General features: G+C 70.2%; 63 protein-coding genes and 1 pseudogene. 30 read left to right on the top strand and 34 right to left on the bottom strand.

The window, feature by feature from the left end; genetic code table 11:
* Positions 1-105: 105 nt before the first annotated feature.
* A complete protein-coding gene (locus tag G5B56_RS19620; RefSeq protein ID WP_164964329.1) occupies positions 106-330 on the bottom strand; it encodes a hypothetical protein in 225 nt (74 codons plus the stop codon).
* Positions 331-471: 141 nt separating this feature from the next.
* Here G5B56_RS19620 and G5B56_RS19615 point away from each other — a divergent pair, with 141 nt between their 5' ends.
* The 6 genes from G5B56_RS19615 (at position 472) to G5B56_RS19590 (ending at position 3341) form a co-directional block, all read left to right on the top strand.
* Positions 472-1059 (top strand): hypothetical protein, encoded by a 588-nt coding sequence (locus tag G5B56_RS19615; RefSeq protein ID WP_164964328.1) that lies wholly within the window; start codon positions 472-474, stop codon positions 1057-1059.
* 3 nt (positions 1060-1062) lie between these two features.
* Positions 1063-1827 carry a hypothetical protein gene (locus G5B56_RS19610; RefSeq protein WP_164964327.1) on the top strand — a complete coding sequence of 255 codons (765 nt, stop codon included), beginning with the start codon at positions 1063-1065 and terminating at the stop codon, positions 1825-1827.
* Between the two features lie 123 nt (positions 1828-1950).
* Positions 1951-2313, top strand: coding sequence for a hypothetical protein (locus tag G5B56_RS19605; RefSeq protein WP_164964326.1), 363 nt, complete (start codon positions 1951-1953; stop codon positions 2311-2313).
* The gene (locus G5B56_RS19600) at positions 2310-2540 is read left to right on the top strand and encodes an XRE family transcriptional regulator (RefSeq protein WP_164964325.1); all 231 of its coding nucleotides are present in this window, start codon (positions 2310-2312) and stop codon (positions 2538-2540) included. The genes G5B56_RS19605 and G5B56_RS19600 overlap by 4 nt, the downstream gene beginning before the upstream one ends.
* A 127-nt stretch (positions 2541-2667) precedes the next feature.
* Positions 2668-3042, top strand: coding sequence for a hypothetical protein (locus tag G5B56_RS19595; protein WP_164964324.1), 375 nt, complete (start codon positions 2668-2670; stop codon positions 3040-3042).
* Positions 3042-3341, top strand: a complete 300-nt coding sequence (locus G5B56_RS19590) for a hypothetical protein (RefSeq protein ID WP_164964323.1) — start codon at positions 3042-3044, stop codon at positions 3339-3341. The genes G5B56_RS19595 and G5B56_RS19590 overlap by 1 nt, the downstream gene beginning before the upstream one ends.
* Before the next feature lie 98 nt (positions 3342-3439).
* Here the strand turns inward: G5B56_RS19590 and G5B56_RS19585 are convergent, their stop codons facing one another.
* From G5B56_RS19585 to G5B56_RS20160, 33 genes and pseudogenes are all read right to left on the bottom strand, one after another.
* A complete protein-coding gene (locus G5B56_RS19585; RefSeq protein ID WP_164964322.1) occupies positions 3440-3850 on the bottom strand; it encodes a DUF4124 domain-containing protein in 411 nt (136 codons plus the stop codon).
* 61 nt (positions 3851-3911) lie between these two features.
* Positions 3912-4145, bottom strand: a complete 234-nt coding sequence (locus tag G5B56_RS19580) for a hypothetical protein (protein ID WP_164964321.1) — start codon at positions 4143-4145, stop codon at positions 3912-3914.
* Positions 4142-4663, bottom strand: a complete 522-nt coding sequence (locus G5B56_RS19575) for a DUF2514 family protein (protein WP_164964320.1) — start codon at positions 4661-4663, stop codon at positions 4142-4144. The genes G5B56_RS19580 and G5B56_RS19575 overlap by 4 nt, the downstream gene beginning before the upstream one ends.
* The gene (locus tag G5B56_RS19570; RefSeq protein ID WP_164964319.1) at positions 4654-5439 is read right to left on the bottom strand and encodes a lysozyme; all 786 of its coding nucleotides are present in this window, start codon (positions 5437-5439) and stop codon (positions 4654-4656) included. Before G5B56_RS19570 ends, G5B56_RS19575 begins: the two co-directional genes overlap by 10 nt.
* Positions 5436-5846, bottom strand: a complete 411-nt coding sequence (locus G5B56_RS19565) for an MbeD/MobD family mobilization/exclusion protein (RefSeq protein WP_164964318.1) — start codon at positions 5844-5846, stop codon at positions 5436-5438. The genes G5B56_RS19570 and G5B56_RS19565 overlap by 4 nt, the downstream gene beginning before the upstream one ends.
* A gap of 73 nt (positions 5847-5919) precedes the next feature.
* Positions 5920-7161 (bottom strand): hypothetical protein, encoded by a 1242-nt coding sequence (locus tag G5B56_RS19815; protein WP_206023557.1) that lies wholly within the window; start codon positions 7159-7161, stop codon positions 5920-5922.
* A gap of 2 nt (positions 7162-7163) precedes the next feature.
* Positions 7164-8609, bottom strand: coding sequence for a hypothetical protein (locus tag G5B56_RS19555; RefSeq protein WP_164964317.1), 1446 nt, complete (start codon positions 8607-8609; stop codon positions 7164-7166).
* Between the two features lie 43 nt (positions 8610-8652).
* Positions 8653-9954 (bottom strand): hypothetical protein, encoded by a 1302-nt coding sequence (locus tag G5B56_RS19550; RefSeq protein ID WP_164964316.1) that lies wholly within the window; start codon positions 9952-9954, stop codon positions 8653-8655.
* A gap of 7 nt (positions 9955-9961) precedes the next feature.
* Positions 9962-10345 carry a hypothetical protein gene (locus G5B56_RS19545; RefSeq protein WP_164964315.1) on the bottom strand — a complete coding sequence of 128 codons (384 nt, stop codon included), beginning with the start codon at positions 10343-10345 and terminating at the stop codon, positions 9962-9964.
* Between the two features lie 6 nt (positions 10346-10351).
* Positions 10352-14587 carry a tape measure protein gene (locus tag G5B56_RS19540; RefSeq protein ID WP_164964314.1) on the bottom strand — a complete coding sequence of 1412 codons (4236 nt, stop codon included), beginning with the start codon at positions 14585-14587 and terminating at the stop codon, positions 10352-10354.
* A gap of 88 nt (positions 14588-14675) precedes the next feature.
* The gene (locus tag G5B56_RS19535; RefSeq protein ID WP_164964313.1) at positions 14676-15446 is read right to left on the bottom strand and encodes a hypothetical protein; all 771 of its coding nucleotides are present in this window, start codon (positions 15444-15446) and stop codon (positions 14676-14678) included.
* Between the two features lie 21 nt (positions 15447-15467).
* Complete coding sequence (locus G5B56_RS19530) at positions 15468-15920, bottom strand: hypothetical protein (protein WP_164964312.1); 453 nt, start codon at positions 15918-15920, stop codon at positions 15468-15470.
* Positions 15917-16249, bottom strand: a complete 333-nt coding sequence (locus tag G5B56_RS19525; protein ID WP_164964311.1) for a hypothetical protein — start codon at positions 16247-16249, stop codon at positions 15917-15919. The genes G5B56_RS19530 and G5B56_RS19525 overlap by 4 nt, the downstream gene beginning before the upstream one ends.
* Before the next feature lie 13 nt (positions 16250-16262).
* The gene (locus G5B56_RS19520; RefSeq protein WP_164964310.1) at positions 16263-17285 is read right to left on the bottom strand and encodes a major capsid protein; all 1023 of its coding nucleotides are present in this window, start codon (positions 17283-17285) and stop codon (positions 16263-16265) included.
* 2 nt (positions 17286-17287) lie between these two features.
* Positions 17288-17671, bottom strand: a complete 384-nt coding sequence (locus G5B56_RS19515) for a head decoration protein (RefSeq protein ID WP_164964309.1) — start codon at positions 17669-17671, stop codon at positions 17288-17290.
* Positions 17672-17686: 15 nt separating this feature from the next.
* A complete protein-coding gene (locus G5B56_RS19510) occupies positions 17687-19045 on the bottom strand; it encodes a S49 family peptidase (protein ID WP_164964308.1) in 1359 nt (452 codons plus the stop codon).
* Positions 19046-19112: 67 nt separating this feature from the next.
* Positions 19113-19412 (bottom strand): hypothetical protein, encoded by a 300-nt coding sequence (locus G5B56_RS19505; protein WP_164964307.1) that lies wholly within the window; start codon positions 19410-19412, stop codon positions 19113-19115.
* Position 19413: 1 nt separating this feature from the next.
* The gene (locus tag G5B56_RS19500; RefSeq protein WP_164964306.1) at positions 19414-20694 is read right to left on the bottom strand and encodes a hypothetical protein; all 1281 of its coding nucleotides are present in this window, start codon (positions 20692-20694) and stop codon (positions 19414-19416) included.
* On the bottom strand, positions 20687-21178 hold the full coding sequence (locus tag G5B56_RS19495; protein WP_164964305.1) for a hypothetical protein: 492 nt from the start codon (positions 21176-21178) through the stop codon (positions 20687-20689). Before G5B56_RS19495 ends, G5B56_RS19500 begins: the two co-directional genes overlap by 8 nt.
* Before the next feature lie 3 nt (positions 21179-21181).
* Positions 21182-21631, bottom strand: a complete 450-nt coding sequence (locus tag G5B56_RS19490; RefSeq protein WP_164964304.1) for a hypothetical protein — start codon at positions 21629-21631, stop codon at positions 21182-21184.
* Between the two features lie 16 nt (positions 21632-21647).
* Entirely contained in the window at positions 21648-22157 is a 510-nt protein-coding gene (locus G5B56_RS19485) for a hypothetical protein (RefSeq protein ID WP_164964303.1), read from the bottom strand.
* Positions 22158-22168: 11 nt separating this feature from the next.
* Positions 22169-22615, bottom strand: a complete 447-nt coding sequence (locus G5B56_RS19480; protein ID WP_164964302.1) for a hypothetical protein — start codon at positions 22613-22615, stop codon at positions 22169-22171.
* Positions 22612-23019, bottom strand: a complete 408-nt coding sequence (locus G5B56_RS19475; RefSeq protein ID WP_164964301.1) for a hypothetical protein — start codon at positions 23017-23019, stop codon at positions 22612-22614. The genes G5B56_RS19480 and G5B56_RS19475 overlap by 4 nt, the downstream gene beginning before the upstream one ends.
* On the bottom strand, positions 23019-24683 hold the full coding sequence (locus G5B56_RS19470) for a phage portal protein (protein WP_164964300.1): 1665 nt from the start codon (positions 24681-24683) through the stop codon (positions 23019-23021). Before G5B56_RS19470 ends, G5B56_RS19475 begins: the two co-directional genes overlap by 1 nt.
* Positions 24683-24910 (bottom strand): hypothetical protein, encoded by a 228-nt coding sequence (locus tag G5B56_RS19465; protein ID WP_164964299.1) that lies wholly within the window; start codon positions 24908-24910, stop codon positions 24683-24685. The genes G5B56_RS19470 and G5B56_RS19465 overlap by 1 nt, the downstream gene beginning before the upstream one ends.
* 4 nt (positions 24911-24914) lie before the next feature.
* Complete coding sequence (locus G5B56_RS19460; protein ID WP_164964298.1) at positions 24915-25640, bottom strand: hypothetical protein; 726 nt, start codon at positions 25638-25640, stop codon at positions 24915-24917.
* A gap of 224 nt (positions 25641-25864) precedes the next feature.
* Entirely contained in the window at positions 25865-26380 is a 516-nt protein-coding gene (locus tag G5B56_RS19455) for a hypothetical protein (RefSeq protein ID WP_164964297.1), read from the bottom strand.
* On the bottom strand, positions 26377-28518 hold the full coding sequence (locus G5B56_RS19450) for a phage terminase large subunit family protein (protein ID WP_164964296.1): 2142 nt from the start codon (positions 28516-28518) through the stop codon (positions 26377-26379). Before G5B56_RS19450 ends, G5B56_RS19455 begins: the two co-directional genes overlap by 4 nt.
* Positions 28515-29150 carry a hypothetical protein gene (locus tag G5B56_RS19445; RefSeq protein WP_164964295.1) on the bottom strand — a complete coding sequence of 212 codons (636 nt, stop codon included), beginning with the start codon at positions 29148-29150 and terminating at the stop codon, positions 28515-28517. Before G5B56_RS19445 ends, G5B56_RS19450 begins: the two co-directional genes overlap by 4 nt.
* A gap of 387 nt (positions 29151-29537) precedes the next feature.
* Positions 29538-32069, bottom strand: coding sequence for a DUF5906 domain-containing protein (locus G5B56_RS19440; RefSeq protein ID WP_164964294.1), 2532 nt, complete (start codon positions 32067-32069; stop codon positions 29538-29540).
* Between the two features lie 5 nt (positions 32070-32074).
* Complete coding sequence (locus G5B56_RS19435; RefSeq protein WP_164964293.1) at positions 32075-32332, bottom strand: hypothetical protein; 258 nt, start codon at positions 32330-32332, stop codon at positions 32075-32077.
* On the bottom strand, positions 32332-32691 hold the full coding sequence (locus tag G5B56_RS19430) for a hypothetical protein (protein ID WP_164964292.1): 360 nt from the start codon (positions 32689-32691) through the stop codon (positions 32332-32334). The genes G5B56_RS19435 and G5B56_RS19430 overlap by 1 nt, the downstream gene beginning before the upstream one ends.
* 602 nt (positions 32692-33293) lie before the next feature.
* Positions 33294-33386 (bottom strand): annotated as a pseudogene (locus tag G5B56_RS20160) (hypothetical protein); the annotation flags it as partial.
* An 85-nt stretch (positions 33387-33471) separates the two neighbouring features.
* On the opposite strand from G5B56_RS20160, the gene G5B56_RS19420 reads away from it, so the two are divergent.
* From G5B56_RS19420 to G5B56_RS19305, 24 genes are all read left to right on the top strand, one after another.
* The gene (locus tag G5B56_RS19420; RefSeq protein ID WP_164964290.1) at positions 33472-33987 is read left to right on the top strand and encodes a hypothetical protein; all 516 of its coding nucleotides are present in this window, start codon (positions 33472-33474) and stop codon (positions 33985-33987) included.
* Between the two features lie 87 nt (positions 33988-34074).
* The gene (locus tag G5B56_RS19415) at positions 34075-34626 is read left to right on the top strand and encodes a DUF4124 domain-containing protein (protein WP_164964289.1); all 552 of its coding nucleotides are present in this window, start codon (positions 34075-34077) and stop codon (positions 34624-34626) included.
* Between the two features lie 81 nt (positions 34627-34707).
* On the top strand, positions 34708-35340 hold the full coding sequence (locus tag G5B56_RS19410; RefSeq protein ID WP_164964288.1) for a hypothetical protein: 633 nt from the start codon (positions 34708-34710) through the stop codon (positions 35338-35340).
* Positions 35340-35615, top strand: coding sequence for a hypothetical protein (locus G5B56_RS19405; RefSeq protein WP_164964287.1), 276 nt, complete (start codon positions 35340-35342; stop codon positions 35613-35615). Before G5B56_RS19410 ends, G5B56_RS19405 begins: the two co-directional genes overlap by 1 nt.
* Positions 35612-35800, top strand: a complete 189-nt coding sequence (locus G5B56_RS19400) for a hypothetical protein (protein ID WP_164964286.1) — start codon at positions 35612-35614, stop codon at positions 35798-35800. The genes G5B56_RS19405 and G5B56_RS19400 overlap by 4 nt, the downstream gene beginning before the upstream one ends.
* On the top strand, positions 35797-36144 hold the full coding sequence (locus G5B56_RS19395; protein ID WP_164964285.1) for a hypothetical protein: 348 nt from the start codon (positions 35797-35799) through the stop codon (positions 36142-36144). Before G5B56_RS19400 ends, G5B56_RS19395 begins: the two co-directional genes overlap by 4 nt.
* Entirely contained in the window at positions 36141-36386 is a 246-nt protein-coding gene (locus G5B56_RS19390; protein ID WP_164964284.1) for a hypothetical protein, read from the top strand. Before G5B56_RS19395 ends, G5B56_RS19390 begins: the two co-directional genes overlap by 4 nt.
* Entirely contained in the window at positions 36383-36655 is a 273-nt protein-coding gene (locus tag G5B56_RS19385) for a hypothetical protein (protein WP_164964283.1), read from the top strand. The genes G5B56_RS19390 and G5B56_RS19385 overlap by 4 nt, the downstream gene beginning before the upstream one ends.
* Positions 36656-36680: 25 nt before the next feature.
* Positions 36681-38669: a ParB/RepB/Spo0J family partition protein gene (locus G5B56_RS19380; protein WP_164964282.1), complete on the top strand. Its 1989-nt coding sequence runs from the start codon at positions 36681-36683 to the stop codon at positions 38667-38669.
* Positions 38666-38947, top strand: coding sequence for a hypothetical protein (locus G5B56_RS19375; protein ID WP_164964281.1), 282 nt, complete (start codon positions 38666-38668; stop codon positions 38945-38947). Before G5B56_RS19380 ends, G5B56_RS19375 begins: the two co-directional genes overlap by 4 nt.
* Positions 38944-39384, top strand: coding sequence for a hypothetical protein (locus G5B56_RS19370; protein WP_164964267.1), 441 nt, complete (start codon positions 38944-38946; stop codon positions 39382-39384). Before G5B56_RS19375 ends, G5B56_RS19370 begins: the two co-directional genes overlap by 4 nt.
* On the top strand, positions 39381-39785 hold the full coding sequence (locus G5B56_RS19365) for a hypothetical protein (protein WP_164964280.1): 405 nt from the start codon (positions 39381-39383) through the stop codon (positions 39783-39785). The genes G5B56_RS19370 and G5B56_RS19365 overlap by 4 nt, the downstream gene beginning before the upstream one ends.
* A gap of 10 nt (positions 39786-39795) precedes the next feature.
* Entirely contained in the window at positions 39796-40242 is a 447-nt protein-coding gene (locus tag G5B56_RS19360) for an ASCH domain-containing protein (RefSeq protein WP_164964279.1), read from the top strand.
* 4 nt (positions 40243-40246) lie between these two features.
* Positions 40247-40762, top strand: coding sequence for a hypothetical protein (locus G5B56_RS19355; RefSeq protein WP_164964278.1), 516 nt, complete (start codon positions 40247-40249; stop codon positions 40760-40762).
* Positions 40759-41253, top strand: coding sequence for a hypothetical protein (locus tag G5B56_RS19350; protein WP_164964277.1), 495 nt, complete (start codon positions 40759-40761; stop codon positions 41251-41253). The genes G5B56_RS19355 and G5B56_RS19350 overlap by 4 nt, the downstream gene beginning before the upstream one ends.
* Positions 41253-41627: a hypothetical protein gene (locus G5B56_RS19345; protein WP_164964276.1), complete on the top strand. Its 375-nt coding sequence runs from the start codon at positions 41253-41255 to the stop codon at positions 41625-41627. The genes G5B56_RS19350 and G5B56_RS19345 overlap by 1 nt, the downstream gene beginning before the upstream one ends.
* Positions 41627-43348, top strand: a complete 1722-nt coding sequence (locus G5B56_RS19340) for a DNA cytosine methyltransferase (protein ID WP_164964275.1) — start codon at positions 41627-41629, stop codon at positions 43346-43348. The genes G5B56_RS19345 and G5B56_RS19340 overlap by 1 nt, the downstream gene beginning before the upstream one ends.
* Positions 43348-43554 (top strand): hypothetical protein, encoded by a 207-nt coding sequence (locus G5B56_RS19335; protein WP_164964274.1) that lies wholly within the window; start codon positions 43348-43350, stop codon positions 43552-43554. The genes G5B56_RS19340 and G5B56_RS19335 overlap by 1 nt, the downstream gene beginning before the upstream one ends.
* Positions 43554-44402 (top strand): hypothetical protein, encoded by an 849-nt coding sequence (locus G5B56_RS19330; RefSeq protein WP_164964273.1) that lies wholly within the window; start codon positions 43554-43556, stop codon positions 44400-44402. Before G5B56_RS19335 ends, G5B56_RS19330 begins: the two co-directional genes overlap by 1 nt.
* A gap of 25 nt (positions 44403-44427) precedes the next feature.
* Complete coding sequence (locus tag G5B56_RS19325) at positions 44428-44643, top strand: hypothetical protein (RefSeq protein WP_164964272.1); 216 nt, start codon at positions 44428-44430, stop codon at positions 44641-44643.
* Complete coding sequence (locus G5B56_RS19320) at positions 44640-44945, top strand: hypothetical protein (RefSeq protein WP_164964271.1); 306 nt, start codon at positions 44640-44642, stop codon at positions 44943-44945. The genes G5B56_RS19325 and G5B56_RS19320 overlap by 4 nt, the downstream gene beginning before the upstream one ends.
* Before the next feature lie 84 nt (positions 44946-45029).
* The gene (locus G5B56_RS19315) at positions 45030-46076 is read left to right on the top strand and encodes a phage Gp37/Gp68 family protein (RefSeq protein ID WP_164964270.1); all 1047 of its coding nucleotides are present in this window, start codon (positions 45030-45032) and stop codon (positions 46074-46076) included.
* Entirely contained in the window at positions 46069-46473 is a 405-nt protein-coding gene (locus G5B56_RS19310; RefSeq protein WP_164964269.1) for a DUF4326 domain-containing protein, read from the top strand. The genes G5B56_RS19315 and G5B56_RS19310 overlap by 8 nt, the downstream gene beginning before the upstream one ends.
* 225 nt (positions 46474-46698) lie before the next feature.
* Positions 46699-47868 carry a tyrosine-type recombinase/integrase gene (locus G5B56_RS19305; protein ID WP_164964268.1) on the top strand — a complete coding sequence of 390 codons (1170 nt, stop codon included), beginning with the start codon at positions 46699-46701 and terminating at the stop codon, positions 47866-47868.
* Positions 47869-48003 lie beyond the last annotated feature (135 nt).

Genomic DNA, 48003 nt, shown 5'->3' with positions numbered 1-48003 from the left:
CGGCCAGATCGCGCCAGCGGACCATAAATCAACGACTTAGGGCGCCCACACTCCCGACGTCGTGCACTGGAGCGCCTACGGGCGCATCCAGCACTCACGCAAAAGTCACGCAGGCGCGTCGTCATCCGACGGCGGCGACGGCGCCATGAAGTCGCTCGTGCGGTGCGACCTGTCGATGCCCCGGCGGATCTCGAGCGAGTCGTCGATGCGCACCGCGCCCGGGTAGCCCTGGGCGGTCTCCTCGGTCATCTTCCAACGGCTGCGGTACATGCGCCCCGGCCGGCGCGGGTCGGGCAGCATCCAGTTGTAGAGGTGCTTCTCGGTCGTCATCTCGACAGCGTACACACGCTACACACCCCATGCCTTAGGGGGCTTGCATTTGTGTACGGATAGCGTACATTCATTCCATCGCAGCACGCGATACCGCCGGCGGGAAGCCGGCACCCCTCAACCAGCACGGGAGTGCGAAAAATGAAGACGATCCAAGTTCTCCGCGACGCCAACGCCATCCGCGTCATCTCCCCCTACCTGCCTGCCTTCGTGGCTGCCGCCAAGCGCCTTGGCGGCCGCTGGCAAGCACCGGCCTGGGTCTTCGACATCCGCGACGATGCCCGCGTCTGCGAGATCTGCCTGCAGCACTACGGCACCGACGGCTCTCCGGCCGCGGGCCCGGTCGTCACGCTGCGTGTCGTCTTCGAGGCCGACTACGGCGAGCACAACGCCCCGATCCGCGTGGCGGGCCGCGAGGTCGCCAAGGCCCTGGGCCGCGACACCGGCGCCACGCTCGGCGACGGCGTGGTGGTGCTCGAAGGCGGCTTCAACAGCGGCGGCTCGATGAAGAACTGGAAGACGGTCGTGAGCAGCAAGGGCGCCACGATCCTGCTGCGCGACGTGCCCGCTGTGTGGGTCGACCGCCTGACGTCGGATCTGCCCGACGGCGTCGTGTCGGTGACGGTCGAGCCGGAAGCCCCGGTGATCGACCGCGCGGCGCTGTCCGAAGAACGCGTTCGCCTGATGGCGCGCCTGGCCGAGATCGACAAGCTGTTGGCGGAGGTCTGAGCCATGAGCAACCTCCAGCACATCCGCACGAGCTACAGCGCCCGGGTCCACTACAACGGCGGCACCGCGGAAGTCGGAACGTTCAGCGCCCTGGCCGAGGCCGAGGCCGCCGCGGAGAAGGAGCGCGAGCTGCAGCAGGGCTGGATCGACGATGATCTCCTGCCCGAACTGATCGCCGCCGCGCGCCAGCGGGCCGCCGATGATGGCGATGATCCCGACGAGGCTGCCGCCGAGGTCGAGGTCGACGCCGCCGAGGTCGAGATTCGCTGCGAGCTGTACCGCGTGGGCGACGAGGACATCACCGACGACGACGTCGCTCAGGCCATCGTCGAGGCCATCATCGACACGCCCTTCGTCCGCTGGCCGAAGAGCCGCGACGGCGACCGCGCCGGCCGGCCGATGCGCCTGCTGTTCGCGGACACGCCGACCCGCGATCACTGGTCGCCGATCGCGCTGGAGGACAGCGAGCAGATGCTGGCTTGGTTCACGGCGCACGGCCTCGAGTACCCGACGATCGCTCGCGAGGCGCGCCGGCGCGCCCGTGAGGCCGAGCGCGCGACCTGCCGCAACGAGCGCAACGCCGAGGCCCGCAAGGCCCAGGACGCGGTCGCCCGCGCGAAAGCCGACATCGAGCGCCTGCAGCGCGATCTGGCCGCGGCGCAGAAGGTTCTCCAGGTTGCCGAGGAGCAGGCGAAGCGCGCGCGCTTCGTGGCCGACGAGCACATCAAGGCCAAGGACGAGTTCCTTGCCCGCCGCATCCCGGTCTGAAGCGGAGGATCAACACCATGAGCCCCCAGGCCTGAACGTGGCAACCACTGCCGAACAGGCAGCTCAGGAAATGCTCTCCTGCTTTCGAGCCACATCAACTGCCGAACAGGCAGCTTCGACCCCATGAACCTCTTCACGATCGAGAACGCCGGCGCCGACCTCAAGGCGACGAACTACTGGGACAGCGAGCACGCCTCGGCGGGCTTCTGCTTCCTCTCGGCCAACGCTGGCACTTGGCGGCTGCTGGTGCCGGAGGCGGCCGAGCACTTGCTGGTCGAAATGCGCACCGGCAAGCGGGCCACGATCGAGCCGTCGATCCAGGCCGCCGGCTGCGTCGACGTCGTTTTCGAGGACGGCAGCGCGTCGCCGTTTTCGATCGCGATCGACAAGCGGCAGATGGACCGGGCCGCCCTGCCCGGCCGCTGCCGGCTGGCCGTCTGGACGCAGCGCGGCAAGGTGCTCGACCTGGCGTGCCGGGTGCGATGACCGCAGCCCTTCCACAGCCCACGCCGGCGGCCGTCCGTGCCGCCCGTGAGGCCGCCGGCCACACCCTGGCCCAGGCGGCAGCGCTGGTGCACTACGGCGCGCACTCGCGCTGGGCCGAGGCCGAGCGCGAGTCGGGCCCGGGCATGCGGGACCTGGCGAAGTGGGAGCTGTACCTGCTGAAGACTGGCCAGCACCCCGGTTTTTCGATGCTGCCGCGACCGCGTTAAATCCGCCACAGGCGCAGCAGTCCCCAGAACTTAGGGGGTTGTGAATACGCTCAATGAGCGTATTATTTGGACATCGCAGCACGGTGCTGCGATCCCGGGCCCCGGGGCAAGTGGGCGGGAGACGATGATGAGCAAGCAAGTCACGATCGCGGTCCGTAACGTCGGCCGCAATTTCGGTCACGTCGCGATCGTCAAGGACGTAGCCGGCGTCGAGCTGCACACGACGCAGACCAAGCCGTGGGGATTCCAGGCCAATGCGTACAGCGCTGCGGCGAACTGGGCGACGGACAACGGCTACGTCGTCGAGGCCGACGACGGCCTTGCTTTCCGCGTCGTGCGTCCCGGAGCCGGCGTCGTCAGCAGCCATTACACGCTGCGCGAGGCGGAATCGGCCATGCAGCGTCAGAGCGCGGGCGCCAACCGGCAGGGCGGGTACAGCCAGGACTACATCGAGCAGCGCGACGAAGACGGCCGATTCTCGCGGGTCGTCGAGGCCGACTGATGACCAACCACCCCGGCCGCAAGCCGGGGTCTGCCGATGGCTGGCCCATCCGCATGACCCCGGAGCAGTTGCGCGACATTCGGTCGCGCTGCGGGCTCACCCAGAGCCAGGCCGCCGAGCTGTGCGGCGGCGCCGCGCTGCGCACATTTCAGCAGTGGGAGGCCGGCGATCGAGCCATGCCGATGTCGGCGTCGGGCCTGCTGTGCTGCGCCGTCATCCTGCTGGGCATGCCGCCCGAGCCGCTGGCGCCGTGGCTGCCGAAACCGATTGCCGCGAAGCTGATCCCTCAGACGGAATAGAGCGCGCCACAGGCGCGCGGGCCGCTTTTGGCTACCACCCTACACGCATGCGCGCGTGCGCGCGCCAGCGCGGCGGAAACAGGCCTTGCCGCGGCGATTCAGCGCCGACCCTCCCGGGGCCGGTACTGCTCGCCGACGACGCGCCCGTTGCGGCTGTAGATGTAGCGCGTGCCGTCGGAGCCGCGGTAGACGTGCTGCTCGTACGTCACGCCGTTGATGATGTCGGTGTTGGTGCGCTGCGGCACGCCGTAGACCTGGACGCGTTCCCAATCGTTCATGGTGCCGGCGCCGGCGGCGTTGGCGGCCATGCGCTCGATCAACGCGGGGAAGGGCTCGAAGCTGTTGATGGGCGGCACGACGATCTGGCCGCCCTTCTGCCCGGCCTCACACGGGTAGTCCTGAAAGCCCACCGACCCGTCGGGCTTGGTGCACTTGTAGACGGTCTGGGCCTGGGCGGTGGCCACCGCGAGGGCCGCGGCGGCGATCAGGAGCAAGGGGACGAAGCGCATGTCGGGACCTCCCGGCCGCGATTTTGCGCTGGCGCCGGCGCGCCGCAATCCCCCGCTGGGCCTACGCGTAGGCGGTATCGCCCAGCCTGCACACGCAGTCGCCCGGCAGCTCGGGCGGCGGCAGCCGGCGGGCCTGTAGCGCCAGCTCACGCAGCAGCTGATCGACGGCCAGCATCTGCGCCAGCACGTCGCGGCGCAGCCGGGCGACGGACGGCGGCGGATCGGCCGTCCATCGCTGCCCGGGGATGGAGAGCACCCGGCCGGTGGCCAGGCTGACGCTGCAGATCTCGGTCATGGCGGGCCTCCCGGCGGCGTCAGCGAGTCGTAGAGCCGCTCGCAGCGGGCGCCGGCCGCGCCGCGCTCGTCAGCGATGCGCGCGTACGCACCCGCTCGCTCGTCAGCCGCTCGGTGCAGCTCGGCGAGCACTCGGGCGGCGTCGACGGCTGCCGCGCATCCGCCGGCAGCGGCGGGATCAGCGGCGGCGGCACTGGCTGCGGCGGCGACCCGCGCGTCGACAGCAGCGCGCAGCTCGTCAGCAGCGGCATCAGCAGCAGCACGCGCCAGGCGCTGGCGCTCGGTCTCTTGTTTCGCACGGTCGATCTCCTTGGCCTGGACGTTGAGGCGGCGCCCGGTCTCGACCAGGGCGCCGGTGAGGGCCTGCTCGCGCTGCTGCGCGGTCTGCGCCTGCTGCTGCAGCAGCTCGGCGCCGGCGGCGTGGGCGCGGTAGCGCTGCAGTCCGCCCCAGGCCAGCGCCGCGGCCACGGCCCAGGCCCAGAGGGGGATGGCGCGAAGCAGCGCCGCGATCACGCCCACCCGTCCCTCCGCTGGCGCCAGCGCCACCAGAGCCCCACGCCGGCCGCGGCGATCAGCACGACGGGCAGCAGGTACTCGGGCGGCAGGCCGAGGCCGTCGACGAGGACGCTGCGCACCGCGGTGACGGTGCCGCCCACGGCCGACACCTGGTCGCCGGCCTGGGCCACCAGCTGCACGACGCCGGCGGCGCCGGTGACGGCTGCCGCCTGGCCGATGGGGCTGCTGGCCAGCGACGACTCGGGCGCCACGGCCTGCACCGATGGCTGCTGCGGAGCGCCGGGCTCGGGCTGCAGATACAGCGCCTCTTCGGCCGCACGGCGCGACGTGAGGCCTCGGCTGGGGCGCAGCTTGCCGGTCTGCGGGTCGCGCACCTTGTTCCACAGCTTGAAGGCCCGCGCCGCGGCGTCCGCGTCGCCGCGGTTGTGCGCCTTGAGCACCGTCGACCCGCGGAACGCCGCCGGGCCGATGTTGTAGGCCAGGCTCACCATGGCCGCCAGCTGGTGCGGCGTGGGCGTGCGGGTGCAGGCGATCAGCACGGCCTGCGTCACCTCGCGCAGCGAGTCGCAGAAGCGCTTGTCGGCGTAGTCCTGCGTCCAGCGCGTTGCCGGCGTGACGCCCTCGGTCTCGCCGCGGCCGCAGGTCCAGACCCCGGCTTCGCACTGGTACGCGACGAGGGAGTTGCCTTCGCGTTCGGCGATGAGCACGACACCAGCCCACACGATGGGCCACGGCAGGTCTGGGTTGGGCAGAAGTACTGCCAGGGGTGCACTGGTCACAGCTGGTCTCCTCTCGGCGCCAGGGGCAGCGCCTGCTGGGTGGACGGGGTGACGCTCTGCAGGGCAGAGCGCAGCATCGAGATCTGCGCCAGCAGCAGCTGGCATTCGTCGCTGAGGGCCCGGCGCTCGGCGCTGAGCTGGCGCACCTGGCCGTTGAGCTCGAGCACCTGGCGCTGCAACTCGTTGACTTCGTCGGCGAGCGCGGCGTTCTGCGTGGCCATGCGCTCCAGCTCGGTGTGCAGCAGCTCGACGTGGGCGCGCTGCGCGTCGGTCTGGGCGATCGTCACGGAGTCGCTCTTCCACGCGATGCGCAGCTTGCGAAGCGCGAAGACGGCGCCGCCGAGGCCTGCGAGGGCAGCGGCGATCCAGCCGCCGGTTTCGCCCGAGGCGGGCAGGGGATTGGTCATGAGGGCCTTTCAATGGCCCGGCCGCCCGGCGGCGGTCGGGCGGTTGGTGATGCTGTGCTGTGCGCTGGGCGCGCTACGCGATGATCGACGAGAGCGAGACCTCGTAGTCGTCGACCACGACGACCTTCGACGTTTCGCTGCCGCCAGCCGCGGGTGGCGCAGACTCCGAACTGGTCAGCCAGAATCCGCCCAGGTCGTCAATTGCGATGAGCGTCGGCATTTCGATATCGCCGGTCGACGAGGAATGTGCGAATTCACCGTTGATGTAGAACGACGTCGTAATAGCCCCGGGGAACACGGTGCGCGTTATGCGGATTGACACCTGCTGGCCGACCGCAAAAGTCCAGATGCGCTGCGTGACCGTCTCGCCTTCCTCGATAGACACGGCTTCGAGGTACAGCGTGCTTGTGCCTTCTGCGCGAATGACGAGGTAAGACCGGGCCAGGATCTGCGGCGTCATGAGATAGCCGACGGCGCGCCCGTCTGCGCCGCTGCCAGGGTCCAGCACCTTGACCCTCAGCATGGTCCTGACGTTGGTCTCCTGCGAGAAATACGACCCCGTCGGGATCGGAGGCGGCAGGAGCGTCGCCGCGCTGCCGCCCGACGTCGACAGCCGCAGGTGCAGCGCCTCGTCGTCCCAAGGCGCCACACGCTCGATCTCGCCGCCGACCACGGTGAAGGGGCCCGGCAGCGTGCCCTCGTTGCGCAGGTCGTTGTAGTCGAACGTCGTGGACGCCAGCACGCCGATGAGCGCCTCGGCCGCGATCGTGATCTTGAAGACGTTGCTGCGCGCGATCGACGCGACCACGTCGCGCGCCTGCAGCGACAGCTCGACCACGTCGCCCATCGAGGCCGTGCCGCGGATGACGGACCCGTCGAGCACCGCCCACCAGGGCAGTTCTCCTGACGCGACGGAATACTCGATGTCGCCGATGCCGCCGTCCCAGAACGACGACACGTCGAACGCCACCTGGGAGCCGGCGATCGCTGTGATGTTTGGGATCTCGCCCACGAATTCGAGAATCACGGGCGTTTCGATGACCTCGCCAATCACGTGCTCGATCGGGTCGCCGTCGGGCGCCTGCGTTTCGACCACGCCATTACGCACAAACGCATTGGAGCCGACGGGAACGGTCGTGCCGCGCGCACGAATGCGACCGCCGGACACCAGGCCGCCCGAATAACCGAACGGGGTCAGACCCAGCGGCAATTCAATCGTGCTGGTGGCGTCTGCATTGTGCTCGACGACACGGCCCAGCAGCACCGGGGCGTCCGGCAGTATTTGCTTCAGGCGGACAAAGAGATTGCTGCTCATGATCAGATCACGCGAATGGTGAATGCCGGCGCGTCGATCTGCCGGTACTCGGCGTCCACGCAGCGCAGCACGATCCCGCCGTACTCGCCGACCGCAGTGGGCGTGCCGACGAGCTCGCTGCCGACGATCGACAGGCCGGGCGGCAGGCTGCCGGAGCGCAGCGTGACGACGAAGGGCGGCCGGCCGCCGCCGAATCGCTCGGCCAGCGGCTCCAGCACTTCGTAGCCCAGGTCCAAGTCGATGTCGTCGGCCGAGGCCACCAGCAGCGGCCGCGCCGTCGCGCCGGGGCCGTACACGCCCGGCGGCAGGCCCAGGTGCCGCTCGAGCACCACGGTCTGCCGGATCTTGGGCAAGTTGGCCGCGACCGACACGCGGCGCACGCGGCCCACCCAGGGGCCGTCCGGGTCATCGACGACGCGGACGATCTGGCCCACGCGCAGCAGCCCCGGGCGCCCCGGCCCGACGAGCAGCGGCAGCTGCATCTGGATGTTGGCCTGCGCCCCGGAGCGGCACAGGATCACCGTGCCGCGCTGCCTGATCGCCGGCTGGCCTGTGAGCAGCTGGTCGGTCACGAGGGGGTGCTGCACCGAGCCCGTCGTGCCCGCCCAGCGGCAGAAGCCGAGCACGCCGCTCTGCTGGCCCGCGAGGTACACGCCGTCGTAAGACGGCTGGTCCGCCCGCTCGAGCGAGTCGACCAAGACAGCGTGCACCGACACCTCGGCGTCCGGCGCGACGGCGGGCCACTTCGGCGTCAGCACGGCGTACCGCGGCCGCACGATGAGCTTGGGCTCGACGGGGTCGCTCTCGACGATGGCTTCGATCGTCGCGGCCAGGCGCCGGACGACGTCGATCGGCGAGCCGCTCAGGGAGAATGCGGTGGCCGGGATGTCCCAGTCCTCGACGCGCCAATCCACCTCGACGCCGGTGTAGACCATCGCGTAGGCCGCGATCTGCGCCGCGGTGCTGAAGGTGTCGCACGACCACTGCCGCACCGGCTGATACGGGGAGCCGGCCGCGATCGTCACGCTGCGGCCCACGATCGACGCCTGGGTCTTGGGCAGGCTGCGCGAGCGGGTCACGGTGTCGACGGCGAAGCGCCAGGCCACGCCGTCCAGCGTGACCAGCAGCTGCGCCGGCTGCTCGCCGGACGTGAGCCGGCGGAAGACCTCGTCGCCGGCCTGAGCCTGCAGCGTCCAGTACGCGGAGTCCTCGTCGGTGGAGATCGTGAGCGACGCCAGCTCGATGAGCGTGTCGTCGCGCAGGTCGATCACGGAGGCCTCGTGCGCCGCCTCGTACACGACGCCGTCAGGCAGACGCGGCACCTCCGGCGGCTCGGGGTCCACCGGCGTGCCGGTGGCCGGCGGATCGCGGGGGATGTACTCGCTGCCGCCAGTGCTGCGGAGGTACGTCGCGACGCCCCACGCGACGGCCAAGCTGCGGCGCAGCATGCGCCCGCGCCCCCAGGCCGTGCCGAGGCTGCGGCGCACGACTTCAGCCATCGACTTCCCCCGCGACGAAGAAGCGGGCGTTGTCCGTGTCCTCGTCGCCGGCGACGAGATCGGGCGACGCGTAGCGCAGGGCGTCGACGTACGCCGAGGCCCCCGACGTGCGGAAGCGCACCGCGTACCCCGTCAGCCACCCCTGGCTCCAGCCCGAGGCGAGCATCGTGAAATAGGGCTGGTTCGTGGCCGGATTGAGCGGGCTGAAATCGTTCTCGATGTTGCCGACAGCCACCGTTCCCAGGCGCTGCCCCACGACCTCGAAGGTCGTCGAGTTGCGGAAGACCAGAGCCCACTCTTCGGTCACCGCGCCATCGTTGACCAGAGGGATCAGCCCCGTGTACTTGGCCGCCGGCGACAGCGTGCCGGCCGGCGGCGGCGACCAGTTGCGGGCCCAAGTCTGCAGCGTGTACGGCACCGTCTCGACCAGCGCGAGCAGCCGCGTCGCCGCGGTTCCCGGGCGCTGCAGCGGAGCGACGATGGACGAGATGACGGCGCCCGCGGGGTAGGTGTTGGCCAGCGGCGAGTCGAAGACGAGCGTGCCGGTGTGGGGCAGCACGTCGGTGAGCAGCCGCGTCTCCCACACGGCGTCGTCGGTGGGGTGCTGGATCGCGACTCGGTCGTAGCGGAAAAGGGTCGGCACGTACAGCGGCGACGACAGGCTCATGGCCTGGGCGCGCAGCCGCGGCGGCGTGACGGGAACGCTGGTCGCGCCGGCGGCCACGCCGGCGGTGGTCGTCACCGCGGCGGCGAAGCCCTCCAGCCGCGTGATCAGCGTCAGCGACCCGGCATTGCTGCCCGGCGGTACCGGCACGCTGGGCAGCGGATTCCACAGTGAGGGGTTTTCTCCGGTATACCCCGACACGACGTAACGACGGCGGTATTTCCCGTAGGTCGAAACATATTCCACGACCGAGCCGACAGGCACCACGACGGGCACGTCGTACGCGCTTCGCGTTTGGCTATCCGTCGTGAAAACGGTCCCCGAAAGCGAGCCGTTGAGAATGATGGTTTCGCTCGGCGGGGCGGCGCTGATATTTGCGCCTTTGAGAATCACCTCGACCGCCGGATTCTGGGGCACGGACCGGATGCCCAGGTACGGCCGATCGAACAGCTCCTGCGAGGGAGTCATGGCCGCGACGTACAGCCGTGCGCTGCCACCGCCCGAGGGGTTGTAGGAGTCCGACGGCGACAGGTCGAGGAACAGATTGTTCTCGACGCCGTCTTGCACGCCGCTACTGCTCATCGACCCATCGGCCGCGGCGCGAAAGAAATAGAGGTCGTCCGCAGTCATCGGCATTTCATTCCACCTTCAGGAATCGCAGGGTCACGTCAAAATAATCCGCCTCGGGGTCGTCGGAATACCCATACGCGGGGACGGCCTCGACGGGAACGACCTTCGGCATGAAAAGCACCGTGTGCTGCTCGCCGCGGTAATCGAGCGTCATGCGCGCAGCCGGCACCCGAGACAGCGCCATGAGCTGCGACAGCTGCTCGTGCGTGAGCCAGATGTTCGTCACCAGGGTCATCGGGCGGCCGGTCTTGCGCACGGCCTCGACCACCGGGCGCCCGGTGATGCTGTAGGAGAGCTCGGCCTCGACCGGCTGGTACGCGTACTCGTCCTGCCAGGACACGTCCCCGGTGAAAGTCACGCTCGTCGACAAGTAGGTCAGCGTCGTGTCCATGCCTCATCAGCCTCCCGCAGACCGCTTGGCCTGCTCGAGCGCGCCCAGGAAGCCCGCGGCGACGTCTTCCTCGAAATATCCGGCGTACATCTGCCCGCCGCCGACCACAAGCTCCACGCGCACCGTGCGGGACGGCGCAGGGGCCGGGCTGGGCGTGGGGCTCGGCGTGGACGGCGCGGGGTCGGGAGGCAGCATGCCCCCCGAGCCGACGCCACCCTGCTCCGGGATGCGCATGTCAGGCTTCTTGCCGCCGCTGCCGCTGCCGCTCTTGGCCGGCGTCCAGCCGACACGCCCAACGCTGGTGCCCGGCTCGGGGGTCCCCAGCGGGCGCCGCGCGGAGTACACGCTCGGGTCGCGCGTCCAGTAGCCCACCCCGACGATCGCCACGCGGCTGCTGCCGCCGGTGTAGTTGCCGCGCAGGGCCGCCTCGGGGCTGACGCCATCGCCAGTGCGCGAGTCGCCGACGAAGGTCCAGCCCTCGCCAGGCGGGGGCGGGAAATTCACGCTGCCGGTGAAGCGCTGGCCGCCGACGATGGCGAAGCCGTTCTTGTCATAGCTGACGTCGCCGCCGGCGTTCGTACTGCCACCGCTCGCCGTGCCGCCGTTGTTGGACACGACACCGGCATTGCGGCCGTCGTCGCCGAAGCCCGCCAATCCATCGCCGCCAACCAGGCGGGAGGGGTCGGACTTGAGCAGCTCGTCGTAGGCCTTCTGCGCCTCGCTGAGCTTGTCCGTCAGGCCCTGCGTGGCCGCGCCGGCTTTGTCCATCGCGCTCTTGAACGCATCCCCAAGCCCGGCCACCGCCGCCTTGCTCTCGAGGATCTTGCGCTCCAGCGCCACCTGGTAAGGCTCGATGCCCTTGTTCGCGGCGATGGCCGCGTCGCGGTACTGCTGGAAGGCCTTGATCTGGTCGGACAGCGAGACCTCCGTGCTGCCCTTGATCTGCTTCCACGCGGCCGCGTACTGGTCGGCGGTCTGGGTCAGCTCGGCGCGGGTCTTGAGCCCGAAGGTGCGCAGCGCCTCGCTCAGGCCGTTGATGCCGGGCTTCAGCTCGTCGGCCTTCTTCTGCACCTTGGTCAGCGCCTCGGCGACCTGCTCGCCGGCGAGCTTGCCTTCCTTGCCGAAGCTCTTGATGCGGTCCTCGACGGCCTTCAGCGTCTTCTCGGTTTTGGCCGCCTCGGTGGCCTTGTCGATCGCCCGCGCCAAGGCGTTGCCGGCTTCGGCGCTGGTGTTGCCCATCTTTTCCAGCGTCTGGGCGAGCACGTCGACGTCATTGATGGCGCTGGTCGATGCAGCGCTGAAGCCCGTCTGCAGCTCTTGGAGCGAGGTGCCGGCACGCTGCAGAGACTCCTGAGCAATGGCGTCGATGGCCACCGCCAGGCGCCGCGCGCCCTGCTCGCTGCCGTCGAACGCCGCCAGCGCCAGGGTCTGGAAGCCGACGAGATCGACGCCCTTCAGCGCACCGGCCAGCGACACGCGGATCTGGTCGCCCGTGACCTTGCCCTTGACCTCCAGCGCGTCCAGCGCGGTGATGGCGGTCTGGATACCGGAGACATCGCTCAGGTCCAGCGACTTGGCCACCTTGCCCATTGCCTCGGCGACGCTGTCACCCTTGGCCCGCATGCCGTCGAAGTCGGCGACGATCTTCTTGGCCTCGGCGGAGAGCCCGAAGGACGCATCGGCCGCCCGCTGCGCCTGCTGGGCCAGCTCGGCCTGTGCGGCGGCATTGGCACGCGCGGCGGCCTCGTCGGCCTTCATCGACCGCTCGAGGTCTTCAAGCGCTTGGTCGTAGCCCTGCAGCTTGGCGATGCCCTCGCCGAGGGCAGTGCCAATCGTCTCGAGGTTGGTGACGACGCCGATGAGCGACAGGGTCTTGAGCGTAGACAGCACGCCGGCCAGCCGGCCCGCGGCCGCGGCACTGGCACCGGCGGCAGCCGCCGCCCCTTGCTGGGCTGCGGCGTTGGCGATGGTGGCCGTGGTGTTGGCCGCCACGGCCACGGTGGCCGCACGCGCGGCCGTGGCCGTTTCGAGGAACGCGCCCGCCAGGCGCAGCGCGGTGTACGCGGCAGCGGCCTTGCCGGCGGCCCAGAGCAGCGTGCCCAGGGTCTCCAAGTTCTCCGCCAGCAGGCCGATGGCCGACGCTGCGGCGCTGCTGATGCCGTTGGCTTTGTCGACCTCGCCGACGTAGCGGATCCACTCGTTCGACAACCGCTCCAGCGCACGCCCCACGGTGGGCGGCAGCTGGTCGAACTCGGCCTGCAGCGCGGCCGACTGGCCCTGCAGGGCGGCCACGACCTGCTGCGCGGTGAGCGCACCGGCCGAGCCCAGCTCGCGCAGCTGGCCGATGCTGACGCCCAGGCCGTCGGCCAGCGCCTTGGCCAGGCGGGGCGCGTTTTCCAGCAGCGACCGCAGCTCGTCGCCCTGCAGCCGGCCCGAGGCGATGGCCTGCGCGAACTGGGTGACGCTGGCGCCGGCCTCCTGGGCGCTGGCGCCGCTGATCTGCAGGGCTTGCGAGACGGTCTCGGCGAGCTGCAGGGCGTCGGCCTGGGCGAGGTTCATCTCGCGGCCGTTCTGGAGCAGCTTGACGACCAGGCCGCCCACGCTCTCCACAGCGACGCCGGTGCGCTGCGCGATGTCGAAGACACCCGAGAAGGCAGCCTCGAAGTCGCCGCTGGCGCCCGTCGCGATCTTGATGCGTGCCGCCAGGTTGCTGTAGGCGTCGGCCGTCTCGCCGACGTCTGCGGCCAGCGAGCCGATGATGGTGCCGCCGGTGGCGGCGAGCGCGATGTTCTGGAGCGTGCGCAGCTGGCCCGTGAGCTGCGACATGGTGGTCGACAGCGTCGAGGCCGCAGCGGACTGCTCGCGGTGGCCAGCGGCGGCCGCACGCGCGGCGGCGGCCGTGGCGGTGAGCTGCGACGGCAGGCGGCTCTGAGCGGTCACCAGCCGGTCGGTGTCGATGCCCTGCTGGCGCAGCGCGGTGGCGGCCTGAGCCTGCGTCTGGGCGGCCTGCTGGAAGGCGATCTGCGCCTGGCGGGCGGCCTCGCTGAGGCGCTGCAGCTGGCGCTGCTGCAGCGTGGTGATGTCGTTGGTATCGCCCAGCTCGCGGCGGAAGGCCTCAACGGCCGCATCGGCCTCGCGGAAGCGCTTGGCCGCGGTGTCGGTCTCGGCGGCCAGCGCCTTGAAGCCGGTGATCGCCTGGGCCTGCTGGCCGAGCTGCGATACCTCGGTGCGCACGCCCTGCAGCGCGTCGCGGAGCTGGCGTTCCTTGCCGGCCACCTGCTCGGTGGACACGCCCATCTGCGTGAGCGCGGCGCGCGACACGTCGAGCTGCTGGGTCTTCTGCTGCAGCTGCTCCTTCGCGGCCTGGACGGCGTCGCGCAGCTTCTGCATCGCCGCGGCCTGCGACTGCGTCGGCGTGGCCACGCCGGCCAGCTCACGGCCCAGCTTCTGCGCTGCCGCTTGCGCCTGGTCGAGCGCCACCTTGGCCTCTTGCGTCTCGCGCTTGAGGCCGACGAAGGTGTCGAGCGCGCCTTTCTGGGCGCCCAGCTCGCGCAACTCGTTGGTGAGCTTTTGGGCACGCGTGGCCACCGCAGGGTCGAGCGACTGGTCGACCTGCTTCAGCGCGGCGGCTGTCTCGCCCAGGTCACGCCGGAAGCCTTCGGACGCGGCGTCCAGCGACCGTATGGCCTTGACCGCGGTGTCGGCCTCGCTGGACAGCGTCTTCAGCCCGGCGCCGCTCTGCGCGGCCTTGGCGAAGTTGGCGACCTCGGTGCGGGCGGACTGCAGTGCATCACGCAGCTCGCGCTCTTTGGCGGCCACCTGTTCGGTGGACAGGCCCATCTGCGTGAGCGCGGCGCGCGACACGTCGAGCTGCTGGGTCTTCTGCTGCAGCTTCTCCTTGGCCGACTGCACTGCGTCGCGCAGCTTGGCCATCTGGCCGGTCTGGGCACGCGTGGGCGCTTCGGTGGCGGCCAGCTCCCGGCCCAGCTGCTGTGCAGCAGCCTGCGCCTGGTCCAGGGCTCTCTTGGCTCCTTCGGTCTCGCGCTTGAGCGTGACGAAGGTGTCGACGGCGGCCTTCTGCTGGCCCAGCTCGCGCAGCTCGGTGGCGAGCTTCTGGGCGCGTGCGGCGACCGTGGGGTCGAGCGAGTCGTCGACCTTCTCCAGCGCCGCGGCCAGGCCCAGCACGTCCTGCTCGCCTTCGGCATTGGCGAGGATGTCGTAGCGGATGCGTGGGTCGGTCATGTCGGCAGCGCTGGAGGCTGAAACGAGACCGGGCGGCACGACGGCCGCCCGGTGGGGAGAGCGCCCGGGTGGGGCGCGGAGCCTGAGCTCAGCTCAGGAAATCGACGTAGTACGGCGCGGTCTCGCCCGGCACGAGCATCGGCGTGCCGACGATGTCGACCTCGACGACGTCCGAGGACAGCAGATCCACCTCGCCGTTGGCCCGCAGCAGCACGCGCGGCACACGGGCCGTGACGTCCTTCTGCGTGGCGAGCTCGACGCCGTCGAACAGGATCTCGCCGTACAGCGCGGGCTTCTTGCCGGCCTCCAGCGTGGTGCCGGCCACGGCACCATAGCTGTACGCGGTCTTGAGGATGAGGCCGGTGTCTTCGTCGGCCGCGTCCACGGCCGTGGCCAGCGTGCTGCCGGGGATAGCCTCGATCAGCCCCAGACGCGGGTTGACGACGCGGTAGTCGACCCCCTCTTGGTAGGTGGTGCTGCCGGTCATGGGCGCCAGCACGACGTTGGACACGGCGCGATGCGGCAGCCGGCCCGCCAGGCCCTTGGCCAGGGTGATGCGGCCGTCATCGGCATCCACGGTGCCAGCGGTCTGGCTCAGCGCCGTCTGCGCGGCGATCCACTGGAGGCGGAAGGCCGTCAGGGAGTTGCCCAGCAGCTTGAAGCCGATGGACGACTGCTGCGCCTGCGGCAAGGCGAAGACGGGCTGGTTGTAGCCGTCGCGCGTCTTGGCCAGCTTCTGCTTCAGCTCGGACGGGGTGTTCAGCTTGAAGCTGTCGGTGGGGATGATCGGGCTGAAGCCGAGCTTCTGCCCGGCCTCGCTCTCGAAGGCGATACGGAGATCGCCGGCATACAGACCCATGGTGGGTTCCTTTCCGCGGCCTCAGCGGGCCGCACTCGGGTACGTTTGGTTGTAGGTGACCTCGAAGGCCGTCATCAGCACCGCGCCAGGCGCCACCGTGGTCTTGAGGTCGGGCTCGAGCTCGACCTCCTTGCACGACTGCACCTCTTCGCTGCCCATCGCGTCGATCAGGAAGCGCCCGCCGCGCATGAGGTCACGCGCGGCGAAGTGGTCCTCGTCGGCCTGCTGCAGCCCCGCGCCGACATCGCCGGCGACGCACGCGCCGACGACGATGCGCATGACGCGGCGCTCACGCAGGCCCGCCTGGAGGCCCAGGCTGTCACCGCGGTGCAGGACGAAAAGCATGCGCGTCGCGCCAGCGGGCAGCGACATCGGCAGCGGCGGGTTGCACCGCCACGCGATGCCGCGGCTCTTGGCGAGCTGCTCGAGGTGCTCAGCGACGAGGGCGCTGATGCGGTACCAGTTGCTGTTCATGCGGTCGGGTCCGGGGCCAGGTAGACGATCGACTCCGCGCCATCCACGACGCGGCGGGGCTGGGCCAGCACGCGCCAGGCTTTCGGGTCTTCGACGGGCTCGCCGTCGACGGTGCGCACCGTCTGCAGCGTGTCGCCCTCGGCCAGGTCAGCCCAGGCCGTGGGGTACTGCAGCTGGTGCTGGCCGGCGACGACGTGGCCCTCGAAGGCATCGACGTCCAGCACGGCCAGGATGCCCCGGAAGGACTGGTCGTCCTCCCCGGGGCGCGAGCGCGTGCACAGCACGGCCCAGTCCTCGTCGTAGAGGGCGTCGAAGTCGTCGTCGAGCATGGCCGGCGGCGGCTTAGGCCATGACCTTCGCGCGGAAGGTGGCGTTGACCCGGTACGGCACCAGCAGCGGCGCGCTCTGCAGCAGCAGGTAGCGGATGCTCGGGTCTTGCTCGAGCCAGGACTTGGGGAAGTACGGCTCGGCCTGCAGCGAGTCGTGGTCGAGGATGGCGCCGAAGTGGCGCACGCCTTCGACGTTGTCGCCGGCCACGCCCAGCACCGTGCCCGCGGGCAGGTTGGCGGCCTCGTTGCCCGTCTTGGGGTCGACGGACCAGCCGCTGTAGACCCAGATGTTGAAGCCGGCGACGTTGCCCATGAAGACGAGGCCCTCGCGCTGGATGGCGTCCGGGCGCAGGGTACTGTCGCCGCGAGTGCGGTCCAGGTACTCCTTCACCGACGGCTTCTTCCGGAAGACCTTCCAGACGTCGGCCGTCATGATGAAGTCGGTGAGCGCGACGCCCGAGCGCAGCAGCGAGGCGTTGGACCAGTCGTCCAGGTCGTCCAGCGGGTCGACCGTTTCCACCGACCAGTACACGCCCGAGGCCAGCGCCTTGGTCAGCGACGAATCGCGGCCGAAGTCGACGACGACCTCGGGGTAGTCGTCACCGGAGATCGTGACCTTGCCGTCGTAGAGAACCTTGGCGGCCATCCACTCCAGCCGGCGCTCCAGCATCTCGAGCTGGTCCTGCAGGTCCTGGGCGAGCAGGATCTCCATGCGCTGCTGGGGCGTGTAGTCGCCGCCGCCGATGGTCTCGCCCATCACGCGCTTGAGCGCGCGGTTGGGCGTGAAGATGCGCTTGTCCTTGATGTACGCGGGCTTGAAGGTCGTCGTGGCGAAGCCGCGCCCCTTGACCACCTTGCCGGCCACCAGCGGCGACACGAAGGGGCTGATGCGGCGCGGCTTGTTCTCCACGTCGAAGTGGATCTCCTCGCTTTCGTCGACGACGATCGAGGAGAAGAAGCGCGCCGCCAGGCCGAGGGCCGGGGTGCGCAGGTCCCGCACGATGGCGAGCAGCGTGTCGGTGCTGAAGAGGTCCATGGTCAGACGCCCCCTTGCTGGGTGATGAGGAAGATGCCGCGGTCGGCGAGGCCGGCCTTGATGCTGGCAACCGTGTGGCCGGCACCCAGGATCAGCGCGTCGGCGAGGAAGTCGCCGCGGGTGTAGGCCACGGTGTTGGCGTCGGCCGCGGTGGCGTCGCAGTCGTGGGCCAGGATGGCCACCGGCGTCTGCGAGCCGTCGCTCGCCGCCGAGGCGCTGAGCTTGTACTTGCCCGACGCCGTGATCTGGCCCAGCAGCGCGCCGCGCTTGAGGTTCTGGCCGCTGGACAGCACGATCGGCTCGTGCAGCAGCAGCTGGGCGTTCTGGGCGACCAGGCCGTCGGGCGTGAAGCCTTCGGACTTGTAGGTCGCGAGGAAGTTGTCCATGGTGGGGTCTCCCTATCAGGCCTTGGAGGCCTGGCGGTTGGTGATCGCGGCCAGGCCGGCCACGGCGCGAGCCGCGATCGACTTGGGCGTGTCCTTGTCGCCGGCGGCGGCAGCCGCGGCGGCGGTCTTGGCAGCCGGCGGGGCGTCGCCGCGGTGGGCGGCGGCCGCGGCGGCGGTGGCGGCCCGCTCGGCGGCCAGGATGGCCGCGGCGGCGCCTTCGCCGGTGGTCTTGCCGTCCAGCGCGAGCTGCATGACGAGGGCCGCGTGGCCCTGCATGCCCTCGCCCTGGGCGAAGACCGCGCGCACGCGCTCGGTCTCGGCCGCAGCGCCGGCCTGGCGGCCTTCGGCGAGGCCGCGTTGGTAGCCTTCGGCCCGGGCAGCTTCGAGCTGCTCGGACGTCGGGGCCTGGGCAGCCGCTTGACCGCCCTTTTCGGTACCTGACATGGAGGGTGCTCCTTTGGCGTCAGTGGTGGATCGGGCGGTCTGCCCGACGGAATGAGGCCGCGAGCGCATCGCGGCCAGCTCGGAAATCAGGGCGTCGGCGGTGGTCACGCGGGACACCAGGCCGGCCTGTTGCGCGGCCTCGCCGCGGTAGGTGCGCGCCTGGGTGGCCCGCACCGCTTCGATCGACAGGCCCGTGTGCCGCGCAACGGCGATGACGAACTGGTCGTAGATGCCGTTGATCTCGGCCTGCAGGTCCGCCGCCACGGCGGCCGGCAGCGGGCCGAAGGGGTTGCCGTCGACCTTGTGGTCGCCAGCGAAGATGTGCGTGACGCGGATGCCGTCCTTCGCCAGCGCGCCGGACCAGTCCACGTGCCGCATCACGACGCCGATGCTCCCGGCGTAGCCGGTGCTCGTGATCGCCAGCTCGTCGAAGGCACTGCCGCCCAGGTAGGCGGCCGACGCCGCCATGCTGTCGGCGATGGCTCGCATCGGCTTGCGGCCGCGTAGCGAGTACACCCGGTCGGCGTACTCGAAGGCACCCGCCACCTCGCCGCCCGGCGAGTCCCAGATCTGCACGACGGCGTGGACATCGGGGTCGGCCATGGCGGCCTCGAGCTGAGAGGCCAGGGTGTTGTAGCCCAGCATGTAGTTGGAGTCGGCGGCCTTGAACTGCGTGCGGTGCACCAGGGCGCCGCTGGCGTAGATGACCGCCACGCCGTCGGTGACGGCATAGCCGTTGTCCGACCGCTCGCCGCGGCGCGTGCTGAACAGCTCGCGCGGCAGCTGCTCGGCGGTGGCGTCGGCGCCGTCGTCGACCACCGGACCACCGAGCAGGCGGTGGCCGAGGCCGGCGATGATGGCGTCCAGCTTCTGCGGGTGGACGAGCAGCGGGCAGTTGAAAAGCTGCGCTGCGAGGTGCGGGTACTTCATGCCCGACGGCTCCAAAAAGCAGAACCCCCGCTCAAGGCGGGGGCTGCGGGTTGATGCGATGCGCGGGTCACGATGCGGACCCTGCGTGCCAGCCGCCGCCGCTCAGGCTGAGCGGGCGGCTGCCGGTGGGCTGCGACGTCGCGGCGATGCGCGAGCCGTCGGCGGCAAGGAAGACCCGACGGTCAGAGGCCGACGGTGCAGACGAGTGGATGTAGCGGCCGTCGGGGCCGAGGATCAGGGACGGGGGCAGCGAGACGGCCACCGCCGGGATGGACGCGTATGCCCCGCCCGGGAGCTGCGCCCGGAGAGCTTCGTTCCCAACAGCGATGACCTCGCCGAGGGCGTGATAGACGCGGGTGATCGGCACGTCAGGTCACCCTCGGGACCGGGCAGACGTACACCGTCGTGCTGGCGCGAGTCAGACGCACCGTCGCGATGCCGACGCAGTCCTGACCGACGTACACGGTCACGCCCAGCGTCTGCCGCACCGGAGACGTGACGCCCGCCGTGGCCCACGTCGTGCTGCTGCTGGCCTGCGCCGCCGGCGACAGCGGATTGGCGGGCGCGTCGGACGCCAGGCTGTAGAGCGTGCTCGCCGCGCTGCCGGCAAAGGCCAAGTCGACGCTGATCTCCGCATCGGTCAGGGTCAGGCCATCGGTCAGCGTGTCGATCTCGATCGTGCGCGTGCCGGCCGACAGCGGGAACTTGATCTGCAGGCTGTCGAGCGTCAAAGCGTTCGCGGCCTTGACCATGCGCCAGGTCTTCTCGACGCCGGCGGGCTTGATCGAGGTCTCCGTGTAGAGGTCGCCCGCCAGCTCGGCGACTTGGTCGCGGCGGATGTCGCCGCCGCTGTCACAAGCCAACATCTCGATGCGCCCGCCGGTGCGACGAGTGCCGGTCCACAGCGCCCCGACCCACGACGCGGGAAGTTTGCACCCGATGAACTGCACAAGACCGGGCACTTGCAGCTCGCAGAGGTTCGCTGACCAACTCAGCGCGGTCATGTCGACGCCGATGATCCGCGTCGGCTTCTGCGATCTTGCCCGAACGCGCATTACGGGGTTTGGCGTCCCAGTTCCCGCCAAAAATGCCCCGCCGTTCCACTCCAGTCCGCCTGAGCAAATATCCAAAAAAGTGCTTCCGTTTGCCAGAAACACCGTGCAGGAGTTCCACACCACGCGGATCAACGGATTTCCGTATTCGGTGCCTATGAACAGCCTGGGGCTTGAGAAGTAGGACGACCTGACCTGAAACGAACAGCCCCAGAACTCTTGCACGCCGTCGGCCCTTGCCAGGGTCAGCGCCCCGCCGGAGCGAAACGTCATGCCATACGCTCGCACGCTGCCGTCTATCGTGAATTCCGCGTTTGGGTTGTCGGCTTGAGTCCCGATTTGCGCTCCTGGGGAAACCGACGTCGGAACGGCGCTCGCATCCGACGTTGAGACCAGGCGCACGGGTGCAGCGACCGTCCCCGCAAAGTTCAACGTCAGATTGGTCGTTCCGGACTCACTGTGGGTAGACCAGAAAAAAATCGTGTCGCCCGCTGCGTCAATCGCTGCAGCGCCCGCGGAAGTGGCTTTTGCAAGTTCCCACGAGGCCCCGCTGTCACTGTCGCTGCCGTCGCTGCTGCGCACGAACAAGTTAGGCATTCCCGGCCTCGACGATCTCGGTAGCACGGGCGGAAGTCAGCACACCCATTGCGACGTACAGCGCCAGCATGGCCTGAATGCGATCGTCGAAAGGCCGCCGGATGTTCTGAGCCATCCGATAGTCCTCAAGGCCGGTGCGGATCTGCGCTTTCTGCTGGTCCGTCAACTGCTCGGAGGTCTCGAAGGTCGCGTGCAGCGCGTCCGCCGCCATCCTCTCGGCCGGCGTGAACAGCTCGCGAAACTGCAGCTTCGTCAGCGGCAGCAGCGTCCCCGCCACCAGCGCTTCGGCCGCGTCACGCGCGGCGAGCTGCTGGTTCAGCGTGGCGGCGCGCGCCTGCAGCACCGCGCCGACGTCCTGCTCGCCACGCAGCCAGTCGAATTCGTAGGCGCCGCCCGCGCTGTCGACGTGGCGCTCACGCACCCACGTGCGGCCGTCGGCCTGCGGTGCGCCCTCGGTGTAGCTGCTTTCGACGATGTGGGTCATGGCTCAGACCGGCACGACGAACCAGCGGTCGTCGGCCACCATGTAGCTGTCGTTGGGGGAGACGCCGCGGGTGTCAGGCCGGAAGCGATGCAGCCCCGCCTTGATCTCCCACATCGTCAGGTGCTCGGAACAGAACCACGCGCGCGGGTCCTGCCAGTCGCGATTGGCGGGCACGCCGACGGCGCCCCGCCAGTCGTACCGCCGGCCCACCGTGCTGCGCGCCCAGGCGCGGCCGGCGGCCTCGTCGGGCACGCGGCGCTCGACCATCACCCACTGGCTGCTGCGGCGGATGACGTCGGCCACCGGCGTGATGACGACGCCCTCGAAGGCCCGGGCCTCGATCACGTGCTCGTCGTCGACCAGGCCAGCGCAGTGCGACCAGCGCCGCAGGCCGTCGAACGTGCGGATCGCGATCGAGCCGATCGCGTGGCTGCGGCAGTAGATCGCGCGCATGGTCTGGTCGCCGGCGTCAGGCCAGGGTCACCGGCGCGCCGGACTGGAAGTTGATCGCAGTGGCGCTGACCGCGAAGCCCACCGGCTGCACGATGTTGCCCGCAGCGCTGGGCACCGTGGCGCCGGCCTTGCCGGCCGTCGTCTGCAGGTACACCGGGCCCGGCGTCTGCCCGGTGACCTGGGTGTTGGTGCCCTCGAAGTAGACCGTGGCCGCCGCGGCGTTGGCCACGGCAGCCAGCACGAAGCCGTGCGCTTCCTTGCCCGCGACGGTGGCGTCGGCCTTGCGCGCCTTGAACGCGCCGGAATCGGCCCAGATGTTGACGAAGTCACCGGCGGCCAGCGCCTCGCTGGCGGTGATGCTGGCGGTGTCGGCACCGATGCCGACGGGCATCATGGTGTTGGAGAGGCGGCCCGTGTCGTCGAGAGCCACGAGGTCGCCGGCGTTCGCGGCGCCGGCGCTGGTCTGCACACCGAAGACTTCCTGGATCGCACCGGCGACCAGGCGAAGAAACTTTTTCGCGGCCATGAGGCTGCTCCTTACGCGATGACGATGGGCGGCTGCAGGCGCACCAGCACCCGGTCGGGTGCGACGGCCCAGCCGACGACGAGGGAGAAAACAGCGCTCACCGGCAGGCTCTGCACGAGCACGCCGCCGAGGCCGAGGTAGACCGGCTGGTCGGGCGTCCAGGCCCAGCCGGCGTGCTGCACCAGGCCGGCGGCCTGGACGGTGACGGTGTCGCCCTGCTCTGCGGCACCCAGCGAGACGCCGGCGATGCGCAGCGCGTCGCTGAGCGTGTCGCAGGACGCATAGACAGCCTGGCCGGCCGCATCCACGGCCAGCACGCGATGGCCGCCGACGGCGACGGCGGCGACGTAGTCGGCGCCGGCACCCGCTGCAGGGCCTGCGGGGCCCGGCGGGCCGGCCAGGCCTTGCGCGGCGGCCAGCGTGGTGACGATGGCGGGCGGCGGGGTGAGCGTGCTCACGGGGTGTCCTCCCGCGTCACTTCGGCTTGCACGCGCAGCGTGCCCCGCAGCAGCCGCCACACCTGGCCGAGCGCGTCTTCGAGCTCGACGTCGTAGGCGTAGGTGCTGGCGGGGTCGGTGAGCTTCTCGCCGGCCGTGAGCGCGGCGGTCTGCTCGTCGCTGAGGCCGAAGGTGTACCAGCCCTCGGTGCGGTCAGGCGCGTAGCTGATGACGAACTCGGCCAGCACCTCGGTGGCGAGCGCCGAGCGGCGCACTTGGCCACGGACCACGCAGCCCGTCAGGTCCAGCGGCGTGCCGTCCGGGTTGGTGAGCGTGTGCCGCACCGGGCCGAAGGTGGCGCCTTGCGACAGCTCGAGGTCCCAGACGGTGCCGGTGTTGCGGTAGGTGGGCAGCTTGGTGGCCATCAGACCGTGCCCCCGTTGCCGTTGTCGCCGTTGCCGCCGCTGGTGTCCTGCTGCTGCGCCGCGGCGCCGGCACGCTGGGGCTTCACGAAGCCGTCGGCCTTCATGCGGCGCTGCTCGGCCAGCTTGGTCGGGTACGTGGCGTTGAAGTCCGTGCCGAACAGCTCCCACTCGGCCCGCTCGTGCGAGCACAGGCCCGCATCGATCGCGTCGCGGAAGGCCGTGACCTCGTCCTTCGGATTGAGCGAACCCTGGCTGTCGCCGAACCAGAGCGCCCGCGTGTAGGCCCAGCGGATGCGCGGGTCGCGGAAGAAGCCCGGCGCGCGGATGCGGCCCAGGATGACGGCTTCGGCCAGCCACGTCTCGTACACCGGCTGGCAGAAGTCGATGACCGTCTGCATGCGCACGGCGCGGTAGTGCGTCCAGGCGTCCAGGAACGCGGCACGCGCGGCCGTGTACGAGGTGCTGAAGCGCTTGACCAGCAGCTCGCGGCCTTGGTGGGTGCCGGCGCCGAGCTGGTCGAGGACCGCTTCGACGAAGGCGGCAAAGGCCGTGTTGGGCCGCGTCGGGATGACGGGTTTTGCCGTTTCGCCTCTCGCCAGCGACAGCACATGGCCCGGGCCCATCTCGAGGTCAGCCGGGCCAGGCGCTTGCGGCCCTTGGGGCTCGCCAGCCTTGATGACGGTGGGGCCACCGGCTTGGGGATCGTTGCCCTGCAGGCCGAACACCGGCGACGCATTGCCGCTTTCGGTCTCGATGATCAGCGTGAGCCAAGAGTTCGTGATCGCGGCCTTGATCTCGGCGTCGGTGTAGTCGCCGAGCAGCTTGAAGAGCGCGATCACCGGGGCCAGGTACGGCACGCCACGGGGCTGCTCGGGCCGCTCCTTCACGAAGTGGTGCAGGATGCGGTGGCGGCCGGACGGGCCCACCGGCTCGTACCACTGGCCGGCGTAGCGCAGCGCCTTCAGGCGGTCGCCGGGGTGCGTGTCGTAGACGTGGATGCCGGTGACAAGGCCGCCGTCAGCAGCGCGCCGGATGCCGCCGCTGATAAGGTCGGTGTCGGGCAGGCCGCCGGGGTTGCCGACGCGGTCGGCCTCCAGGACCTGCAGGCGCAGCGCGTAGGGCTGGGTGGCGGTGGGCCGGCCGTCGGGCAGCACGGTGAAGCCGTCGCCGCTGACCATCCGGGTCATCGTCACCAGGTCCTGCTGCTGGTAGAAGGTCAGGTCCCCGTACCAGTCGCATTCCTTCGAGTCCGCCCACAGCGAGAACTCGGCCGCGGTCTCGGCGGACCACTCGGCGGCCTGCTCGGGCGTCATGCCCAGCGTCTTGGCGTGCGGCTGCGGGCTGAGCGCGAGGCCGGTGCCGATGGCACGGGCGACGCTGGTGCGGATGGCGCTGTGCGCCAGCGGATGGTTGCGGTACAGGTCACGCGACTGGCCGCGCAGGCCCGGCAGGTCCTTCAGCGTGTCGGCCTTGGCGCTGCGCGGTGCGGCTTTCCAGCGCCGGAGGAAGCTGTCCTGCCCGGACGTGCTGACGTGCCCACCGGCAGACGCCAGCACGCCCGGCAGCTGGTCGGCCAGGTCCATGCGGATGCGGGCCGCCGCACGGCGTGCGCCGGCCTCCGGGCTGACGTAGCCGATGGCGCGATCGAGCAGCGTGCGGCGCATCAACGGCACCCCGGCACGATGCGGTAGGCGCGGCGAGCGCCGGGCTGCAGGGCGGCGATCTGGCGATCCAGATCGGCGATGGCCTCGCGGATGGTCGCCAGGTCTGCGCGGCGGACGGTGCGGGCGTTGCCGCCCTGCCCCACCTGGGTCTCCTGCGCCTTGAGGGCCTTCAGCTCCGCGTCGAAGTAGGCCGCGCGGCGGGCCTGGAGATCAGCGAGTTGCGTCATGGCGTCAGCGGCCGGCGGCCTTGAGCAAGAGGCGGTTGAAGGTCGGCGCGAAGTCGCGCTCCGCGGCGCGGCGCGCGGTGGCCTCGAAGTCGAGGCGCTGGCGGTAGACCGGGCGCTTGGTGACGAAGATCAGGATCGGGCGCGGGTCGGCACCGTCGCGCTTCCAAACGCCCCACTTGCGGCCGATGCGCGCCGCGAAGTACGGGGCGTTCTTCGCGTTGCGGCGGCTGCGGGCGCTGTCGGTCTTGCGCTGGTAGGGGTCGAAGGCGCTGCGGGTGGCGGTGAGGATCCGCTGGATCTCCCCGCGCTTGAGGTTGCCGAAGCTGTCGACCGGGGCCTCCTCGCCGAGCACCGCGTACTCGCGGCCCTGCAGCAGGCCGGCGTAGCGCATCGCACGCTCGAAGCGCTTCTCCTTGCGCTGGCCGCCGTAGACCTCGGGGAAAAGGTAGTCCTCGGGCAGAGTGCCGTTGTTGGTGGTGCGGTCCTTCACCGCGACACGCGCCACCAGCTTGGCCACCGACGCGGGCTCGATGCGCGTGCTGGCCTTGGTGTACGCGGTGGCGCCGCCCTCGAAGACGCTCGACATCTCCTCGACGATGTCCTTCTGGGCGCGCTGCACCGTGAAGGTCAGCGCCTGGGCCAGGATCTTGGGCTGCTCGGTCGTGACGAGCGCACGCAGGTCAGCCCCGATGTCGGCGGCATAGCGACCTGATCGGCGGACTTCGAGCATGGAGGAGACCCAAGAAAAAGGCCCCGGGGCTTACGCCGCGGGGCCGAACCGTCAGTGATGGAAACGACAATAAGGACAGCTTGAAACCGATCGTCTGGGCTGCTGGCGCAAGACCCCGACTACCGTTTTCAGGGCCAAATTCTGGGCAAAGTGTCTCCTGCTGGCGAGAGAAAAGATGTCTCCTCTGGAGGCGACATCTTTCCGCTTGACTTAGCCGAATCAGATTAATTCTGCTGGTCGCGTTGTGACGGTAATTCACGCAGCTCGGCGAGATTGCGGTCGAGGATCCGGCGGCTGGCCGTGTAGATCGTCTGCCGGCACTCGCGCACCAACCGATACCAGTGCGGCCGGCTGATACCCAGCGCGGCGGAAGCGGCCTTCACGCTGCGCACCCGCACGAGGTAGTGCAGCTCGAAGGCCCGCTTCGCCTGGTCCTCCGGCTGCGCCAGGAACGCCAGGTGAAACGCCGCCAGCTCGGCGCCGGCAGCGGCATCAGGCCCGCCGCTGGCCCGCAGCCGGCCACTGCTGCGCGACGTCAGCCGGCCCAGCACCGACGGCGGCAGCGACGGACGCACGTAGAGCTTGCGGGTGTGCACCCAGCTCGCCCACGCCAGCGCCAGCTCGTGCAGGTCGGGCTGCTGCGCCAGCTCGGCGGCGCTGATCCCCGGGCCGTCGTCGTCTTCGTCGGTGGCCGGTGCCGTGGCGGCGATGCGGGCGAGGTCGATCTGGATCGTGCTCATGAGCGGGAGAGTCCTCGGGAAATGACCCGGCGGCCGGTGGCCGGCTCCGGGGCGTAGATGACGCGCGGCCCGGCCGGCGGCGCCGGTGGCTCGGGCTCGGGCAGCGCCGGCGGGGGTTCCGCCGCGCTGGATTCGGCCGGCGGGGCGGAAATTCGGGCCGCTGGCGCGTTTTCTGGCTCGGGCTGGGGCTCTGGTAGCGCCGCGGGCGCTTCAGGGGCTGGAATCGGCGCGGCAGGTGCCGGCGCAGCCACCGGCGCCGCGGCAAAAAGGTCGGGCGTGACCTGGGCGGGCACCAGCTTGGCGCGCAGCCGGGCCCAGTCGGCAGCGGCCCAGCGGTGGATGCCGAGGTAGTGCGCGACCGCGAGATTGCCGACGGTGGCGTCGAGCATCTCGTTGCGGGCGCCTGGCGGCTTGACGTAGTCGCGGATCGCGCGGCCCTTGCGGTAGCTCACGACCTTCTTTTCGGACAGCAGCTGCGCGAAGAAGGCCTCGTCGAGCCCGGTGTGGAAGTGCATCGCACCGGGACCTTCTTTCAGGTGCAGCCGGTCGAAGAGGTAGTCCTTGGCGGTGTCGGTGCCGAGCATCCAGAGCCGGCCGCCGTCGGCCATGCGCTGGCCCTGCCAGTCGATGTCGACCTTGGTCGGCGTGCCGGCGATGATGGGCTTGTCGCGCGCCGAGTGGCCCTTGGTGGCCAGGCAGCCCATGTGCGTGACCTGGCCGGCGTAGTTGTAGACGTCCTGGGTGTTGGCGCCGCCCGAGTCGACGCCGTAGGCGCTGATCGGGATCAGCACGCCGCTCTCGTGCATCAGCGGCGTGCAGCGCAGTTCGTCGAGCTGGGCCCAGACGCTGCCCGGGGTCTCGCGCGACACGGTGGGCGAGCCCCAGAGCACGAAGTGGTCGAGGACCCAGTGCTCCATGCCGGGGCCCCAGGCCTCGATGGTGCCTTCCAGCCGGTTGGGCTGGGTGTCGGCGTACATCGTGACCACGAGCGCCCGGTCGGGGATGGTCCGCGGGGTGTAGGGCTCGGCCCGCTGAATCAGCTTCTGGACGGTGGTGCTCTGCTCGCTGCCGTCGTAGCTCTTGCCTTCGCGGGTGTTCGTGTAGGCCCGCATACCCTCGCGGTCGCCGGCCTTCTCCCGCTCACGAGCCCGCGCCAGCTGCAGCGCGAGGTCGAGCCAGGTGATGGTGCCCGGCGGCGCGTAGTAGGCCGGCAGCTCGAAGCTCACGGTCTCGCCGTCGCCTTCGGAGCGGGCGACCCATCGCGCCTGGCCACCGTAGCCCAGCTCGGGCAGCATGGTGGCCTTCTGGTGCTCCTCGATCTCGCAGCCGCACTCGGGGCAGACGAACCAGGCGCGGCTGACACGGCGCGTGTCGGCGTCGTAGTCGTAGTGGAAGTTCTCGCGTTCGAGCGGGTGCAGGTGGCCGCAGTGCGGGCACGGCACGTGGTACTGCTCCTGCGTGCCCTGATCGTGCTCCTCGTCGATGCGCGACAGGCCCTGCACCAGCGGCGTGCTGACGAGGTACTCCTTGCTGATGCCCTTGAACTGGGTCAGCCGCGCGCGGGCGATGTCGACGGGGTGGCCTTCGCCCGGGATGACCGTCATGCGGTCGACCTCGTCGCCGAAGACGTAGCGCGCCGACATCTCGGCCAGGTTGTTGGCGCTGCCGCTAGTGACGATGTGCGCCTCGCCACCATCGAACTCCTTGCAGTCGATGGTGTTGCGGTTGTCGCGGCTGCGCGGCTTGGCCACCTTGTCGCGGACGACGTCGCATGCGGCGATGGCCTTGCTGAGCCGGCTGCTGAGGCGCTTGGCCAGCTTGTCGCTGGGCTCCAGCAGGAGCATGTTTCCGGGGGCGCGGTCGATCCAGCCCAGCACGGCGTTGATCGCCGTCTGGGTCTTGAGCATCTGCGACGCCACCTTGGCGACGACGCGGGCGGCCGGGTGCGTCGGCGACAGGCATTCCAGGATCCGCCGCGCGTAGGGGGTGTGCGCCAGGCGGTACGGCCCCGGGAACGGGCTGCCCTTGGGCAGCACGACGTGCTCTTCGCTCCACTGGTCCAGGCGCAGCTCGGGGTCGGGCTGCATCGCGGTGGCGATGGCCCGGGAGACCTCGGTGAACCCGTCGTGGAGATTCATTCGGCCGCACCCTCCCCGCCGCCCGTCTGCATCGGCTGGCGGATGTCATCGGGCAGCACGGTGGTGCGCTCGCTCAGCGTGTCCACGAGCGTCTGCAGGGTACGGCGGGCGAAGGTGTCAAACAGCTCGGCCACGGCGCGGTCGATCTGCACGCGGATCTCGCGCTCGTCGGTCAGCGGCGCCAGCACCGGGGCGATGCGGCGGCCGAGCACCAGGCCAGCGTCGCGCAGCTCGCGGAAGCGGGTGAAAACGGCCTGCAGGGCCTGCTCGCGGTCGAGGACCGACTTCTTGGCCTTGGCCAGCTCGATCTCGGCGCGCTCCAGCTCCACACGCTCGCGCCGGGCGCGGTCGCGGTGGTAGTCCTCGCCATCGTCGCTGTCGTCATCGGCCGAGCTACGGCCAGTGCCTCGCCCCCGAGGGGCTCCCGGGCCGCGTGCCGACGTCCGCGCGCCGGAGTCCGCCCGAGCCCTGGTGTTCTGCGCCCACTGGATGTCAGCGACGGCCGCGTCGATGCGCTTCTTCCCGTCGACCTCGAGAGCCGTGATCCGGCCCTCGGCGATCGCCTTGCGCACCGCCTTCTCGTCGCAGCCGCGGTGCCGGGCGTACTGGGAGATGGTCAGGTCGAACGCCATCGGACTACCGGGCCTCCATCGGAACGGATTTCGGACTTTTCCCCCGGCCAGCCACTGGCGCGAGGACGGGGGCCGAATTACCCGCGTGGGTCGCCCGTCCGGGAGGACCCATAGGGGGGTGGGGGACGGGATTGGCACGGTTCATGCCGAACCGGTCGACCGTGTTGCGCCTGTTGCGTTGCCTGTTTCGCCGTAAGTCGTTGTCGTTACTTGTGTTGCGCTGTTTCGAGTGGGTGGCAGCTACGCGAAGGGGGAGAACGGGGGAACGATGCAGCCCAACCCCCGCGCGCACACGCGCAAACGAAGTAAACCCATGAACGGCGTAACTCGCGTAACGACAGGCACTTACCGCGCAACAGGCAGCGCAACAGCGAAATATTCCAAGGCTCATGCGGCCTCCCCTTCATCAGCAGCGCGGCCGTAGTCGTTGGCCAGGCGCTCGAAGCTGCGCACGGCATCCCAGGCCCACTCTCCCTCGGTGATGCCGTTTGGCGCCCCCGTTCCACGAGGCAGCCAACAGCGCACGGTCTTGCGCCCGCCGTGGTCGTCCTTCAGGGCGATGGCCTTGTAGGTGAGCGCCGGCGGTCGCCGCCTCTTGGTCTCTGGGTCGAGCTCGACACGCTCGCGCACGAAGCGCTCGGCGGTGCGGGTAAACATCGCCTGGCCGCGGAAGTCGCGCTCGCCGTTGAGCTGGCACCAGCGCATGTAGACCCGGAAGAGCTGCTCGGCGGAGCACACGCGCAGCGGCAACGGCAGCAGGCCGCCCAGCCACTCCATCACGAAGCGCTCGGCTGGCTTCATGCCCAGCTCCATCAGCGCCTCTTTCGCCTCGGTCATCAACGGCTTCGTCCACTCGTTGAAGTCGTCGAGGTCGACCTGCTGAAGCCAGTACATCCACTTGCCCAGTCCGTCGCGGTCCATGAAGTCCGCCACGCGGAGATATAGGTCGGCATCCTCAGCGGCCGGCGTGTAGATCACCAGGTGCCGCCGGTCGTCCCATTCGAGCGCCACCGGCATCAGCTCGTTGGACAGGAAGATGATGTTCGCGTGGTTGCTTTCCCAGCGAACCTCCTGGTGCATGCCGCGGATGGGGATCTCGTCCTCGGTGATGACCCACTTGAGCTTGTTCTTCTGGTGGAACAGCTCTTGGCGGGTGACGACCTCGTTGCCGATGAGCAGCAGCTTGCCGCTCATGTAGCCGTTGAACCGATCGTCCAGCTCGGACTGGCCGACCATCTTCCCGTAGCGGCCGAGGATCTTCCGCAGCGCGTCGCAGAACATGTTCTTGCCGGTGCCCTGCGGCCCGTGGAACACGATCGCGAACCGCATCTTGGCGCCAGGCCGCTGGACGATCGTCGCGCACCACTTGAGCACCTGATCCTTGACCGCCTCGACGCCTTCCGCAGTGCGAGCACTGACCTTGCAGAGGTGGTGCAGCAGATCGAGCATCGGCTTCACGTCGCGTTCTTCGCACTCGACGGGCTCGGTGGGCAGGCCGTCGAACAGGTTGACGCAGTCCTCGGGCAGCTCGACACCAGGCTCGAACTTGATCTGCTCCGGCATCAGCAGGCGCCGCTCGGGATGGGCCAGCCACTGGTTGACCACTGGCGCGCCGAAGATGAGCCGAAGGTTCTTCACCTGCATCAGCGCCCGCTTCGTGCCGTCCCACACCTGATCGGTGCCGTAGACCAGCGCGAACTTCTCCAGCAGCAGCTCGACCGTCGAGGTGTTCACCCGGGTGTTTCGCTTCCTGCCGCCGCCCTTGGCAGGCACCAGAGCAGCCACCGCCGACGCTTCACCATCCTCAGCAGGGGCGGTGTCTTGCGCCTCGGGCGGAATGTCGTCTGGCGGCGGCCCTTCGAGGACGTGAGCCGGCGGCTCAGGATCCGCAGCACGCGGCCGCTTCGCCGGGCCGGAGAGCTGCACGCCAAGCCTCGCGGCCAGCCAATGCAGCGCGTCCTTCGGTGACCTGGCACCGCCCCACTTGAGCACGACGTCGATGGGAGACATGGGCGTCTCCTCGCCGAAGTCGTAGACGCCTTCGGGCGCAAGCTGCAGATCCTCCTCCAGCTCGCGACCCAGCGCCTTGCTGGTCACCCTCCACCCGTAGCCGCGCCGAGTCGCCTTCGGAAAGAGCGCAGGCACCCAGGCGTCTACGGCGCGCAGAGCCTCGTCGTTGACCCGTCGGAAGTCATCGCCGCCGCTGGCGCCCCCCTCCCCCCTTGGCGGGCGGGTAGGCGCGGCCGATTCCACCGCGGCCGGCGCTGCAGCGGCGCGGGTGGCCGCTTTGGCTTGCCGCGCCTGCTCTTTTGATCGGTCCACCAGCATGCGCAGGTAGTCCAGCGCATAGGAGGCAATGGGGCGCACCTGCTCCGGCGTGCCCTCGAAGTGCCGGCCGGTGCAGGTGAAGTAGCGCCCGCCGCAGTAGACCTCCACCCCGATCGGGTCATGCTTGAAGCTGTCGGTCTGGCCAGCGCAGATGATGTGCAGGCCGTTGCCCGACGGGCTCCACTCGGTGTAGCTGGCGCATGCCTCGACGATCGAGCGGTGATGCTGCTGCATCTCACCCGTGCCCTCGACGATCGGCGAATCGAGATCGATGCCGATCAGTCCGTCGTCCCCGAGGAACGCGAAGCCGATGCCGCTGAAACGGCCGGTGTCAAGATACGCCGCTACGGCGTCGGCGAGGTGCGCCAGCCTGGATCGGTCCTCTGGGCCTCCCAGCTCTCCAAAGCGCTTCGACCCGCCCACGTAGTACGGCACCTTGATGACGCCGCGCTCCGGGTGCACCTCTTCGCGCCAGAGCAGCCACTGCTGGCGATCGCGCATCGCGTCGGGCAGCGTGCGCAGCAGGCGATCAGAGATCGCCTCGCGTTCTTCCGCCGGCGGAATGGGCGTCGGCTGTGTCGCCTTGACCATGCGTGTCAGCCCCTGCCCTGCCTCCGCCGCACGACCAGCTCGCGCTCGTGGTCAGCGCGGCAGTCGGCGTCGCAGTACACGAGGCCCGACAGCAGCTCGGCGCCGCAGCTCTGGCAGACGCCGTGCTGCACCGCCTGGCGCGAGCGCCGGGCCTGCTCGGCCATCGCGATGGCGCGGTGCTCTTCTTCGCGTCGGGTGGCGAGGTCGTCCTCGCCGAGCCGCTCGCTCGTGTCCGCGTCGGGTTGGATCGGGTGGGGCGACATCAGCGGCGGCGCCCCTTCGGAGTCTGGAAGCCCGCCTCCGCCAGCACAGCGGGCAGGTCCTGCAGCATGCGCTGCACGCGCAGCACGGCCTCGGTCTGCACGACGCTGTCGTCGCCCAAATACTTGGCGATCAAGTAGTGGATCGGCGTCTTGTCGCCGGTCTCGCGGATGTACGCCTCCAGGTCGTCACAGCCGAACTTGCGCTGGCTGTCGTCGGCGAGCTCGCTGGAGAGGTTGCCGGGGCTCTTGTCGAGCTGGCCGGCGATGCGCTTCAGGCCGCGCTGATACACGCCCTGGGCCACGACGTCACGCACGTGGCGGTAGCGGGACAGGATCCCCTCGTCGTACTCGAGGGTCATCTGCCGTCGCGGGTGAGAACCGCTGAAAACGTCTGATGTCATCTTGGATCAGTCCTTCTCGGTCGTTTTCACTCGTCGCGCTGACGATGCGACCCATGGACGCATCGCAACGCAGACGCTCAGGTCGGCCCGGCTCGGGCGGGCTCTTCTCGGATCGGGATCACGTGAGCGCAAAGCCACGTGTGCCCGTCATGGGTGGCGGCCGGGCGCATCGCGCCGGCGGCGTAGCGGTAGCGCTGGCAGCGGCGGCACAGCGGCAGGGGGCGGGCGGGGTTGACCGGCGACAGCCGGCCGGCGCACGCCGCTTCGTGGTGGGGGCACGCCCAGCCTTCAGCGGTCTGGACGACCTCGGGCTGGCGCTTGCCGGCGCTCTCCAGCCAGGCGCATGCCGTGCAGAGGGGATTGGGCGGGCGGCTGATGACGCCGGGGCAGGCTTCAGGCGGGGGCGACAACGCGGAACCTCCGGCCTATTGCTGTTGACCAGGCTGCGCTGCTGGCGAGCTGCTCTCCGCCACGGGCTGCTGCGTCGCCCCAAGCTCGGCGGCAAGCCGGGCCAGCGCCAGCACGTCATCGGCTGACCGCGGCGCGCGACCGTTCCACCACTTCGACAAGCGAGGCTGCGGAATGCCCGTCCGACGCGAGATCTCCGCTTGGCTCAAGCGGGCAGACCGAAGCCGGCCGAGGATGACGTTCATCTGGCTCATGGCCGCAGTCTATGCGATATCGCAATCGCATTTCAAGCGCACGCCGGTCGCGCGCTAGCCCACGATGCCCGCGACCATGCCCACAACCGTCAGTCCAACCCTCAAAGAGCGACACAAGCTCTTCAACCTGCTGCTGGCCCGAGCGGGCCTCACGCCCAACAGCCTCGCCGCTGTCATAGCGATGCCCACGGCCCAAGGGAACATCTGGCGCTACTCCAAGGGGGAGGTGGCCGATCCGCGAGGGAAGTGGGTCCAGGCTGCGGCCACCTACCTGAAGGTGCACCGGACAGCCCTCGTCGACGACGATGCCGCGCGGATAGAGGCCGAACGTCAGGGCCTGTCGTTGAATGCGGCCAATGAACCGGCAACTAGATACCACCCGCCAGAGAGAAAGCGTCAGGCAGGCATAGACCCCGGAATGCTGGCACTACAGATTGCCGATCTAATGCGCGGTTTCAGCGAGTCGCAGAGGCGAATTGCAGCCCCTCTATTTCAAGGCGCGGCCGAGAATCCCGACGAGGCACCCAAGATTGCAGCAGCCCTCAGGGCATTACTGCTCAATCCAGAAAAACAGTCCGCGACGGGCACATAAAGTCCCAAGTTCGCATGTTTCCGACTGTTAAGAATGTCAACAAACCCCGCGCTCAAGTGGTCCATGCCGCGCGGATCATCTGCCTGGATGATGCTCGCCGGTCACGCACCATCGTCTCGCGCGGTTGAGGCTTCGCTGGTGGCCTTGCTGGGCCTCTTGCTGTGCGCCGACACCGTCGACGCTCAGAGCTTGCATCGGTGCAAGGATGCGGATGGCGGCACCGTGATGACGGATCGCCCATGCAATCCGCCGCCGAATCAAACGCGCACTGAGTCGACGCCTCAATCTCGCCCGGCGCCACGTGGCATTTCAGAGGCCGACCGGCGCGCATTTCTTGAAAAGTTCGATTCAGGCGTCAGCGACGCCATCCAGAAAGAAGCGCAGAGAACTCCAAAGATTGTTTTGCCTTCGGTAGATGGGAAAACCGCGTCGAGCCGAATGCAGTTTTCTGAATGCCAGCGGTCCGTGCGAGCGCTTCTTTTGTCCGTCGAAGGGCAATACCGAACTGCCCCGGTCATCGTCTCGGCCGACGTCACCGTGCACCGCATCTGCCAGCCCGGCGGATCGGTCCTTGTCGCGTGCAACGCGACAGACCACGTGCTGACCGTCATTCCGTCGAAGGACGACCCGCGCTGCTAGGTGCACCCCAATGCGATAGCGCATTGACACCCTGATTGCGATATCGCATGATGCGATCCGTCATCCCCGACGGAGCGCACCATGGACCCCTGCACGACGAAGCCGATCCCCGGCGCCGCCCAGGCGCTGCTGCGGCCCGACCGCATCGCGGTCGACATCAGCGACCCCGACGAGTGGGGCGACGTCCACATCACGATCGGCCGCGACGAGCGTGCGCGCCTGACGTCGGCTGTCCAGCAGTACCGCATCGACGCGCCCAGCACGGGCGGTGATGCCCTGTGGCTGACGCGCGGCCAGCTGGTGGCGCTGATCGCCGCCGGGCAGGCGCTGCTGGAGCCGCGCAAGCTGCCGGAGCGCAAGGGGTCAGCGCAGGCGGCCAAGGCAGCTGCCGCCGCCACGCCTGCTGTCGAGGCCGAGACGCCGCTTGGCGTGCGCCTGCGCCCGTCGCAGGCGCGGCTGCAGGCCATCGACCGCATGCCGATCTGCGGCCCGCTGCAGGGCGTCGCACTCGCCGGCTGCGACCACACCAGCGACCTCATCACGTCGCGCACCGGCGCGACGTCGCTGTACGGGCTGCGGAACGGCTTCGGCCACGACCAGTGCCCGCTCGACGCCCCCGATGACGTGCCTTCCGGCAGTCACCGCACGATTCCGTCGAGCAGCGTCGGCGGGACGCTCTTGGTGCTGGCCGACATCCGCCGGGGGCGCACGTAATGGCCCGCGTCCTCCGCTCCGCCCTCGACCCCGACCGCGAGGCCCAGGCGCTGGCGGCCGATGCCGCCGACCGTGAGTCCGACGCCGCCCTCTGGCGCCGCCTGCACAGCATGCCCACCGGCGAGCTGGAGCACGACCACCCTGCCGTGCGCCAGGCCGAGGAGGACTGCGCCATCGGACCGCTGGGCCGCGCCGCCATCGCCGCGGCGCTGGTGCTGGCCATTGCCGCGTCGGCGGCCTGGCCCTGGGGCTTTGCGACGGGGGTGGCGCCGTGAAGCCCTTCGACCGCCCCCTGCCCAGCACCTGGGTGCTGCTGTGGATCCTGGCCGGCGTGCTGGCCGAGGCTGCGATGGAGCGTGTGGCCGCCTGGGTGCGCGCCGAGCGCACGCGCGGCCTGATGCTGACCTCGGCGACCGTCTACCTGTCGCTGCTGGCGGCCTACTTCGGGTGGCTGGCATGACCCGGCGCCCCGAGATCCTGCAGATCGTGCGCGAGTGGCCGCACTGCGTCATCGTGCGGCTGTCGCTGCCGATGCCGGCCGGCGCCCGCTCGATCGGCGTCTATGTGCTCGTGGAGCCCAAGACGGCCGCGCCCTCCACGCTGCGCCTGCGCGGCGACCACGGCGAGGTGCTGCTGCTCGACCTGATCACGCAGCGCGTGCAGCTGCAGCGCGCGGGCTTGTGGGAGCCCTGCGGCACGATGCTGGCGGGCGACGTGCTGCGCCTGCTGATGCACGTCTACGACGCCAGCTTCGCGGCCGGCAGCGAGACGATGCGCTCGGTCTTCTGGCAGGTGGCCGCATGAGCCGCGACCAGATCTGCACGTACTGCGGCCAGCAGGGACACCGCGCCCACGCGTGCCCGCGGCGCGCGAAGGCCGCGGCGGCGGCACCCAAGGCCTACCGCAGTGACGATGACGACCCGAGCTTTTTGCGCGGCTACGTCGCGGGCTGGCGCACCGGCGCCGCGCACTGCGTGGCCTGGGCGTTGATGGGCGCGGCCATCGGCACGGCGGCCACGGCCAGCTACCTGGGCGTGATGCCGTGAGCCGCGCCGAGCCCGACCTCACCCGCGACGACCTGCATGCCGCGCTGCAGCGCATGCGGCAGCGGCTGACGTGGCTGCCGCAGGACCTGGACACCGCCCTTCAGCGGCCGATGGTCCGCGCCGGCCTGCTGGGCTACGCCCGCGAGCTGCAGCGCCAGCACCGCGCCGCCAAGCCCGTGCCGCCGGCCGCCACCCGCCTGCGCCTGCCGCGCCTGCCGGCGGGCGCCTTCGATGCCCGTCGCGCCGCTGCCGGCGACCGCGACGACTGACCACCCCACCCCGACGAGGACCACCGTGCTCGACCGCACCTTTCGCCCGCCGACCGCGCCGCTGTCGGCCTTCCGCCCCAGCCCCACCAATCCGCGCAAGCGCTTCACCGAGACGGCCATCCGTGACCTGGCCGACAGCATCGCCGAGCACGAGCTGCTGCAGCCCATCGTGGCGCGCCCCTGGCCCGACGCGAAGCCGGGCGACGTGCCATTCGAGATCGTCGCCGGCGAGCGCCGCTGGCGCGGCTGCAGCCTGCTGACGAGCGAGGGCCGGTCGCCCTACGGCGACCAGATCCCGTACCTGCTGCGCGAGCTGACCGATGCCGAGGTGCTGGAGATCCAGCTCGTCGAGAACATCCAGCGCGAGGACCTGCACCCGCTGGAAGAGGCCGAGCACTACCAGCGCATGCGCACCGACCCGCACAAGCCGGCGAGCGTCGAAGACATCTCGGTCAAGGCCAAGATCTCGACCCAGCGCGTCTACGACCGGCTGACGCTGCTGCAGCTGGTGGACGCGGCGCGCGAGGCCTTCCTGGCCGACCGCATCAACGTCAAGCTCGCCCTGCAGATCGCCCGCATGCCGCAGCGCATCCAGGCCGAGCTGGTCGAGCACCTGGCCAACTGGGCGGGCGAGCCGATGGCACCCAAGGCCGCGGCGGCGTTCATTCGCGAGCGCTACATGCTGCGCCTGGTGGGCGCGCCGTTCGACCCCGAGGACGCCACGCTCCCGGGCGGCAGCTGCGGATCGTGCCTGAAGCGCACCGGCTCGAATCCGTCGCTCTTCGGGGACGTCAGCGACGCCGACACCTGCACCGACACCGCGTGCTTCGCCGAACGCAAGGCCGCGGCGCGCGAGCGCGAAGTCGCCGAGTGGCGCGACGCCGGCTACACGGTGCTGACGGGCGACGAGGCCAAGGCCGCCACGACTCCCGACGGCCGCCACCTGGCCGGCGGCTGGTACTCGCCGCAGACCCAGGTGCCGGCCAACATCGGCGACCCGGCCTACACCGTCGAGCAGGTGCTGGAGAAGGGCCACGCCCCGGCCAAGGCCACCTGCATCATCGACCACCCTGCCGGCACGCCGCTGCTGCAGGCGGTCTCCTTCGAGCAGCTCGAACGCTGGCTCAAGAAGATCAAGCGCCACCGCGACCAGCTGACGCGCGCCGCGGCCGAGAAGGCGGCGCGGCAGGGCGGCACCGAGGCCGAGCCGGCGGACGATGACGACGACGGCGGCCGTGAGGTGCAGAGCACGACCGAGCAGCGCCCCGACGACTCCCGGCCCGGCGTGCAGGTCAGCGGCGAGACGGCCGACGGCGAGACGCTTGATGCGCCCGCAGCCGAAGACGACCTCGCGGACGTCATTGCAGATCTGCTGACCGTCGCGCCGCCTAAGCCGCACGCCGGCAAGATCGACGGCCTCACGCCTGCGCAGTACCAGCGCCGCGAAGAGCTGCGTTTGCTGGCCATCCTGGTGACGGAGGCGGTCATCGCCCGATGGCGCGACGACGCCACGTGCCTGCCGTCGCTGGAGCGGCTGGCGCCGATGCTGACCGCCGCGCTCAGCGAGGGCAGCGAGCCGGTGCTGAGCTTTGCCGACCTCGCGCAGCTGCTGCAGGTGCGCACGCCTGACGAGAGCGGCCTGGGCGTCGTGGAGTGGGCCGCCAAGCTGCCGCTCGACATGCGCCCGCTGCTGGTGGTGCTGCAGCTCGCGCTGCAGGCGTCCAACGGCGACGACCCGTTCAGCGGCAACGCCTTGGCCATCGCCCAGCTGATGGACATCGACTCGGCGCCGCTGGTCCAGCAGGCGCACGAGACCGTCGAGCAGGTGATGCGCGTGCACGCTATCCAGCACGGCCAGCCGCACGGCAACACCGGCAAGAAGGTGCCGGTCAAGTACCGCAACGCCGAGACCGGCGACACCTGGAGCGGCCGGGGTCTCAAGCCGCGCTGGCTGGTGGCCGAGCTGGACAAGGGCCGCAGCCTCGACGACTTCCTCGTGGGCGGTGGCGAATGAGCGCCGACGACGACTTCCCCGACCCCGAGGTCACGCCGATCGCGGCCATGTGGGCGGCGTACCAGCGGCAGTGTCTGCCCCAGGCCCTGCCGTCTGACGAGCGCTTGCTGGCCCGCCGTGCCTTCTACGGCTCGGCGCAGGCGCTGATGACGCTGCTGCAGCGCATTGCCGAGCTGCCCACGCGCGACCGAGCCGAGCTGATGACGGCGATCGACAGCGAGCTCGCCGTGTTCCTGGCCACGACCGGACTGCCCACCGCCGAGGAGCAGCAGACGTGAAGCCCTCCCCCGTCGCCACCGGCATCGAAGCCCTGGTGTGCGAAGACATCGCCCGCCGCCAGGCGATGGGGCTGGCCAAGTACGGCCAGACCCTTGCCGACAACCCCGCGCCGCTGCGTGAGCGCCTGCAGCACATGTACGAGGAGCTGCTGGACGGCGCGAACTACTGCCGCTGGGCCATCGCCCAGCTCGACGGCCAGGACATCGCCCAGCCCGAGACCGCGACGCAGCCGCCCGTGCGGCTGGAGCTGCGTGTCGACGCCCAGCGCCGCACCGCGGTGTGCAGCGCGCTGCACGACTTCGCCGAGCGGCTGCTCGACGAGGACATGCCCATCGGCGCCTTCGCGATCCATCACGACCACGGCGGCCTGCTCGAAGGCGAGTTCCTTGAGCACCCGGCCGCCGCCGCTGCCACCCCCACCGGAGACCCGCTGTGACCACCACGACCACCCCCCAGGCCCAGCCCGCGCGGCAGTGGGCCATCGTCGAGATCTTCGGCCGCACGACGATCGCCGGCGCCATCAGCGAGCACACGATGGGCAGCGAGTCGCTGCTGCGCGTCGACGTGCCCGAGGTGCGCTACACCGACGAGAGCTACGTCGAGGGCAAGCTGCAGCTGGTGGAGCGCACGATCCCCGCGCACACCAAGCTGCTGGGCGTGCGGGCGATCTACAGCATCGCCTACGTCGACGAGGCCGCGGCCATCCTGCAGGCCCACGACATCAAGCACGAGCCGGTGACGCCCTGGCGCCTGCGTGATGCGCTGCGCGACCTGCCGGCCCACGAGCGCCACGAGCTGCTGACCGCGGCCAGTGGCGGCGACGAGCGCCCGTTCTGAGGCTGCGGCGATGAGCACCCGCATGCGAGCCCTGTCGATCCGCCAGCCCTGGGCCTGGCTGATCGTCAACGGCCACAAGCCTCTCGTGAACCAGACTTGGCCGACGCAGCACCGCGGCGACCTGCTGATCCACGCCGGGCAGGTCTTCGACCATGAAGGCTTGCTCCGCGTGATGCAGAGCTTCCCCGGGCTGCGGGCCGTGCTGCCCGAGCAGTACGACCTCGGCGGCATCGTCGGCCGCGCTCAACTCGTCGCGTGCGTCGAGCACCACGAGAGCCGCTGGTTCACCGGCCCCTACGGCTTCGTGGTGCACGACCCGCGCCCGCTGCCCTTCGTGCGGTGGCGCGGCGAGCTGGGGATCTTCAGCGTGCCGATGAGCGACGCGCTGCACGCCTCCCTGCACTTCAACGACCCCGCCGCCGCCGAGGCAGCGGGGCAGAACCGCCTGTTCGGCTGAGACCATGCCCCGCAGCAGCAAACCCCGCAAGGCCTACCGGCCCCGCCCGGCCGGCGGCGTCGACACGATGGCCCTGGCCAAGACCCAAGTCGCGATGCTGGACCAGGACCAGCAGATTCAAGGCATCCGCGACGCCCGCATCGGCTTCGCCGACCTGCGTGCCGGCCGCGGTGGCCGCGACGCCTGGGCGGCCATCGTCGGCCGCCTGGACGTGGCGCTGTGCCTGGCGCAGCACCACGGCATCGCAAGCGACCGCGTGCCCGAGCTGACGGCCGGCCTCCAGGCCCTGGCCGACCTGTTCGAGCGTGCTGCCTGCAGCCGATCGTGGACCATGCGCGGCCCCGAAATCAGCGCCGTGCAGCGTGCGCTCGACTTGTACGCCATCCAGCTGCAATACGTCGCCCAGGGCGAGCTGATGCGCGCCGCCGCGACCGTGCGCATGCGCCACCAGCAGGTGCGCGCCGGCAACGTGCCGGCGGGCGCCATCGTGCTGGACGGGCGGGCGGGAGCTGCGGCATGAGCACCGACCTCCGCACCAAGCTGCTGGCGCTGGCCAACCGCCGCACCGGCGTCACGATGCTGTACGCGCGCCGGGCCACCGACGCCAGCGAGCCGGCCATCCTGGCCGCGCTGCAGGCGCTGGTGCAGGACCTCGAGGTGACCTATCGGGCGCCCGAGGGCGTGCGCTGGGCCCGATGGTTCGGCTTCAGCGAAGACGCCGACGCGTGGGTCGAATCGCTGGCGAAGCCGCAAGCCCAGGCTCAGCCGAAGGCCCCGGCCAGGCACGGCCCGCCGCTGACCAACATCCCGAGCGCTGCTCGCCAGCGTAAGGGCCTGCGGCTGGACGTCGGTGCCGACGTCCAGCCGCCGGGCGTGAAGTTCACTCGCGGGCCGACGATGACGCACGACCCGCGCTTCCAGTGCGACCCGACGCAGCGGCACTACGGTGCCGGCTTCGCCGCGGCGGGCATCGGCCGCGACGTCACGACGGGCAAGGGGTGGGGGCAGTGATGCGCGCGGTCGATCTGTTCGGACCTGCGCCAGCAGCAGCCTCGCGGCACTGCGACCGCAAGCGCCGACGCTTCAACCAGTACGGCCGCGTCGCCATCGGCCAGCGTGTGCGATTCGAGCGGCTCGAGCTGGCTCCCGGTTGCCAGTCTTGGGGACGCGATGCCTGCACCGTCACCATCTGCAGCGAGCACGTCGTCACCGAGATCTGCGAAAGCGAAAGCGGTGCTCTCGTCACGTTGGTCGACGCCGACGGCGATCGCATCCGGCGCTGCTTCGATGGCGACGGCCAGCTGTGGGGCGGATTCGGCGGCCTTGACGTTCTGTCCGATGCGCCGCTGCAGGCGTCGATCCCGACGTTGCGGAGGACCGCCTGATGCGCACCCCCCAGTACATCCTCCCCCTCGACGACGAGCTGATCGTCGACCTGTTCGCCGGCGGCGGCGGTGCCAGCACCGGCATCGAGGCGGCCCTCGGCCGGCACGTCGACATCGCTGTGAACCACGACCCGATGGCCGTGGCCATGCACCGCGTCAACCATCCCCAGGCGCAGCACTTCCTGGCCGACGTCTGGGAGGTCGACCCGGTCACGGTGTGCGCAGGCCGGCCCGTCGGCCACCTGCACGCCAGCCCCGACTGCACGCACTTCAGCCAGGCCAAGGGCGGCCAGCCGCGCGACCGCGCGATCCGCTCGCTGTCATGGGTGGTGCACCGCTGGGCCGGCAAGGTGCGCCCCCGCGTCATCACGCTGGAGAACGTCGAGCAGATCCTGCAGTGGTCGCCGCTGGTCGCGAAGCGCGACCCGGCGACTGGCCGCGTCGTGCGGGTCGACGGCACGGTGGCCGAACCAGGCGAGCGCGTTCCGGTTCACCAGCAGCAGCTCGTGCCGGATCAGCGGCACCGCGGGCGCAACTGGCGCCACTTCGTCGACGGCCTGCGCCGCATGGGCTACGACGTGCAGTGGCGCAAGATCATCGCCGCCGACCACGGCGCGCCGACCACCCGCGAGCGGCTCTACATGGTCGCCCGCTGCGACGGTGAGGCGATCGAGTGGCCCGAGCCGACCCACGCGAAGAAGCGCACGCGAGGCAGCGCCCGCAAGCCCTGGCGGCCCGTTGCCGACATCATCGACTGGAGCATCCCCTGCCCGTCGATCTTCGACCGCAAGCGCCCCCTGGCTGACGCGACGATGCGCCGGGTGGCGCGCGGCACGTGGCGCTACGTGCTGACGGCCGCCGAGCCGTTCATCGTGCCAGTGAAGTCGTGGAGCGGCGGCGGCAACGACAGCGCGTCGATCGACGATCCGCTGCGCACGGTGACGACCAGCAAGCGAGGCGAGTTCGCCGTCTGCGCGCCGATCATCGCGCCGATCACGCACCAAGGCGCCGACCGCGGCCGGTCAGCCACCGAGCCCCTGGCCACCGTGACGACCGCCAACCGCGGCGAGCACGCACTGATCGGCGCAACGCTGATCCAAGCCGGCTACGGCGAGCGTGAAGGCCAAGAGCCTCGCGTGCCCCACCTGGACAAGCCGCTGGGCACGATCGTCGCCGGCGGCCGGAAGCACGCGCTGGTGAGCGCCTTCCTGGCGCAGATGAACGGAGGCTTCTACGACGAGCGGGGAGGCGCCGGCCGCGGTGCCGACGTCCCGCTGTCGACCATCACGAACCGCGGCACGCAGCAGCAGCTGGTGACGGTGCATCTGGCGCCCGAGCACGAGGCCGGGGCCCTGCGCGTCGCCGCGTTCCTGATGCACTACTACGGCAGCGGCGGCCAGCACGGCGACCTGCGCGACCCGGCGGCCACGATCACCACGCGCGACCGCCTGGCGCTCGTCACCGTGACGATCTCCGGCACGCGCTACGTCATCGTCGACATCGGCATGCGCATGCTGGTGCCGCGCGAGCTGTACCTGGCGCAGGGCTTCCCCATCGCCTACGTGATCGACCGCGGCATCGACGAGCAGGGCCGCGAGATCACGCTCACCAAGACCGCCCAGGTGCGCATGGTGGGCAACTCGGTGTCGCCCCTGCCGATGCACGCGATCGTCGCCGCCAACCACCGCCGCCGCGCCGCGGCGATGAGGAGGGCCGCCTGATGGCATCCCCCGCCCCCTACCCCACCGCCCGGCACCAGCCGCGCGCCCTGGCCACCGCCCAGACCGGCTACGCGGCCGACTCCAGCCAGGACCTGCGTGCCGGGCTCTACGTCGCCGAGCTCGACGACGCCGAAGCGCTGCGCCTGCTGGTGGCGCTGCAGCGCCGCCCGATCAACGTCAACACCCTCCGAGGAGGTAACGCCTGATGTCCAACGTCCTGAACGCTCTGCACGCCGCAGGGATCAACCCCTTCGCGGTGACGCTGGTGGCGGAATCGCTGCTCAAGAGCCCGATCGCCGCCCGCTCTGCGAACGAGCCGCTCGACTTCTTCTTTCCGGTGAAGCGCGAAGACTGCGCGGGCTTCATCGGCGTGAGCTTCACCCTCCAGGCCGTCGAAGCATCGTCGGCCGAGACCCAGCCCACGCCGGCGCCGGCACCGGCCGAGCCGGTGGCGCCCCCTGTCGCGTGGCCGCACGACGCGACCGACCGCGTGCACCAGCTGATGGGTCAGCTTGCCGAGAAAGAGCTGCAGCGCATGGCGCTGCACGACGGGCTGCGTCGGCTGCTGTGCGCCGTGAACGCCCAAGCCGCGACGCTCGACGAACGCACGGCGGCGCAGGCCTTGCTGTCTGCCTCCGATGCCGCGAAGCTGACGCGCCGCGTCTATCTGGTCGCCACCGGCTCGGTCCACGAGGGCCAGGAGACCTACACCCGGCACGACGACGCCCCGCCGCCGCTGTGCGACGCGGAGTGCCTGTATGCCGCCCCTGCCACCACGGCGCAGGCCGAGCCGGTCGCGGATGAGCGACCGACTCGCGATGACCTGATCGCCGCGCTGTCGTTCTACGCGAAAGGCGAGCACTTCGTCATGAGCGATTCCGGCGCCTGGGACACGGTGAGCGGCGAGCCGCAGAACTGGTACTGCGACGAGGCCGGCACCGCGATGGTCGAGGACGGGACGATTGCCTCCAGGACGCTCGACGGGCAGTTGACCGCGCAAGACATCGCCGCGATGGACGACGAGGACGGCAGTGCAACGGGCGAGGGGGTGTGAGATGCCGTTCCCTGGCTACACCCCGATGACCGACGCCGCGCAGGCGCACGCACATCGTCGGCTGCTGGATCAAGCGGCGACCGGTGCCCGCGTGCTCGACGTGGCCTCTGAGCTGGCCGCGCTGCGCAAGGACATCGCCGAGCTGCGGGCGCTGCTCGCGCCGCCGTCGAGCGTGATCCTGACCGGACCGGACGCGATGCGCGTCTTCGAGCGGCTGACGCAGGAAGGCGGTGCCGCATGAGCCTGCTGACCATCGCCATCACCGTCGGCGTCCTGCTCGCCATCGCCGGCGCCGCCATCGCGCTGAAGGTCTGGTGCGAAGTGCAGGCGGCCGAGCGCGTGTTCCGCCTAGCCCGTGCTCGCGCGTGGCTGGAGAAGGACGACGCGGCCAAGCGCTGGGAGTGCGTCACGACCCACGAGGCCGCCGAGGACATCCATCGCGGCGCGATCGTCGTCATCGGCGGCGACAACATGGCGCGCCTGTGGCGCGCCGATGACGACAGCGACGCCGGCGCCACCCAGGCCAAGACCGGAGGCGCGTGATGAGTGATTTGCTGATCTTCACCATCGGGATGGTCGTAGGGATCGTCATCTTCGTGTTTGGCTACTGGTTCCGGGAGGATCACCGTGGCTGAGAACAGCGCGGTCGAGTGGTGCGACCACACCTTCAACCCGTGGATCGGCTGCACGCGCGTCTCGCCGGCGTGCGACCACTGCTACGCGGCCTGCAGCACGCCGGCCAGGACGCTGGGCATCGAGTGGGGCCCCCACGCCGAGCGGCACCGCACTGCGGCGGCGAACTGGGACAAGCCCATCGCATGGAACGCTCGTGCGGCTGAGTTCGAGGCCCAGCACGGCCGGCGGCAACGCGTCTTCTGCGCCAGCCTCGCTGACGTCTTCGACCGCGCGGTTGAACCCGAGTGGCGCCGCGACCTGTTCATGCTGATCCACGACACGCCGCACCTCGACTGGCTGCTGCTGACGAAGCGCATCGGCAACGCCGAACGCATGATCGAGGACGCTCTCAGGGGCATGTGGAACACGCACTCGACCATCGGATCACCCTGGCCATGGCCGAACGTCTGGATCGGCGCCACGGTGGCGACGCAGGCCGAGGCCGACCGCGACATCCCGAAGCTCCTCGCCACGCCGGCGGCGGTGCGCTTCGTCTCGATCGAGCCGATGCTGGGGCCGATCGACTTGACGCGTCTGCCGCATGATGGCGACGGCGCCGGAGACGCGCTGGCCGGCGAAACGTGGATCGAACACTGGCTCGACGACGAGGGCACCGAACGCCTCCGCGAGCGAGTCGGCTCCTACGGCAGGCTGGACTGGGTGATCTGCGGCGGCGAGAGCGGCCCGCACGCCCGGCCGATGTCCCCGCAGTGGGCCCGCGACCTGCGCGACCAGTGCGCCGCCGCCGGCGTGCCGTTCCTCTTCAAGCAGTGGGGCGAATTCACTGCTGGCGAGCCCATCCCGGACAAGTGCAGCGCCGACGACCGATCCGCATGGCGCAGGGACCAGCGCGGGCAGCACTGGAACGACCCGATGGAGGCCGGCATCGCGATGGACCAGTTGGCTCCGGTCAAGTTCATCAAGGTCGGCAAGAAGGCCGCCGGCCGCCTGCTCGACGGCGTGCTGCACGATGCCTACCCCACGGTGCGCCATGGCTGACCAGCCTCAACGCATCCAGCTCAGCCGCACCAAGGGCTGGCGCCTCCCGCCCGGCGCGGTGAAGGTCGACCGCTCCACGCGATGGGGCAACCCCTTCCGGTCCAGCGAGCACTCGATGACTGGCCAGGCCGAGATCCGGCTGGCCAACGGCATGCACAAGCTCGTCGACGACTGGTGGAGCGCCCAGACCACCGTCGAACTTTTCGAAGCCTGGATCCAGGGCCGCCCGGTGCTGGACCCGGCCTATCTCGACGGCCGGCTGGTCGCGCACCCGAAGACCCTGCCGCTCCGCCCTGACCTGTCCCCCCTCCGCGGCAAGCACCTCGCGTGCTGGTGCCGCATCGGCCAGCCCTGCCACGCCGACGTGCTGCTGCGCCTGGCCAACGCTCCCGCCTGACCTCACCGTGCAGCTGCTCCCCCGCCTCGTGCGCCAACGCGACGCTCCCGCATACCTCGGCATGGACCGCAACCGCTTCGACGCGGACGTGCGGCCGGCACTCACCGAGGTGCCTATCGGCGACCGGGCCATCGCCTACGACCGCTTGGAACTCGACGCATGGGCGGACGAGTACATTGCGGCCCGTGGGCGCCCTGGTCGCATCCGGAAAGGAGCGAAAACGACATGCGAACCAGGACCAAAGGGATCCAGCTCGACGGCAACGGCGAGCGGACAGTCGACAAGCAGTACCGCGGACAGCGGATCTTCGAGCGCCTCGGCGCCGTCTCCCAAGACGAAGCCGAGGCGTGGCTCCGCCAGCGGCAAGCCGCGATCGACGCCCAGCGAGAACTCGACCTTCGACAGGGCCATGAGCAGCTGTTTCGGGCCGCTGCAGGCAAGTACCTGCTCGAGCTGAAGGCAGCGCAGGACGTGCGCACGCTGGGCACCATCAGCGGCCACGTCCTGCTGCTCAACGAGTGGATCGGTGACGAGCCGCTCGGCCAGGTCTGCAACGACAGCTTCACGCGCTTCAAGGCCGACCGCCTGGCCGGCCGGCGGGCAGACGGAAGCACGAAGGTCGACGGCAAGCCCGTGCGGCCGGTGTCGCCGGCGACGGTGAACCGCTCGCTCGAGGTGGCCCGCACGGTGCTCAACCGAGCGGCTCGCGTGTGGCGCACGAACGGCAAGCCGTGGCTGGGCGCCGCTCCGCTGATCGAGATGCTCGACGAGTCCGGCGGCCGCAAGCCGCGCCCGATGAGCTGGGCCGACCAGGCGGAGCTGATGAGGCACCTGCCCGGCCACCTGCAGCGGATGGTGACCTTCGCCGTCAACACCGGCGCCCGCGACGAGAACGTCTGCGGGCTGCGGTGGAGCTGGGAGGTCCCGGTGCCGGAGGCGGGCCGCAGCGTTTTCGTCGTGCCCGCCAGCGAGTTCAAGAGCAAGCGTGCCCACGTGCTGATCCTCAACGACGTCGCCTGGCGGATCGTCGAGGAGCAGCGCGGCAAGCACGCCGATTTCGTCTTCGTCTACCGCCGCGAGCGGGTCGTGCATCTGCGCAAGCCCCCGGCGATGAAGTACCACCGGGTCGGCACGATGAACAACACGGCCTTCCAGCGGGCGCGCGAGGCCGCCGGTCTCGACGGGGTGCGGGTGCACGACTTCCGCCACACCTTCGGGCAGCGGCTGCGCGATGCCGGCGTCGCGGAGGAGGACCGGGCGCTCCTGCTCGGCCACTCCACGGGAGAGATGACGCAGCTCTACGCCACAGCCACGGTCGCGAGGCTGGTGGAGGCGGCGAACAGGGTGCAGGAGACGCGTGACCGGACGACGCTGCTGCGCGTCGTCAACGGGTGAGAGCCCGGAAAGTCACGCACGGAGTCACGCAGCAAAGAAAAACGGGTTAGCCCTTTCGGAGCTAACCCGTTGATCTAGAACGAAGTTCTGGCGCGGCTGGCAGGAATCGAACCCACGACCCCTTGGTTCGTAGCC

Origin of the sequence: Rubrivivax sp. JA1026 (genome assembly GCF_011065555.1) — a bacterium.
In the GTDB taxonomy this organism is placed as follows: domain Bacteria; phylum Pseudomonadota; class Gammaproteobacteria; order Burkholderiales; family Burkholderiaceae_C; genus Rubrivivax; species Rubrivivax benzoatilyticus.
The sequence above is the reverse complement of the archived record's forward strand: the minus strand, read 5'-3'. Positions and strand labels throughout refer to the sequence as shown.

Bases quoted from the DNA above. Each gene is read 5' to 3' on its own strand.
- G5B56_RS19320 (WP_164964271.1), top strand. From the start codon at position 44,640: ATGAGCCTGCTGACCATCGCCATCACCGTCGGCGTCCTGCTCGCCATC.
- G5B56_RS19555 (WP_164964317.1), bottom strand. From the start codon at position 8,609: ATGCTGCGCCGCAGCTTGGCCGTCGCGTGGGGCGTCGCGACGTACCTC.
- G5B56_RS19340 (WP_164964275.1), top strand. From the start codon at position 41,627: ATGCGCACCCCCCAGTACATCCTCCCCCTCGACGACGAGCTGATCGTC.
- G5B56_RS19430 (WP_164964292.1), bottom strand. From the start codon at position 32,691: ATGACCCTCGAGTACGACGAGGGGATCCTGTCCCGCTACCGCCACGTG.
- G5B56_RS19350 (WP_164964277.1), top strand. From the start codon at position 40,759: ATGAGCACCGACCTCCGCACCAAGCTGCTGGCGCTGGCCAACCGCCGC.
- G5B56_RS19605 (WP_164964326.1), top strand. From the start codon at position 1,951: ATGAACCTCTTCACGATCGAGAACGCCGGCGCCGACCTCAAGGCGACG.
- G5B56_RS19610 (WP_164964327.1), top strand. From the start codon at position 1,063: ATGAGCAACCTCCAGCACATCCGCACGAGCTACAGCGCCCGGGTCCAC.
- G5B56_RS19390 (WP_164964284.1), top strand. From the start codon at position 36,141: ATGAGCCGCGACCAGATCTGCACGTACTGCGGCCAGCAGGGACACCGC.
- G5B56_RS19500 (WP_164964306.1), bottom strand. From the start codon at position 20,694: ATGCCTAACTTGTTCGTGCGCAGCAGCGACGGCAGCGACAGTGACAGC.
- G5B56_RS19375 (WP_164964281.1), top strand. From the start codon at position 38,666: ATGAGCGCCGACGACGACTTCCCCGACCCCGAGGTCACGCCGATCGCG.
- G5B56_RS19585 (WP_164964322.1), bottom strand. From the start codon at position 3,850: ATGCGCTTCGTCCCCTTGCTCCTGATCGCCGCCGCGGCCCTCGCGGTG.
- G5B56_RS19355 (WP_164964278.1), top strand. From the start codon at position 40,247: ATGCCCCGCAGCAGCAAACCCCGCAAGGCCTACCGGCCCCGCCCGGCC.
- G5B56_RS19475 (WP_164964301.1), bottom strand. From the start codon at position 23,019: ATGGCCACCAAGCTGCCCACCTACCGCAACACCGGCACCGTCTGGGAC.
- G5B56_RS19335 (WP_164964274.1), top strand. From the start codon at position 43,348: ATGGCATCCCCCGCCCCCTACCCCACCGCCCGGCACCAGCCGCGCGCC.
- G5B56_RS19600 (WP_164964325.1), top strand. From the start codon at position 2,310: ATGACCGCAGCCCTTCCACAGCCCACGCCGGCGGCCGTCCGTGCCGCC.
- G5B56_RS19495 (WP_164964305.1), bottom strand. From the start codon at position 21,178: ATGACCCACATCGTCGAAAGCAGCTACACCGAGGGCGCACCGCAGGCC.
- G5B56_RS19485 (WP_164964303.1), bottom strand. From the start codon at position 22,157: ATGGCCGCGAAAAAGTTTCTTCGCCTGGTCGCCGGTGCGATCCAGGAA.
- G5B56_RS19530 (WP_164964312.1), bottom strand. From the start codon at position 15,920: ATGAACAGCAACTGGTACCGCATCAGCGCCCTCGTCGCTGAGCACCTC.
- G5B56_RS19330 (WP_164964273.1), top strand. From the start codon at position 43,554: ATGTCCAACGTCCTGAACGCTCTGCACGCCGCAGGGATCAACCCCTTC.
- G5B56_RS19450 (WP_164964296.1), bottom strand. From the start codon at position 28,518: ATGAATCTCCACGACGGGTTCACCGAGGTCTCCCGGGCCATCGCCACC.
- G5B56_RS19565 (WP_164964318.1), bottom strand. From the start codon at position 5,846: ATGACCAATCCCCTGCCCGCCTCGGGCGAAACCGGCGGCTGGATCGCC.
- G5B56_RS19590 (WP_164964323.1), top strand. From the start codon at position 3,042: ATGACCAACCACCCCGGCCGCAAGCCGGGGTCTGCCGATGGCTGGCCC.
- G5B56_RS19620 (WP_164964329.1), bottom strand. From the start codon at position 330: ATGACGACCGAGAAGCACCTCTACAACTGGATGCTGCCCGACCCGCGC.
- G5B56_RS19815 (WP_206023557.1), bottom strand. From the start codon at position 7,161: ATGAGCAGCAATCTCTTTGTCCGCCTGAAGCAAATACTGCCGGACGCC.
- G5B56_RS19470 (WP_164964300.1), bottom strand. From the start codon at position 24,683: ATGCGCCGCACGCTGCTCGATCGCGCCATCGGCTACGTCAGCCCGGAG.
- G5B56_RS19415 (WP_164964289.1), top strand. From the start codon at position 34,075: ATGATGCTCGCCGGTCACGCACCATCGTCTCGCGCGGTTGAGGCTTCG.
- G5B56_RS19405 (WP_164964287.1), top strand. From the start codon at position 35,340: ATGGCCCGCGTCCTCCGCTCCGCCCTCGACCCCGACCGCGAGGCCCAG.
- G5B56_RS19510 (WP_164964308.1), bottom strand. From the start codon at position 19,045: ATGAAGTACCCGCACCTCGCAGCGCAGCTTTTCAACTGCCCGCTGCTC.
- G5B56_RS19455 (WP_164964297.1), bottom strand. From the start codon at position 26,380: ATGAGCACGATCCAGATCGACCTCGCCCGCATCGCCGCCACGGCACCG.
- G5B56_RS19615 (WP_164964328.1), top strand. From the start codon at position 472: ATGAAGACGATCCAAGTTCTCCGCGACGCCAACGCCATCCGCGTCATC.
- G5B56_RS19465 (WP_164964299.1), bottom strand. From the start codon at position 24,910: ATGACGCAACTCGCTGATCTCCAGGCCCGCCGCGCGGCCTACTTCGAC.
- G5B56_RS19490 (WP_164964304.1), bottom strand. From the start codon at position 21,631: ATGCGCGCGATCTACTGCCGCAGCCACGCGATCGGCTCGATCGCGATC.
- G5B56_RS19460 (WP_164964298.1), bottom strand. From the start codon at position 25,640: ATGCTCGAAGTCCGCCGATCAGGTCGCTATGCCGCCGACATCGGGGCT.
- G5B56_RS19440 (WP_164964294.1), bottom strand. From the start codon at position 32,069: ATGGTCAAGGCGACACAGCCGACGCCCATTCCGCCGGCGGAAGAACGC.
- G5B56_RS19445 (WP_164964295.1), bottom strand. From the start codon at position 29,150: ATGGCGTTCGACCTGACCATCTCCCAGTACGCCCGGCACCGCGGCTGC.
- G5B56_RS19520 (WP_164964310.1), bottom strand. From the start codon at position 17,285: ATGGACCTCTTCAGCACCGACACGCTGCTCGCCATCGTGCGGGACCTG.
- G5B56_RS19325 (WP_164964272.1), top strand. From the start codon at position 44,428: ATGACCGACGCCGCGCAGGCGCACGCACATCGTCGGCTGCTGGATCAA.
- G5B56_RS19345 (WP_164964276.1), top strand. From the start codon at position 41,253: ATGCGCGCGGTCGATCTGTTCGGACCTGCGCCAGCAGCAGCCTCGCGG.
- G5B56_RS19550 (WP_164964316.1), bottom strand. From the start codon at position 9,954: ATGACTGCGGACGACCTCTATTTCTTTCGCGCCGCGGCCGATGGGTCG.
- G5B56_RS19410 (WP_164964288.1), top strand. From the start codon at position 34,708: ATGGACCCCTGCACGACGAAGCCGATCCCCGGCGCCGCCCAGGCGCTG.
- G5B56_RS19595 (WP_164964324.1), top strand. From the start codon at position 2,668: ATGAGCAAGCAAGTCACGATCGCGGTCCGTAACGTCGGCCGCAATTTC.
- G5B56_RS19540 (WP_164964314.1), bottom strand. From the start codon at position 14,587: ATGACCGACCCACGCATCCGCTACGACATCCTCGCCAATGCCGAAGGC.
- G5B56_RS19525 (WP_164964311.1), bottom strand. From the start codon at position 16,249: ATGCTCGACGACGACTTCGACGCCCTCTACGACGAGGACTGGGCCGTG.
- G5B56_RS19535 (WP_164964313.1), bottom strand. From the start codon at position 15,446: ATGGGTCTGTATGCCGGCGATCTCCGTATCGCCTTCGAGAGCGAGGCC.
- G5B56_RS19435 (WP_164964293.1), bottom strand. From the start codon at position 32,332: ATGTCGCCCCACCCGATCCAACCCGACGCGGACACGAGCGAGCGGCTC.
- G5B56_RS19360 (WP_164964279.1), top strand. From the start codon at position 39,796: ATGAGCACCCGCATGCGAGCCCTGTCGATCCGCCAGCCCTGGGCCTGG.
- G5B56_RS19420 (WP_164964290.1), top strand. From the start codon at position 33,472: ATGCCCACAACCGTCAGTCCAACCCTCAAAGAGCGACACAAGCTCTTC.
- G5B56_RS19515 (WP_164964309.1), bottom strand. From the start codon at position 17,671: ATGGACAACTTCCTCGCGACCTACAAGTCCGAAGGCTTCACGCCCGAC.
- G5B56_RS19310 (WP_164964269.1), top strand. From the start codon at position 46,069: ATGGCTGACCAGCCTCAACGCATCCAGCTCAGCCGCACCAAGGGCTGG.
- G5B56_RS19545 (WP_164964315.1), bottom strand. From the start codon at position 10,345: ATGGACACGACGCTGACCTACTTGTCGACGAGCGTGACTTTCACCGGG.
- G5B56_RS19580 (WP_164964321.1), bottom strand. From the start codon at position 4,145: ATGACCGAGATCTGCAGCGTCAGCCTGGCCACCGGCCGGGTGCTCTCC.
- G5B56_RS19305 (WP_164964268.1), top strand. From the start codon at position 46,699: ATGCGAACCAGGACCAAAGGGATCCAGCTCGACGGCAACGGCGAGCGG.
- G5B56_RS19395 (WP_164964285.1), top strand. From the start codon at position 35,797: ATGACCCGGCGCCCCGAGATCCTGCAGATCGTGCGCGAGTGGCCGCAC.